Raw genomic sequence first — 57,171 nt, 5'->3', positions numbered from 1 at the left:
CAATCGATGGAAAACACGCTGGAGGCCAGCCGCCAGTTCAGCCAGGCACCGGACCCGAAGACGGCCATCGATGCCCTGCAGGCGCGCGTGCAGCCGGGCGTGACGGAAGCGACGGCCTATGGCGAACAGCTCAAGCAGATCATCGGCGATATCAAGAGCGAATTCGAGCAGGCCGCCGACACCCACCTGGCCGAAGCGAAGAACACGCTGTCCGCGCTGATCTACGACGTCACGCAAAACGTCAAGCCGGGCCAGGAAAACGCGGTGGAAATCATCAAGGCCGCGATCGAGAATGCGTTCAAGGGCTACGAGCAGGTGACGCAGTCGACACGCGATGCCATGCGCCGCGTCGAGGAGGAGGTCGCGCGCGCGACCGAGCGGTTGAAAGCCGCCCAGTCGCAAGCGCCCACGTCGCACTGAATCAGGACGGCCGCGGCCCGACGCCCAGCATCTCTTCGATCTGGGCGAACGCCGCGTCGTCCTTCACCACCGACCGCAGCCACACGTGCAGCGGTTGCTCGCCCCAGTGCGCGGCCTTGTCGGCCAGGTAGGCGACGGGGCTGTGCGGCTCCGTGCGGCGGAAATAATCCGCCACGGCGCGCAGCTGGGCCAGCGCCTGGGCGCGCGATTGCAGCGGCCCGGCCGCCATCGGCGCCGGCGGCGCGACGACGACATCGGCCGCGCCGGGGACCGGCACCGCCTCCTTCAATGCGGGCTTGATGAACAGGACGAGACCTTCCAGTCCCGCGCGCGCGGCGCTGAAACTCGGACCGTCCGCACCGACGACCGCGTCGACACTCTTTTCCAGCCGGTCGAGCGCGCCCGCGCAATGCTCGCATTCGCGCATCAGGTTCGCGTAGAACGTCTGCGACGTGCGCTGGCGCGCGCCTTCCAGCTTCGCCAGCGAATCCCCGCCCTGCATGCGCGCGGCGTCGAAGTCGCGCTGGGCGTGGCCGTCCGCGCCGTCGGTGAGCGGCACGGCGCGCAGCCACGGCGCGATGCGCGCCGCCAGCCAGGACAGGTTGCCGATGCGGCGCTCGACCCCGTCCTCGTCCGGCAGCGGATGCAGGCCGTCCCAGTAACGCTCGCACAGCATGGCGATCAACAGCAGGCTGTCGGCCAGCGCGCGCACGCCGGCCGCCTGCACGCTGGCCTCGGCCAGCCACACGGCCAGCTGCAAATCCTTGCTGCGCTGTTCGATCAGCCGGACGCACTCCCGGCCCACGAACTTCCAGTCCGCCTCCTTCAGCTCCGTGACCCAGGCGCCCTGCTCCAGCGACGGATCGTCGGCCTGGCGCGCACGCACGATGGCGTCGATCTCGCTGGAAAATGCGAGGTCGTCGCCGCAGGGCTTGTCCGCGCTGACGGGCGCGAGCAACCGTTCCAGGTTCAGCATGGTGCCCTCCTCACGCCGGTTCGACGGCATACTTGATCTTGCCGGCCTTCGTGGCGCCGACCTTCACCTTGCCGATCGCGCCGCCTTCGGCCATGCGCGCCAGCACGGCATCCGCGATCTCGGGCAGCAATGTGCCGTTCAGGATCGTGTCGACGTTGCGCGCACCCGAATCGACCTCCGTGCAGCGCGCCAGCACGGCCGCCACGAGCGCATCGTCGTATTCGAAGCGGGCGTTGTGGTTGACGGCCACGCGCTGCTTGATGCGATCCAGCTTCAATCGGATGATGCTGGCGAGGACGGCGTCGTCGATCGGATAGAACGGCACCACCGTCAGGCGGCCCAGGAACGCGGGCTTGAAATGCTTCATGAGGGCGGGCCGGATCAGTTCCGCCAGCTGGTCCGGCGTGGGCCGCTCGTTCGGTGCCTTGTTCAGGCAGGCCTGCATGATCTGGCTCGACGCCGCGTTCGACGTCAGGATGATGATCGTGTTGCGGAAGTCGATCTGGCGGCCCTCCGCGTCGTCCAGCACGCCCTTGTCGAAGACCTGGAAGAACAGTTCCAGCACATCGGCATGCGCTTTTTCGACTTCATCGAGCAGCACGACGCTGTACGGATTGCGCCGCACGGCTTCCGTCAGCACGCCGCCCTCACCATAACCGACATAACCCGGCGGCGAGCCTTTCAGGCCGGAGACGCTGTGCGCTTCCTGGTATTCGCTCATGTTGATGGTGACGAGTTTCCGTTCGCCGCCATACAGCAGGTCCGCGAGCGCGAGCGCCGTCTCCGTCTTGCCCACGCCGGACGTGCCGACGAACAGGAACACGCCCTTCGGCTTGTTCGGGTCCTCCAGGCGCGCGCGCGCCGTGCGCACGCGCTGGGCGACGATCCCGCTCGCGTGGTCCTGGCCGAGTATCCGTTCGTCCAACAAGCCCTGCAGATTCATCACGGTGCGGATCTCGTCCTTCACCATGCGCCCGAGCGGGATCCCGGTCCACGCGGCGACGATGGCGGCCACCGTCTGGCCGTCGACCTGCACGGGTACGAGCGGCGTCTCGCCCTGCAGCGCATGCAGCGCCGCGACCTTCGCGCGCAGCCCGGGGCTGTCGCCCTGCCCCGCTTCCAGCCGCGCGCGCATCGCGTGGATCTCGGCGCACAACGCCTGCTCGGCATCCCAGCGCGCGCGCAGGCGGTCCTGTTCGTCCAGCGCCTGCGCACGCTCCGCGTGCAGCGCGGCCAGCGCGGCGCCGTGGTCCGCGCCCGCGCTCTCCTCGCGCACGAGCGCCTGGATGCGCGCGTCCAGGCGCTCCACCCTGCGCGCGCAATCCTCCAGCACGGCGGGTGTCGCCTTCTGGCCCAGCGCGACCTTGGCGCAGGCCGTATCGAGCACGCTGACGGCCTTGTCCGGCAGCTGGCGCCCGCTGATGTAGCGGTGCGACAGCCGGACGGCTTCCACGATCGCCTCGTCGTAGATGCGCACGCCGAAGTGCGCCTCCATCAGCGGCGCCATCGCGCGCAGCATCGCGCTCGCCGTCTCCTCGTTCGGCTCCTCGACCTTCACGACCTGGAACCGGCGCGCCAGCGCGGCATCCTTCTCGAAGTATTTCTTATACTCGCTCCACGTCGTGGCGGCCACGGTACGCAGCTCGCCCCGCGCCAGCGCGGGCTTCAACAGGTTGGCCGCGTCGTTCTGGCCGGCCGTGCCGCCCGCGCCGATCATCGTGTGCGCCTCGTCGATGAACAGAATGATCGGATGCAGGCTTTTCTTCACCTCGTCGATCACGTTCTTCAGGCGGTTCTCGAACTCGCCCTTGACGCTCGCGCCGGCCTGCAGCAGGCCCAGGTCCAGCGTGTGGATCTCGACGCCGCGCAGGACATCGGGCACGTCGCCCTGCGCGATGCGCAGCGCGAGGCCTTCGACGACGGCCGTCTTGCCCACGCCCGCCTCGCCGGTCAGGATCGGGTTGTTCTGGCGGCGGCGCATCAGGATGTCGATTACTTGCCGGATCTCGGCATCGCGCCCGATCACGGGATCGAGCTTGCCCTCGCGCGCGCGCGCCGTGAGGCAGGCCGTGTATTGGTCGAGCGCGGGCGTCTTGCCGGGCGCGCTCCCCTGCAGTTCGGTGACCGGGTCCGCGGACGGCGCCGGGGCGGCGGCCAGCACGGCCGGCGCTTCGTCGGAGCCGTGCGTCAGCTTGTCGAAATCGTGTTTCAGGCGGTCGAGCGGGAAGCCGGCGAAGTGGCGCGACGCGCGCTGGGCCAGTTGCGCGAGGCCCGGCTCCGTCAGCAGCGCGAGCAGCAGATGACCGCTGCGAATGTGCTGCGGATGACCCGATGCGCCGAGCGATGCGATCAGCCACGCGTGCTCGAACAGCACGGGCAGGTGACGCGAGAACACGGGCGTGCGCGCGCTGCCCGACGACAGGCGCTCCACTTCCTTGCGCAAATCGGATTCGAGGCCGGTCAGGCTGACGTCGGCCGCGCGCGCCACCACCACGAGGTCGCTCCCGGGCTGCTCCAGCAGCGCGAGGAACAGGTGCTCGATGTCGACTTCGTACTGGCCGAGCCCCACGCAGATACCGGCAGCGCGCGTGGCGGCCGAGCGCGTGACGTCGTTCAGCTTGGCGATCAGGGTCTTCAGGTTGATATCCATGTCGAGGTCCTTTGTGGAGTTGACGCGGCAGCCCTGCAGATCGCGTAGTTCAGCGAGGATGGCTGCAGCACGGCGTTGAAGTTGACGGGAACGACAGCCGCGCCGGGACCGGCGTGCAGGGTCGCATTGATCACGAACCTGAGGCGGTCGACGCCGCCCTGCTCCGAAGCCAGGGTCGCGCTGACGTTTTTCAGGCGCGGTTCGTGGCGCTCGATGGCGTCCTTCAGGCAGGCGCAGATCGCAGCCCGGTCCTCGCTGCTCGACAGGCAGAACGCGGCGAAGTCGGTCAGGCCATAGTTCAGGACCGAAGCGCGCGCCAGCGGCCAGGCGTCGAATGCTCCGGGCGGCAGGCCGGCGCGGGCATTCAGCAGCGCTTCCAGGTCGCGCGCGATGCTGTCCTTGAGCTGCTCGCCCGCTGGTCGGCCGGGGTGGGCCCGCTCGCCCATCAGGCGGTCGAGCAGGCCGGGAACATAGGCGGTCATCGCGGCTCCCGTACAAAGACGCAGTAAAAAAACCGCGGCCCGGGGGCCGCGGAAGACGCGGGGTAAGTCAGGAATGCGTATTCAGACGACCCGGTTGGTGGCGAGATCCCAGCCGCCCGACGTGTTGCCGCCGGCGCCGCCGCCGATCTTCTGCTGGGTGTACTTCCATTTGATCTTCGAGAATTTCAGGCCGACCTTCTCGTGCAGGAAATCGCCTTCCGCGACCGTCGGCTTGACGGAGCCGATCAACACGTTCTCGATCTCGATCTCGAAGTACTTGACGCGTTCGCCCTGCCCGTCGGCGCGCATGAATTCGAATTTCGCCTTCGGGATCGTCTTGCCCGACGAGCAGGTCTGCAGCAGCAGCGGCGAGGACAGGTCGGCCAGCTTGGCGATCTCGATCTCCTCGTGCTCGCAGCGCTCGGCCGTATGGCCACCACCTGTCGACGCCGTCGCCGACTTCGGCTGGGTCACGCCCCAGTTGACCGATTTGCACTCGATCCAATCCTTGTGCTTGTCGTCGGCCGATTCGCCCTTGATGCCGTCGATTTGCAGGTACACGTCAATTGCCATGTTCTACTCCAGTTCAAGTTGGTGAAAGAATCAGTTCTTGGTCGATTGCGGCAACTCCGCGACCAATCGGAGCGAAACAGACAATTCGTCGAGCTGGAAATGGGGGCGCAGGAACGACACGGCCCGGTACACGCCCGGCCGCCCGGGCACCTCGGCCACCTGCACGCTCGCCTCGCGCAGCGGGAATTGCGCCTTCTGTTCCTGGCTCGCGTTGTCGTCCAGGAGGACGTATTGCGTCAGCCAGCGGTTCAGGTAATCCTCGACGTTCGATGCGGCGGCGAAGCTGCCGATCTTGTCGCGCATCATCGCCTTCATGTAGTGGGCGATGCGCGACACGGCGAAGATGTATTGCAGCTGCGACGACAGCAGCGCGTTCGCGTTGGCCGCCTCGTTCGCGTACTTGCGCGCCTTCTGCGCCGACTGCGCGCCGAAGAACGCCGCGTACGACGTGTTCTTGCAGTGCACGAGCGAGATGAAGCCCAGGTCCGACAATTCCTTCTCGCGCCGGTCCGTGATCGCCAGCTCGGTCGGGCATTTCAGCGCGATCTCGCCCTCGTCCGTCTTGAACGTGTGGGTGGGGAGGTTTTCCACGAGGCCGCCGCCCTCGACGCCGCGGATCGCGGCGCACCAGCCATAGTCCTCGAACGCCTTGGTCAGCTTGGTCGCGAAGGCGTAGGCCGCGTTGCACCACAAGTATTTCTGGTGGTCGGTGCCGTCCACGTCCTCGACGAAATTGAAGCCTTCCGTGGCGGTGCCGTCGGCCGGGTTGTACGGCAAGCGGCCCAGGAAGCGCGGCAAGGTGAGGCCGACGTAGCGCGCGTCTTCCGATTCGCGGAACGCCTTCCATTTCGCGTATTCGACGGTGTCGAACACCTTGGCCAGGTCGCGCGGCTTGCCCAGGTCGCCGAAGCTCTCGATGCCGAACAGTTCCGGCCCGGCGGACGTGATGAACGGCGCATGGCTGGCCGCGGCCACGTGCGACATCTGCTCGAGAAAATAGATGTCCTCGGGCTGGCGCGTGATCTCGAAATCGCCGATCAGGGTGCCGTACGGCGCGCCGCCGAAGCTGCCGAATTCTTCTTCGTAGACTTTCTTGAACAGCGTGCTCTGGTCGAATTCCAGCGCCGACTGGAAGTCCTTCACCAGCTCGCGCTTGCTCGCATTGAGCATGCGCACCTGCAGCCCGTTGCTCGTCGCCGTGTTCTTGACGAGGTAGTGCAGGCCGGTCCAGCTGCGTTCCAGCTTCTGGAATTCAGGCGCGTGCATGATCGCGGACAACTGGGCCGAGATCATCCGGTCCAGCTCCGCCAGGCGCGCATCGATCGTGGCCGACAGATTCGTCGACACGACCATCGTGCCCTCCATCACCTGGCTCACGAGCTCGGAAATGATGTCGCGCGCCCGTTCATGTTCGCTGCTCGATTTCGCCACCCGGCTCTGTTCGACGATCTGGTCGAGCAGGGACATGTCCAGTTCAGGAGCCGCTGCCTGCGCCGCGTTCGCCGTATCGAGGATCGCGCTCATGCTTCCTCCTTGCCGCCTTTGCCGCCTTTGCGGAGACTGCCCAGTTTTTCCGTATTCGACAGCACGTCGCTGAGCAGGTCTTCCAGCTTGTCGTTGCCGGCCAGCTTGTTGCGCAGGTCGGCCAGCTTGCCGCGCGCTTCCAGCAGGCCCTTCAACGGCGCCACCTGCTGCACGACGGCTTCCGGACGGAAGTCGTCCATCTGCTTGAACTGCAGCTGCACGGCGAATTCGCCGCCTTCCGGCGACAGATGGTTCTCCACGCGGAAGCTCGTCGCGGGGGCCACGCCGCCCAGCACTTCGTCGAAATTGTCGGCGTCCACGTTGACGAAATTGCGGTCCTTCAGGCGCTTCTTGGCCGCATCGGGGTCCGAGCCGAAGTCGCCCAGCACGCCGACCACGAACGGCAATTCCTTGTTTTCGATCGAATCGCCGATCTCGACGTCGTACGTCATCTGCACGCGCGGCGCGCGCACCTTCTGCAGGCGTTTCTGCACGCTTTCATTCTTTGCCATGTCGACTCCAGTGGGCTGTGGACGGATTATTTGAGCGCGCCGAACGGATCGCTCGATGCGGTGGTACGGGCAGTGGACGCGGCGCCGACGGCCTTCCTGATCGTCTCCTTCACGCGCGGCGCGGCGGGACGGTTGTTCGGCACCAGCACGTCTTCGTTGAGGCTCGTGCGCAGCAGCTTGGCCAGGTCCTGCGCCTCCGTGCGGACGTTGCCGGTGAGGTTGTTTTTCTGGCTCAGGTCGAACAGCGCCTTGCTCGTCACGCGCAGGCCGCTGACGGCGACGATGCTGTTGGCCAGCGTATCGTCCGGGTCGCGCTCGAGCGCTTCCAGCGCGTCGACGATCGCCTCGCCGTAATTGGTGCTGTCGAAGTGCATCTGGGCCATGCGCACCCATGGCGTCTTGTCGGTCGGGAAGGCGGTGCCGGCATTCTTCAGGATCGCGTAGGCCTTGTCGTTCTGGCCCGCGAGCACGGCGGCATCCACTTCGGCCATCGCGCTCGCCATCGTCGGCGCCGCCTTGGCCGCATGGCTTGCCGCCGGCGCGGTACTGGCGCAGGCCGACAACAACATGACACATGTGATGGGGACCGCCGCAAGCGGCATCAGGCGTTCGAAGGTCATCTGGCTCTCCCGGGTTGAAATCAGACGCCATTATTGGTGAACGGTTTCTGGGGAGAATTGCGTGCCATCAACGCAGGTTTGCCCCCTCATTGCGCCGCGTCGAAGAGGCTGTTGAGCGGGTATTGCGCCTGCTCAGGGTGCATGGCGGGCGATCCCGTTAAATCGTCGTGTTCTCTTTATCAGATGCAAGGAGCAACGATGAAACGAACGTGGATCGTGTTGTGCGCCGCCGGTCTGCTCGGCGGTTGTGCCGGCGGCACGCTCGGGCTGCGCAAGCCGGCGCCCGTACCGGAATCCCAGCAGCCGCCGCGCAACGTCGTCATGCACCTGCATGCGGCGCCGCGCCTGAACGTCGACGCGCGCGGCCAGTCGCTGGCGCTGCTCGTCAAGATCTACAAGCTGCGCCAGCGCGGCGCGTTCGACCAGGCACCCTACGCCGCGTTCCTGTCGTCGCAAGCGGAGCGCGAGGCCCTCGGCGCCGACCTCGTCGAGGCCAGGGAAGTCACGCTGGTGCCGGGCCAGCGCCTCGACATCAACGACAGGCTCGCGCGCGACACGCCCTGGCTCGGCGTCGTCGCCCTGTTCCACGCGCCGTCAGGCAATGCCTGGCGCGCCGTCATCCCGGCCGCGGATGCCGAAGGCGCCGGCGCGACCATCGGCCTGCACGCCTGTGCCCTGTCGGCCGGCAATGCCGCCAAGGCTTTGTCTCTTGTCCACTGTCAATAAGCGCCGCAACGTTTCCAGCAAGCTAGAGATTTGCGAAGGGAGGCTCATGAACATTCCGGCGAAAGTTTTATGGGGCGAAGGGCTGTTCCTGCGTCCCCAGCACTTCCAGCAACAGGACCGCTACCACGAAGCGCGCCTGAACGAGACGGCCAGCGCCCTGCATCCCTATTGCTGGGGCGTGCGCCGGCTGGCCATCGATGCCGACGCCCTCAAGGCGGACACGCTGCGCGTGACCGAGCTGGCGCTGATCTTCCCTGATGGCGACCTCGTGCGCGCTCCGGACCAGGATCCGTTGCCGCCCCAGGTTCGCCTCGACGAGCTGCCGCCCGACGTCCAGACAATCACCTTCCACGCCGCTCTGCCCGTGCTGAAAACGCATGGCGACAATTGTGCCGAGCGGGGCGCGGCGCGGCCGGATGCGCGCTTCGGCCAGCGCGAGCACGACACCCAGGACCTGTTCAGCCAGGCCGCGCCGGCCCCCGTGGCCTACCTGACCCGCACGGTGCGGCTCGTGTCCGAACTCGATGCGCTCGACGCCTACGACAGCTTTCCGCTCGTGCGCCTGCAGCGCGTGGCGACAGGCGGCTTCGAGATCGACCAGGCGTTCACGCCGCCCAGCCTGTCGATCGCGGGCGCGCAAGGCCTGCACGCGCGTCTCGTGCGCCTGATGGAAAAACTGCTGGCCAAGGTGAATGCGCTGTACGGCCATTACCGCGAACCGGGCCGCCACGTCGTCGAACTGCGCGGCGGCGACGTCGCGTCGTTCTGGCTGCTGCACACGGTCAGCACCGGCTACGCGGCGCTGACGCATTACCTCGCCCACCGGGAACTGCATCCGGAGCGCCTGTTCCAGGAGCTCCTGTCGCTGGCCGGCGGGCTGATGACGTTTTCGCGCACGGCCCGGCTGGAAGACCTGCCGGCCTATGCCCACCAGGATCCCGGACCGGCCTTCGCCCGCCTCGACGGTATCCTGCGCGAACTGCTCGACACCGTGATCTCGTCGCGCTACTTCGCGATCGCGCTGTCGAACGACCGCCCCTCGTATCACCTGGGCGCGCTCGACTCCGGCAAGATCAATGTCCAGACGACCTTGTACCTGGGCGTGGCCGCCGACCTGCCGGCGCTGCAGCTCGTCGACATCGTCCCGCTGCGCTTCAAGATCGGCGCCCCCGAAGACGTCGACAAACTGGTGCTGACCGCCATGCCCGGCGTGAAGCTGGCGCATGCGGCCCAGGTGCCCAGCGCGCTCCCCGTACGCCCGGACATGGTGTATTTCGTGCTCGACAACCGCGGCGTGCTGTACGACAGCATGCTCAAGGCGCAGGCCATCTCGATCTATGTCCCGAACGGTATCCGTGACCTTAAACTCGAACTGATTGCGATCGCAGCATGAGCCATCCCGTCGAACGGCGCGCCGCGCCCTCCCCGCGCGGCGCCGTCGGCACCGCCCCCGCCTCCCTCGTCGACCTGATGTACGAGGGTTTCTACGCCCTATTCCTTTTGAAAAACGGTTGCGGCCCGCAGGAGCAGGCCGCGTTCGCCGACCGCATGACGGGCTTCCTCGGCGAAGTCGACCGCAGCGCCAGGTCGCTCGGCATCCCGGCCGACGACGTGACGGCAGCCAAATATGCGTTTTGCGCGGCCGTCGACGAGATCATCCTCGGTTCCGAGTACGCCATCCGCGAAGCGTGGGAAACCCGTCCGCTGCAGCTACGCCTGTTCGGCGACCAGCTCGCCGGTGAACATTTCTTCCAGCGCCTGGAAGACTTGCGCGCCAAGGGCAGCGCGCACCTGCAGGCACTCGAGGTTTATCACCTGTGCCTGCTGCTCGGCTTCCAGGGCCGCTTCGCGCTGGACGGCCGCGACAAGCTGAACTACCTGACGGCGCGCCTGGGCGACGAGATCGCCCGTATGCGCAACAAGAGCCGCACGTTCGCCCCGCATGCGGAACGGCCGGACCAGATCGCCCACAGGATCGGCAGCGACACGTCGCTGTGGGTCCTGTGCGGCGTGTTCGCGCTGGCCGGCCTGGGCGCCTACCTGGGCTATCGCAGTGCGCTGGGGCGCGAGACGGATCGGGCGCTCGTCAGCTACAACGACCTCGTCAAGCTGCCGCCGCGGTCGGCCAATGTGACGATCACGCTACCGTGACGTCCGGGTGCCCGAACGTCTGCAACGAGTGCATGAAGTAATGGCCTATCAGCACGTCGGACTCGGCGCACAGCCGGCGCGCGGCGTCGAACATGGCGTCTTCGACCGGGTCCAGGCACGGCCGCAGGATAGTCGCCATCTGCATCGGGGAATGCAAAGCGGAGCTTGCGGATCTCGTAAGCCGTCCCGCCGACCGTCTGCTGCTGTTCCGGCGCGAGCACGGGCGACGCGACGACGCTGATCTTCGCGCCGCTCGCCGACACCATGCCTTCATGGGCACCACTGTCGACGCAGGTGATCACGAGGTGGACGTCGTTGCCCACCGCCTGCAGGCCCTCCGCTAGCGCCAGGAAAGGCCGGATGTCGCCACGGCCGCCCCACGTTTGCATGGCGATGTTCATACGCGCCATTGCAAGAATATTAACCCTGCAAATATATAACGAAAACGCGTGCGGGGCTTATTGGACGACCTTGAATTCAATCCGGCGGTTGCGCGCCCTGCCCTCGGGCGTGCGGTTGTCGGCCACGGGGCGATCCGGGCCTTCGCCGGACACGGCGACCATGTCGGGCTTGACGCCGCGTCCGACGACGTACGCCTTCACGGCCTCCGCGCGCGCCTGGCTGAGCGATAAATTGCCCGCGCGCGAGCCGGCATTATCCGTATGACCGATGACTTCGACCCGCTTGTCCTTCAGGCGCAGCAGCGCCACGCTCATCTGGTCGAGGATGGCCTTGCCGGAATCCGTCAGCGTGGCCTGGCCCGATTCGAATTCGATGATGCGGTTGGCGAGCGCCGCATCCAGCATGCCCTGCTCCGAGGCCGCCACCCGCAGGCCGTTGTTGACCGTGTAGCCCGGATCGAGGGCGAGCGCGATGTCGCTCGCGATCTGCGTGCGCTGGGCTTCGCTCGCGACGTCGCCGCGCAGGCTCACGCTCGTGCCGTCGACCTGCAGCTGGCCGCGGCTGATCAGCTTCAGGTTCGGGCCGATCAGCTTGCCGACACGGTCGTTCCAGTTCGCCGGCATCGAAACGCGGCCGACCGCGAGCTGGTCCACGATCCGGTCCGCGCCGTACACAGCGCGCAGGCGAGCCAGCAGCGCGGTCTTGCTGGCGTCGTCGGCGACCGTGCCGGACACGACGATGGGTGCGGTGGCCTGGGCCTGGGCCTGGGCCTGGATCTGGATCTGGGCCTGGGCCTGGGCTTGGGTCTGCGCGCTGGCGGGCACGCTCGTGACGGCCACAATGGCCGCGTAAAGGATCAATGTCTTCGGCATCACGGCGCGGCTCCGATAAAGGTTTTCAGGAACAGTTCGTGCGCGAGCCGCAGGGGCAACGCCGGCTGCTCGAGGTAGCTGGCCAGCGCACGCACGTCCACGTCCAGGCCGAGCTGCTCGTCGATCCAGGCATTGTCCGCGAGATGCACCTGCTGGTCGGCGGCGACGATCGGATCGATCAGGGCGTGCAGCGTACCGGCCGCCGCCCCGCCGAAGCCGACGACGAGCGCGGGATGCTCACGCACGCGGGTGACGAACAGCACGAGGTCGAAGCCGCTGCGCCGGATGAACGGCAGCACCAGTCCCAGCCAGAAGGCGGCGGCCGCATGGCGTTGGAGACCTTCACCCGGCAGCGGCAGCACGAGGCTCTTGTGCAGGCTGGCGGGACGGCTGTGCATCACGGGCTGCAGTAGCAGGCCGAGCCCGAGGATCATCCGGTTGACCTCCAGTTCCAGCTGCGTCGTCAGTTCGCCGACGGTGGACAGGGCCAGGTAGCTGTCCAGCGCGGCGTCGTGTTCGCCCAACGCCACGGGCGCGTCCGCGATCGCCTGCAGGTAGGCGCTCGGGTCGGTGCTGCCCAGTATTTGCGGCGCCATGCCCTCGAGGTAATTCCACAACGGCGCGAACGCGAGTGGGCAGCGCGCGACGAAGCGGGCGGGGTCGGGCAGGTCGACGGTCCGCATCATCAGGAACGGGAAGCGCCGCCCCGACCGGTCGTGGCTGGCGACGAGGTGGCCGGCGACGGCATGACGCCGGTCCGGCCCCACGAAGGCGAAGCTGGCCGGGGCCATCGCATCGTAATTCAGCTTCCAGCGCGCATCGGACGGCAGCCGCGTCATGACCTGCGCGATCCAGTCGTCCAGCATGCCGATCACGGGCTGGTCGTCGGCCAGCTTGACGAAGTCGCTGTGCGCCGGGATCTTGCCGAAATAGCCGATGCGGCTCACGGCGGGCGCGCGCTGGGCAGTTCGGTTCGGGGCGCGGTTCACTGCGCCGCTCCTGCAAGCGCCGGGCCGGTGCCGCTGGCGCCGATCGCACCTGCGCGGCCGACGATGGCGTCCGGCAGGCGCAGGCCGCGGAAGCCCTGGCTGGCCTGGGCGTTCCCGCCGGACGTGTCCGTGCTGCTGACGCGCTTGAGGTTGACGGCCACCGAGACGTTGCCTGCGTTCCAGCGCAGTTCGTGCGTACCCGCATCGAGGCGCTTCTTGGCCGCCGCCTCGATCATCTTCTGCAGCCCGAACTCGCCCGCCTCGTTGAACAGTTCGACCGTGCGGCCGTCGAACGTCACGGCGCTGATCTTCGCACCGCTGCTGCCCTGCGGACCGGGATGCACCATGTTGACCCAGGCTGCCGGCGTGTTCCGGTAGCGCAGTTGCTGGCCGTCGATCTCGATCGTGTATTCGGTGACGCCGGGTGCGGTCAGCGGCAGCAGTTGGAACACGGTCTGCGGGCCGCCGCCGGCCGCCACGCCATTGGCCGACAACGGCGCCACCCAGCCGGGGAAGCCACTGACCGCCTGCGGCGCCAGCGTGATGCCGATGTCGGCCCAGGTGCGGCTGCTGAGCACGTCGCCACGGCGCACGACCAGCGGCCCCATCGTCGTACCCACGAATTTGGCGACGACGCCGTCCGGGCCGAACACCTGGCCGATCTCGGCCGGCGTGGCCTGGATCTGGGCCGACGGCGCGAACGGATACTTGGCCGCCAGCATCTTCTGGAAGGGCTCGACGACCTGGGCCTGCCACGTCTTGTTGATCTCCGATTCCGAGGGCAGCACGATCATCGCGAACGTCTGCACGAGCGGCCGCACGAGCAGCGGGCGCAGCATCTGCTTCTGCGTGTCCGTCATCCCCGTCAGCATCTGCTCGTCGACGTACTTCAGCGCTTCGGCCAGTTCGGAACCATTGCCCTCCAGCGTCTGCTGCATCAGCTGCTTGGCGCCGGGGCCGGGATCGCCCTGGTTCTTCAGCTGGTTCAGGCGGCTGCGCAGCTTCGACAACGCATCGAGGTAGCCGGTCATCAGCGACGCATCTTTTTCCTTGACGCCGACCAGGCGCGCGACGCCGGCGAATTCGCGGCCGACCGGGCCGGCCGCCTGCACGCCCCCCACCGGCAGCGGGCCCATCGCATCGGCCACCTGGCGCGCCTCGCTCGGCGCCTGCCGCAGCACCACTTCGCGGAACCACCCTGCAAGCCCCCGCTTGAGCTTGACGGTGTCGACCCGGGCCTGCGTGGGATCATCCCAGGATGTCTGTTCGTGGACAGTCTTGAGCACTTTCGCCAGCGGCGACGTCAGCGGATCGCCGAGGCGGTTCATCGCCTGCACGCTGGCGTCGAAACCATTGAGGTCGGCGATCGTCACGCCCTGCACGAACTTGCTCCATTCGCGCGCATAGTCGCTCTTGTACATCTCGACGAGGGCTTTCTGGATCTGCTCCGGGCTGCCCTCCAGCGTGAGATCGTCCTTGGCGACGCTTTTCAATACCCAGTCGCTGCTCTGCAGTTCGCGGGTCGACGCCTCGCGGATCGCCCCCTGCACGAATTTCTCCCAGGCATCGCGGGTGTACGCGCCGCCGACGGCGTAACTGCCGACGACCAGCGCCTGGTCCTGTTCACCGACGATCCGCGCTACGGTCACGCCCGGGAACCGCGTCGACGCGCGGGTGCGGATGTCGGCATACACGCGCTCGCGCGCGGGCGTGCCGCGCACGACGCGGCGCAGGTTCTCGCGAGCGGTGTCCAGCAGGCTGAGCTTGGGCGTGATCTGGGGCCACGCCTGGTCGTCGATATGGGCCAGCACGAAGGTCAGCTGGCGCTCGGCGCTGCGGATCATCTGCTCGCGCGGCATCGCGCCCCGGTTCGCTTCGAGCCAGCTGCGCCAGAAGCGCGTCAGCTGGTCGTTCAGGTGGCCGGGTTCGGCATGGCTCTTGTCCGCCAGCATCAAGTAAGTCTTGAGCGCGTTATAGGCGTCGCCGACGTTCGTGGCCGAGACATCCTGGTAGGGCTGGCCGGGTTTGGCGGCTGGCGTCGCCCGCACGTTCGGGTCGAGCTGCGACGCGTTCGCGTTCATCTCCGTCAGCAGGTTCTCCAGCGCCCCCGCCACCGGCTGTACCATGACTTCGCGCACGCCGGCGAAATACTCGTCGCGCAGCTTGCGCTCCAGCGCCTCACCCTGGTACAGGCCGAACGCCAGCGCCCACGGACGGTCCTGGCGATACTTGTCGAGCTGCTCGATGCGGTCCTGCAGGATGTCGAGCCCTTCCAGCCGCGACTGCAGATCGGTCCTGCCGGCCTGCAGCTTCATGACCTTGTCCAGGTCGGCCCTGACGTTCGCGACCAGTTGCCGGTTCCCCATGTAAGACCAGCTCCAGCCGCCGAGCGCACAGCCGAGCAGCAGGGTGGCGGCGAAGAACGCGCCGATCTTCATGCGTGTGGCGGCTGGACTCGTATAGCGCTTGACCAGGTCGCGGTCGGCGAAGATCACCTTGCGGAACAGCTGCAGCAGGAAAAAGCCGGACTGGTCGGAGCCGGGCGCGGCCTCGTCGCCGGCTTTCTCGCCCAGCGGGCGCAGCTGCAGGTCGAACCGTCCCGCGACGCGCCGTGCCGACTGGTTCTCCAAGCTGCCCTCCTGCAACGCGCTCGTGAAATAAAAGCCGCGGAACACGGGTTTGAACTGCCACGTGTTTTCCTCGAACAGGGTGGCGAGGAAGGCCCGCAGCTGGGGCTTGAGCGCGGCAAATTCGAGCGGGAACGTGAACACGCCAGGGCGCAGCGCGGTGCTGCGGTTGCCCGCCATGCTGGCCACGCTCATCTCCTTGAGGCCGTCGTGCAATTCATCGAAATGCTGGTCGAAGAATGCCAGCACGTCCTGCGGCGTGCTGCGCCGGTTGTAGCGCAGGGTCGCGCCCCAGACGCGCTCGCGCTCGGTCAGTTCGCTGCCGTGGAAAAAGTCGGCAAAGCCGGCAATCAGGTCGGCCTTCGTGAAGATCACGTACACGGGCGCGTGGACGCCCAGCCTTTCGGTCAGTTCCTGCACGCGCGTGCGCAGGCTCTTCGCCAGTTCGATCGACGTCTCGGGACTCCCGCCGGCCAGCTCGGCAACGCTGACGGCGATCAGGATGCCGTTGATCGGCGCGCGGGACCGGTACTTGCGCAGCAGGTCAAGGAAGCTGAACCACTCGGCGCGGTCCGCGTCGAATACGGAATAGCGCCCGGCCGTGTCGAGCAGGATGCCATCCGTCGTGAAGAACCAGTCGCAGTTGCGCGTGCCCCCGACGCCCTGCACCGCCTTGCTGCCGGGGATCGGAAACGTCAGACCGGAATGCTTGATCGCGCTGCTCTTGCCGGCCGCCGGGTTCCCGATGATCATGTACCACGGCAGCTCGTACAGCGCCGCGGCGCCGCGCGTCAGGCCCAGCTTGGACGTCTTGATCGTGTTGATGGCTTCCAGCATGCCCTTGCGCAGCACGGCCGCGTCGTTGCGCGCCGCCTGGGCCTTGCCGTCGGTCTCCGCGCCGGTCAGGATCGCTTCGCCCAGCCGGCTGGCCGCGCGCTTGCGCAGCCAGGCCCGGATGAGCCAGGCGATCCCTCCCGCACACAGGAGGAGCAGGCCCAGCAGTGCGGCCCAGATGAGGGCCGTGTCGAGGGAATCCGTGCCCAGCAGCACGAGTGCTGCAAGCACGCCGATGCCGATCACGGCCAAAACACGTCTGTCGGTGAGGAACTGCCAGAGTCGGGCCATCATGTTTGTTCGGAAGGTTGGTGAATACCATCGGCAATACTGGCACTATTTCCTTGTCGAAAATTTGAGGTGAGACAACGCTCCGGGAACCGTCCGCCATCAGTGCCGCATCACCCCGCGCATCCGCAACTCCGCATGACCGAAGTCCATCATCGTCCAGCGCCCACCCCAGGTCAGGCCCAGCGATTCGGCGACCTCGCCGTAGAGCTGGTAACCACGCATGGCCCAGGGGTCTTTTTCCGAGATCACGAGTTTGCCGTCCCGCCAGAACGCACAGTCGGCCGCCAGCCCGTACTGGTGCCAGCTCTGGAATGCACGTGCGTTCGTCACCTGCGAACCCATGCCGGCCAGCATGTCCTGACGGGCCGGGCTGCGGTACCCCTCCAGCAGTGCCATCTCGTAACCGTATTTCTCCTTCATGATCTTGAACACCAACAGCAGGCGCTGGCTGAACTCCGGCCGCAGCAGCCCCCAGTTGCGGCTGGCGTCCACGAGCATCGGACGCACCAGTTCCACTTCGCGCGTGCCGAACGCAAGCGGGGGCAACGCGGCCGGCGGCACCAGCTGCTCGCCCTTGAGCAGCGCGGCCACCTGGGCATCGACGACGGTGTCGGCGGGCTCGTAGTCGGGCAGCATGTCCGGCCGGCGCATCAGCAACGCGAGCAGCGTCGGGATCAGCACGAGCGGCACGCCGACGGCGAACCACGCCCAGTGCCGCCGCAGCATCCTGCGGCCGTCGAACCACGCGCCGCGCGCGCCCGACCAGGACGCCCGCAGCGTGGCATTACCGCTGCGCTGCCAGCCCCCGACGCGCCAGTGGAGGCGGCGTTGCAGCATGCCGAGCACCTGCAGCACCGACGCCCGTCCGCCCGGGAACAGGGCGAGCCAAATGACGCTGCAGGCCAGGAAAAAGTACAAGAATGCGAGGAAGATCAGCATCGGATTCTCCGGTTTGTTTCTAATTGGAACTAGTTTTCCAATCTTAGGAGTAACGCGGTGCGCCCTACAGATGAAAATCAACCTGGCTCCAGACGTCCCAACCTGATGTCGTCGTCGCGCCGGGCAACCAGCGAAATCAATATCCTGGCCATGCTCGACGGCCAGGCACCCGGGCGCCGGCTCCGCGCCCTGCCGGTCGTCGTCTGGTACGGCGCCGCCGGCGTGCTGGCGTGCTCCCTGCTCGTCGTCATCGCGTGGCTCGTCCGCGGCGCGACGCCGGCGCGCGACAGCACGCCCGTCGACGTGCCAGGCACGCGCGCCACGCTGACCGCGGAAAGTCCGCTGTCCATGCCGGCGCCCAATACGTACGCGACACCTGCGGCAGCCGTCCCAGCGCGCGGCGCCGTCATCATCGATCTGCCCCAGCCTGCCGCCATTGCAGCGTCCGACGTGGCCAGGCGCGCCCCGGCCGGTACGACGGCGCACCCTCCGTCTGCCCCATCGCGCCATCCGGTCACGCGTCCCGCCACGCCGGCCGTTCCTTATGCACGGCCACAACCGGAGTCCCGGACGACCGCACCCCGGGCGCTGGCCCATGCGGACCCGGCACCGCCGCGCCAGAAGCGGACCGCCGGCGCCTCTAGGACGACGCCGTCAACGACCGGGGTCGATACGGACGTCGCCCTGATCTCGGCCATCCTCCAGCACACCGGCACCCGTAACGAGGCGGACGATGGCGCGGGAACGGCGGCGTGCACCGACAAGCCGTGTGGCCCGCGCATGCCACCCCGACAATAGGGCAGCCTGCCCGGAAAACCACGCCGCGGGCTGTAACGACAGCAAAACTGCTGGGCCATCGTCGCCGGCACCGTTATACTGTACAAAAGTACAGTTGGCGCGGTATGACGATGATCAGAGTCCTGGAAAACGAGTTTTATTATCTGGATAACTTCCAGCGCGTGCTGGACTGGATCGCCGAGCGCTACGCCGACCTGCTCATCGACGAGGAACACGCGTTCATCGCCGCCTTCCCGCAATTGCCGCAACCGGCCCGCGCCCTGTTCGTGAGAATGGCGATGCGCAAGGGCACCCTGTTCCGGGCCAGCAAGCTCAACTACGCGGAGATCGGCTGCCCGCGCGCCGCGGCAGAGGCCCTGCTGCCCAGCGGCTGGATCGAGTCGGACCCCGTCCTGACGCTCGACGAGCTGTTCGACCTGCTCTCCAAGCCGGAACTGGCCGGGGCGTTCGGCCTGACCGGCGCGCAGAAGAGCGCGCGCAAGGCCGACCAGCTCGAAGCGCTGCGCGGCGATCCCGCGCACGAGGCGGACCGCCCGTTCTCGCATTGGCACCGGCATTGTGACGACCTCGCATTGCGCCTGCTCGTGCAACCGCTGTGCGACCGCCTGCGCCTCATCTTCTTCGGCAACCTCTCGCAGGACTGGACGGAGTTCGTGCTGTCCGACCTCGGCCTGTTCCGCTACGAGCGCGTCGAATTCTCGCCGGCGTCGCGCGGCTTCCGGGCCCGTCACGACATCGACCACTACCTGCAGCTGCACGCGTGCAAGGAACGTTATTACGCGGGCGAGGCGGCGCTGGACGTACTGGCCGACCTGCCCCGCCATGCGTTCGGCAACGACTGGCTCGACAGCCGGCGCGAACGTCTGCTGTTCCAGCTCGGCCAGCTGCTCGAAAAAGAGCGGGACTGGGACAATGCGTATGCCGTGTACGCGGATTGCCGCTATCCGGGTGCGCGCGGCCGTGCGATCCGCGTGCTGGAAAAGCACGAGAAATTCGACGAAGCCCATGCGTTGTTCGAGACGGCGCAACAGGCCCCGGAAAGCGAGGCGGAGCGCCAACACCTGCTGCGCCTGGGCCCGCGCCTGGCGCGCAAGCTGGGCCATCCGAAAGGCCCGCCGCGCCGCGCGACGCCGGCCGCCCGGCTCGACCTGAGCCTGCCCCTGCCGGGCGGCGAATGGCGCGTCGAAGGCGTCGTGCTGGAGCATCTGGCGCGCGCCGACGCGCCCGTCTTCTACGTCGAGAACACGCTCGCCAACACGCTGTTCGGCCTGTTGTGCTGGCGCGCGATCTTCGCGGCCGTCCCGGGCGCGTTCTTCCACCCGTTCCACCGCGGCCCGGCCGACCTGTTCGCGGCCGACTTCTACCAGCGCCGCAAGGACGCCTTCGAGGCCTGCCTCGCACTGCTGGACGACGGCCGCCACCGCGCCGCCATCCTCGCGACGTACGACGAGAAGGCAGGCCTGCAATCGCCGTTCGTCGCGTGGGACTGGCTCGATCGCGGCATCATCGAACTGGCGCTGGACTGCATCCCGGCGGCGCACCTGACACTTTGGTTCCGCCGCATCCTGCAGGACGTGAAGGAAAACCGCACGGGCTTCCCCGACCTGATCCAGTTCTGGCCGGGCGAACAGCGCTACAACATGATCGAGGTGAAGGGCCCGGGCGACCGCCTGCAGGACAACCAGCTGCGCTGGATCGATTACTGCGCCGAGCACGGCATGCCGATCACGGTGTGCTACCTGCAATGGGAGCAGGCCGCCGCATGAACGACGCACGCTACGTCGTGTCCGTGCGTGCCCTGTGCGAATTCACGGCCAAGCAGGGCGACCTCGACCTGCGCTTCACGCCGTCGCCCACGGCGCAGGAAGGCATCGCGGGCCATGCCGTCGTGGCATCCCGCCGCGACGACAACTACCGCAGCGAAGTGTCGCTGGCGGGCGACTCGGGCCCGCTGCACGTGCGCGGGCGGGCCGACGGCTACGACCCCGACCGCAACCTGATCGAAGAGGTCAAGACGTACCGCGGCCAGTTCGCGCGCATCCCCGACAATCACCTGCGCCTGGCCTGGGCCCAGTTGCGCGTCTACGGGCACCTGATGTGCGAGGAGCTCGGAATGGACGACGTCAACCTGGCGCTCGTCTACTTCGACATCGGCACCCAGCAGGAAACCGTGCTGCGCGAGACCCGCACCCGCGCCGACCTCGCCGCGCTGTTCGAAGACCAGTGCCGCCGCTTCGTCGCCTGGGCCGAGCGGGAACTCGCGCACCGCGGCGCGCGCGACGCCGCGTTGACGGCGCTGCGTTTTCCGCACGCTGACTTCCGTCCCGGCCAGCGCCAGCTCGCGGAAGCCATCTTCCGCGCCAATGCCGGCAAGCGCAGCCTGCTCGCGCAGGCCCCGACCGGTATCGGCAAGACCGTCGGCACGCTGTTCCCGGTGCTGAAGGCGGCACCCGGCCAAGCGCTCGACAAAGTGTTCTTCCTGGCCGCGAAGACGCCGGGACGCCAGCTCGCGCTGGACGCCGCTGCCACGTTGAAGTCCGGGGGCACGCTGCCGTTGCGCGTGCTCGAACTGAGCGCGCGCGACAAGGCCTGCGAGCATCCGGACAAAGCCTGCCATGGCGATTCGTGCCCGCTGGCCCAGGGCTTCTACGACCGCCTGCCGGCCGCGCGCGACGCGGCGGCGCACGCGGACATGCTCGACCGCGCCGCGCTGCGCGAGATCGGTCTCGCGCACGACGTCTGCCCGTACTACCTGGGCAGCGAGATGGTCCGCTGGAGCGACGTCGTCGTGGGCGACTACAACTACTGGTTCGACGGCGGCGCGATGCTGTACGCGCTGGCGCTGGAACGCGGCTGGAAGGTCAGCGTGCTCGCGGACGAGGCGCACAACCTGGTATCCCGGGCACGTTCGATGTACACGACGACGCTGCAACGCGCGGGCCTGCGCGCGGCGCGGGCCATCGCACCGCCGGCGCTGCACAAGCCGCTCGACAAGGTCAAGCGCGCGTGGACGGACGTGAGCAAGTCCGCGCCCCTGCCCTACCAGGTGCTGGACGGCCTGCCGGACAAATTCCTGAACGCGCTGCAGGGCGCGGCCAGCGCCATCACGGAGCACATGGCGGCCTTCCCCGTACCGCTCGACCCGGAACTGCAGGATTTTTATTTCGGCGCGCTGCAGTTCGGCCGGCTCGCGGAATCGTTCGGCGAGCACTCTCTGTTCGACGTCACGCGCGAGGACGAGCGCAACACGACCCTATGCATCCGCAACGTCGTCCCCGCCCCCTTCCTCGGTCCGCGCTTCGCGTACGCCCATTCGACGACGCTGTTCTCCGCGACCCTGAGCCCCTGGCATTATTTCGCCGACCTGCTCGGCATGCCGGCAGACACCGCGTGGATCGACGTCGACTCCCCGTTCACCGCGAGCCAGCTGGACGTGCACGTCGCGCACGGCATCTCGACGCGCTACCAGGCCCGGGCCGGTTCGCTCGCGCCGATCGCGACCCTGATGGCGGACCAGTACCACGAAAAGCCCGGCAACTATCTCGCGTTCTTTTCCAGTTTCGACTATCTGCAGCAGGTGGCGGACCGCTTCGAGCGCGACCATCCGGACATCCCCGTATGGCGACAGGCGCGCCGCATGAGCGAGCCGGAACGTGCGGACTTCCTCGCGCGCTTCGTCGCGGGCGGTCGCGGCATCGGCTTCGCGGTACTGGGCGGCTCGTTCGGCGAAGGCGTCGACCTGCCCGGCGAGCGCCTCATCGGCGCCTTCGTCGCGACCCTGGGCCTGCCGCAGGTGAACCCCGTCAACGAGCAGCTGCGCCAGCGCATGCAAGCGATGTTCGGCGCGGGCTACGACTATACCTATCTCTATCCCGGCATGCAGAAGGTCGTGCAGGCGGCGGGCCGCGTGATCCGCACGGAGCAGGACCGCGGCGTCGTGTGGCTGATCGACGACCGCTTCGCGCGGCCGGAAGTGCAGGCGCTGCTGCCTGCCTGGTGGCACGTCGACAAGGCCGCCTTCTAGCGGCTCATTCAGGGTGGACAGGGCCAGGCGCGGCGACGAAGACAGTGCGGTTGCACGGCGAGGAGCTGCAACGACGCCATGGCCGCCCTGAATCAGCCGCTAGCGCATCAGGTCGCGGACCTTTTGATAACCGCTGCGGCTGATCGGAACGCGCGCCCCCGACTTCAGTACCGCGCAGTGACCATCCTTCCCGGTCGGCTCGATGCGCGCGATGGTGCCCAGGTTGACGATGTACGACCGGTGCACGCGCAGGAAGGCATGCGGATCGAGCTGGCTTTCCAGTTCGGCCATGCGCTGGTTCTTCAGCCACTGGCGGCCCTCCGAGCAGATGGCCACGTAATCGTCCTGGGCCTCGATGTAGTCGATGCGCGCGACGGGGATGACCTGCACGCGCGCGCCGTCGCGGATCAGCACGCGCTCGATCGGCTGGTGGCGCGCCCGCGCATCGGTCACGAGCGCGCGCATCGCCGCCTCCCCCTCGGTCGCGGGCGCGGCGACGCGTTCGCGCGCATGCGCCAGCGCCTGCGCGAGGCGTTCGCGCGTGAACGGTTTCAGCAGGTAGTCGAGCGCGTGGACGTCGAAGGCCCGCAACGCGAACTGGTCGTACGCGGTGACGAACACGTAGTGCGTCTTCGCGCCGGCTAGCTCGACGACTTCGAAGCCGTCCAGCTTGGGCATCTGGATGTCGAGGAACACGAGATCGGGCGCCAGCTCCGCGATGGCCTTCACGGCCTCGAAGCCGTTGGCGCATTCGCCGACGATCTCCACGTCGGGGTGGAGGCCGAGATGCTCGCGCAGCACGGCGCGCGCCAGGGGTTCGTCGTCCACGATGATCACGCGCATGCGTCAGATCCTTTCGGGTTCGGGTTGGGGTTCGTCGGCCGTTACCGCCGGCAGTGCGAGCTCCACGATGAAGCGGCCGTCGCGCCGCATCCAGTGCGCGCTCGCCTCATGTCCGTGGTCCGCCGCGAGGCGCTGGCGCACGTTGACGAGGCCCAGGCCCGTGCCGCGTGCCGAGGCTGTCCCGTCGACGCTGTCGGGATCGACATCGTTCTCCACGCGGATGCGCAGGATCGAGCCGGCGCGCGTCGCCTCGATGCGCACGAGGCCTGTCTCGATCATCTGGCCGATGCCGTGCTTGATCGCGTTCTCCACGAGCGGTTGCAGCAGCATCGGCGCCAGCAGGCACTCACCGGCGGCGGGATCGATGGCGGCATCGAAGCGCAGCCGGTCGCCGTAGCGCACCTGCTCGATGGCGACGAAATGCCGCACGAGCTGGAGTTCCTGGCCGAGCGTCACCTTGCGGTCGGCGCGCAGGCCCAGCGTGTGCCGGAAGAACTCGGCCAGTTGCACGGTCATGGCACGTGCGGCCGCCGGGTCGAGCGACGTCAGCGCGCTGATCGAATTCAGGCTGTTGAACAGGAAGTGCGGATCGACCTGGGCGCGCAGCATGCGCAGCTCCGCATCCTGGGCCATCAGCTTCATCTCCAGGCGCTGCGTCTCGAGGTGGCGCACGCGTTCGGTCTCGATCAGCAGGTAATTCACGGCGGCCGCCAGGCCGTACAGGATCAGGCCGAGGCCGAACATCGACGCCAGCACGGGGCCACTCGCGACGGGCACGTAAGCGTCCGGCGCCAGCGCGGCCAGCAGGCTGTTCCAGACCGCGCCCATGCCGCACCACAGCGCGGACACGCAGGCCGCCGTCATGCCCACGCCGGCGGCGATGGCGAGCGGACGGCGCCGTCCCAGCGGGTACGCGCGGCACACGTAGTAGGCGGAAAAGCCCGCCGCGTACGCGAACCAGAGCGCCAGCGGCACGGCGAACAGCACGCTCGCCCCCCAGCCCGCCCCACTGACGGCCAGCATGACCGCCAGCAGCAGGCCCAGCATCAGCCAGGCCAGCAGGTAGAGCGCCGTCGCGCGCCAGCTCGCAAAAATACCTTGCACTGGCCGCGCCTTTAGTTGCGCACTTCCACGCCGCCCATGATGGCGTAGCCGGTGATGACGAGGCGCTTGCTGGCGTCGGGCGGCCGGGCCGTCTTTTCCGCGAAGCCGCCCATCACGGGCGTGCCGTTCAGGACGACGGTCCAGTCGGGCGGAACCTTGATGTTGATGCCGCCCCAGACCGTGAAGATGTTGATCACGGCTTCCTTGACGATGGACGCGTCGCGCAGGTCGAGCGCGCAGCCGCCCATCACGGCCGTGATCTCGCCGCCGCGGAAGTCCTGCGTGCTGACGCGCCGCTCGAAACCGCCCAGCACGGCGACGATGTCGACGACGTTGTCCGGACTCGCGCCTGCGGCAACGCCATCGCGCGCCACCCGCCCCGGGCCCAGCGAGCGGTACAGCACGAGACCGCCGAGCGCGATCATCACGAGCGGCCACAGCGTGCCCCAGCTGATGTAGAAGTAGCCCATGCGGCTGACGATCATCAAAAGGCCGACCGCGATCAGCACGCCGCCCATGTAATTGCCGCTGCGGCCGCTGCGCGTCCCGCTGCCGAACAGCGCGACGCAGCCGGCCACGATGAAGGCGAGCGGCCAGAACCCGATCGCATGGCGGAAATTCAGGATGTCGAGGTTATCGAGCAGGAACAGGACGCCCATGCCCACGACGAGCAGGCCCAGCACGACCTGGCTCGACGCGCGGTTCGTGTTATTTTCCATGGCCGTCCCCTCCCTTCTGGCCGAAGCGGCGCTCGGCGATCGGCCGGATCGCCATCGTGATGCCGCTGATGATGATGAACAGGGGCCAGCTGTTGCCGAACGTGAGGCCCCACAGGCCCTCGAGCACGGCGAACAGCCACAGGCCGATGAAGACGGTCCACAGGCCGTTGGAGAATTCGCGGGCGCTCGGGTAGCCGATGGTCTGGTTGATGCCCACGACGACCAGCAGCAGCGGCGCATAATGCCACAGCGAGCGGACGTCGAACACATCCATCTGGTCCAGCAGGAAGGCCACGCCCAGCCCCACCAGGACCAGGCCCCACAACACCTGGCGCCGCAGGTGGTAGGAAGCTTCGCTATTCATGTTTCCTCCGTTGTGATCGAATGTCGACACGATAACGGAGGTCGGCGCGCGGGTGGAAGTGCTTTTCGGCCAATGGCGGCGCCGTCCCGGTGAATGGCGACGGGGCCGGCGAATGGCAAAGGGCCCGCCATGTCGCCATGGCGGGCCCTTCGGAAAGCGGACGAATCAGGCCGCGGCTTGCGGACGCTGCCCCTTCTGCTGGTTGCGGTACTTGGCGCGCGCAGCGGCCAATTTGAGGGCTTCGCGCGCGACGTTCATCTTGTGGATCTCCTCGCGCTCTTTCTTGCCGCGGTGCTGGGCCACGTGTTTGCTGCCGATCTTGGCGGTCATGATGCTTCTCCTGTTCGGTGACGGTGAAACTGGTTCAGGAGCGGGAGGTGCCGATCCGGTCGTCCGACGGCATCAGCATGCCCCACCCCAGCTGGCGCCGGATTTCTTCCGGCGTCGGCGGCGGTTTCGGATCTTTCGAACGCCGCTCGAGGTACTCGCGCACGAGATGCTTGGGGGGATGGTTCGTCGTCGTCGTGGTCATGGCAACCTCCGCTTCCGTTGAAGCCGGCGCGTTCATCGCCGGCTTCGAAATTGGTGCCGGTCCTCGAGGCGACCGGCTGACCTGTCGAGGTGGTTGGCCACCTGCGGAAGATCGCTTGGTGCCTCACTCGACGCCTCCATCGTAGCGAATCCAACGGGGTCGCAACCGTTAGATGCCGCACACTGTGCGTCCCCATGAGTTCCAGTCCTACAGGCCATCTTCAACGAGACCTACGCGGCAACAAGAAATGCAATAAAAACGGGGCCGCAGCCCCCTTGCGCCTGTCGGCGACAACGTCAGAAACGATATTTCAGGTTCACATAGAACTGGCGGCCGCTGACGTCCAGCTTCTGCTGCTCCTCCTCGCTGTAACGATAGTAGGCGCGCTTCGCATTGGTCAGGTTCGTCGCATCGAACGTGAGCAGCAACTGCGGCGTGAGGTTGACGCTGGCGTTGAAGGCCAGCGTCGTCACCGGCGCGGCCATCGTCGGCGCCGTCGGCATCAATACGCCGTTGACGCTGTACAGGCCCTGGCTGTTGGCCGTCGGCGCGGGCGCCGTGGAGCTGTTCACGTATTCGCTGCGGTAGTTCGCGACGAGGCGCAGCGACACCTTGTCGTTCTCGAAATAGCCGCCCAGGTTCGCGGCCCATTCGGACGCGCCGACCATCGGCCGGCCGTCGTCGACCTTCGTGTGCGCGCGGCTGATGTTGCTGGTGAAGCCGAAGCCCGTCGTGCCGAACGGTTGTTCGTACGACAGTTCGAGGCCGGCGATGTGCGCCCCCTGCTGCTCCGACGTCTGGACCGTGTACGTCTTCATCGCCTGCGCCGCCGAATCCCACAGGTCGATCGTGGCGCCGCCCGTGGTGCCGGTCTTCGCATAACCCTGGATGCGCGAGTAGAACAGGTCCACGCCCACCATCGAGCGGCGCGAGAAATACCACGCCCACGACGCGTCGAGGTTGTCCGACGTGAGCGGCTTGATGTCCGGGTTCGGGCCCGTCACGCGGCACCCCTGTGCATCGCACGTCGGGGAGCCGAAGCCGGCGCCGAGCAGGTTGTAGTTCTGGCGGCCCACCGTGCGGCTCGCGCCGAAGCGCAGGATCTGGTCCTTCGTCAGCTCGTAGCGCACGTTCATGCTGGGCAGCCAGTTGTTGAAGCGGCGGTCCGTCTTGATGAAGTAGTAGGTGTTGCCCGTGTTGTTCTTGAAGGGCTCGTTGTCGTAGACCGGCTGCACCTCTCCCGACGTCGTGATCGCATCCGGATAGGCCGCGCATGGAATCGCCGGCTGGCCGGGTGCGGCACGCAGGCAGACGCCGGCCGGAATCGGCGTCGGGATGTCGGCGTTGATACGCGTCTGCACGAAGCGCAGGCCCACGTTGCCGGACCAGCGCTCGCCCTCCAGGTTGGCCATCACATAGGCCGCACCCTGTCGTTCGCGCATGTGCAGTTCGGACGCGATGCGGCGCTCGTACTGGTCGCTCGTCGCCTTCGTCGCGCCCTGGAAGTATGCCATCAGCACGGCGGGGTCGAACGTATAGCCCGTGTTGTCCCAGCCGGCCGGGCCGTCGAGACCGGCGCCGAAGTCGGACGGCCACGGAATCGTGCCGGTCGGCGCGCCGATCGTGATGTCGCGGTTGTGATAGGCCGGGTAGCGGCGCGCGCTGTCGCGGTGGTGGTCGGCGTAGCGCACGCCGCCTTCGACCGACTGGACCCAGCCCTTGTCGACGCGCCATTCGCCGTCGACCTGGCCGCTCGTCTCGCGGTCCGTCGTCTTCAGGCCGGAGATCGTCCGCACCACCAGCTGGTCGGGCCTGGCGCCGGTGCCGTAGTACTTCACGTACGGCGCGTTGTCGACGCCGGCCAGCGCGTACGACACGCCCGTGCCGAAGCTCGCATAGGTCAGGCCCTGGTCGTAGTCCGTCTTGCCGACGCCGCGCGTCGTCGACAGCAGCGTCTTCAGCGTGAGGTCCTGGTTCACGCGCCACTTGCCGTCCAGGTCGAGAAAGGAACTGGTGGCACGCGCGCCTTGGCGGTAAAAGCCTTCCGAATTGCCGATGTATTGGGGCGGCGTCCCGTCGGGGAACATGATGTCGGCGCTTTTCAGCACGCGCAGCTGGTCGCCGTACATCGTCGTCTCGGTGACGATGACGGGGTTGCGGATCGACGCGAACACCTGCTGGCCCTGGGCGCCCACGGTGTTCGGCGCCGTCGCGCCGGTGGCGCCGTCGGCCAGCGACGCTTTACCGAGCAGCATGCTGTACATGGCGCCGGCCTTCAGGCGACCGTAGTTCGGCGCCTTCAGCGTCGACGTGAAGCCCGTCACCGTGACGTCGACGTCCTGGTTCGGCTTGAACTCGAGCGAGAACATGCCGCCCTTGCGGTCGCGCACGCCCTCGACGAATTCCGTGCTCATCGAACCGGGCAGGCGCACCCCGTTCAGGTCGGCGGCCTTGTAGCCGCTGCCGGTCAGCGACGCGTCCGTGATGCCCTTCATGGTGGTCGTGTTGATGACGTCCCAGCCGCTGCTCGTGCCGTACGCGAGGCGCGACGCGGAGTCGCGGCGGATGTAGCGCTTTTCCGCGAAGCCCTGCAGGATGAAGCCGAACGTGCCCGCCTCGTTCTTCCAGTTCACGGACGCGTTCAGGTCGGGCGCCGTCTTGCCGGGCAGGGTCGCGTAGCTGGCGCCGACGCTGGCCACGCCCGACAGGCGCTCCTTCTGCGCCAGGGGTTTGCGCGTCGTGACGTTGATGGTGCCCGCGAGGCCGCCGTCGACGATGTTCGCCTGCGACGTCTTGTACACGATGGCCTGGTTCAGCACCGACGACGGCATCAGGGACAGGCTCGTGGAACGGCTGCTCGATGCCTGGTCGGCGATGTACCAGTCGCCGCTGCTCACCGCGTGGCCGTTGAACACGATCAGCGACATGTCCGGATTGGTGCCGCGCATCGCCACCTTTTCCGCTTCGTCGTAGTCGGTGCGCACCGCCACGCCGGGCAGGCGCTGCAGCGAATCGGCCAGGTTCTTGTCCGGCATCTTGCCCACGTCCTCGGCGGTGATCACTTCGACGTTGGCGGTGGCATCGCGCTTGACGGCCAGCGACTTCGCCATCGACGCACGGATGCCCGTCACTTCGACCGTTTGCATCTGCGTGCTGCCGGCGTCGTTCTGGGCCAGCGCGGGCGTACCCGCCACGCCCAGCCATGCCAATGCGACAGCGGCCGCGAGCGGCTTCTGCTTCAACATTTCTCTCTCCTCTGTAGTCATCGTCGGGGCCGGTGTTTCCCGGTCTCGCGCTCAGTATTGACGATGACAAAGTCGTTGGATAATGATTACTGTTGAAGAATCTATAACTAAAAGGAATGCTCGGACTGCAATTTGTTTTTGACGGCTCCGGCCGGCCGGGTTAGCGTAGCGTTTTATCCATCGAGACCCGCCATGCGTCCTGTCCGCGCGCTGCCCGCGCTCCTGCTTTCCATACTCGTTGCCGGCTGCGCGACGCCGCCCGCCGTGCCGCCCGCCGCCGATGCGGTCGCGGTTGCGCAAACGGCGGCCACCGAACCGCTCGACGCGATCCTGGCCAAGCCCCTGTACCGCATGCACCCCGTCGAAGCGGGCCGTTACATCGCCTGGGTGCACGAGGCCGAGCCCGACCTGCGCAAGCGCATCGCCGCCATCGGCCGCAAGAACCTCGGCCAGCCGTATCGCCTGAACCTGCTGGGCGAGTTCCCCTACCAGGTTCATGACGACCTGCCGATGTTCAGCCTGGATCACAGCGACTGCGTCGTGTTCGCGGAACACACCTACGCGATGGCCCTGTCGCAGTCGTGGGAAGAATTCTTCTGGATGCTGCAGCGCATCCGCTACCGCGACGGCGTCATCGGCGTGGCCACGCGCAACCACTACACGGAGATGGACTGGAACGTGGCGAACCGCTGGCTCGTGACGGACATCAGCGCCGACCTGGCCGGCCCGGATGGCCCGGCGTACACGATGACGATCGACCGCGCCCGCTTCCTCAAGACGCGGCACCACACGGACGCCAGCATCCCCGTCGAGACAAGCCGCCAGGCCTACGTGGCGAAGGACCGCGTGGCGGCCATCGCGGGCCAGCTGCGCGAAGGCGATCTCGTCAACGTGATCTCGACGCGCGACGGCCAGTACTGGGCTTCGCACGTAGGGCTCGTCGTGCTCGGTCCGGACGGCGAGCGCCACTTCCTCCATTCCTCCGAGCCGCAGGTGCGCGAGGAAACCTTCGAGTCCTACATCGCCCGCGCCGCCGCGCGCGAGGAACGCAACCGCCAGGCGGGCAAGAACGGCCAGGTGCTCGCCGGCTTCAAGTTCCTCCGCCTGAACGACGACATGGTAGTGCCGCCGATGGCACCGCAGCCGCGCCCGGGCCGTCCGGCCGGCGCCTGAATCCCGCCTCCACCGCGTCCATCACCCGTGATGGACGCCCTCTTTCACTCCCCCTTCATTGCCGCCTTCCGCCTGGCAGTCCCCCGCATTACGTTTTGAATCGGCGCGAATTCCAATTAGAAAATAATGGGAAATATTCTTTGAATTAATTTCCCAATGTTATCGCTTATGGATTCCGAAAAGAATTCCCTATTCCCGGTTGAGCATGGTCAAATCTTTATCGATGTGTATCGAGATAATAAATAGACCTGCTCATCAGAATAACAAACGACAATTTATCCGCGAATAAATATAAGTCTGACTTCGCCTTTCCGGGATACCAGTGCTTGTTTCAAACTTTGGAAGTTTGCATTCATTAACTCACGCAATGCTTCAGAATCATGGCCAAGCTCAACCAAGTATTCGTTCGTCGAATCTGCTCCCGGATGGTGTCCCTGCATCGCACGTCGAAAATCGCGCTGATGATCACGGCCGACCTGATCGCGCTGCCGTTTTGTTTCCTGGGCGCGATGCTCCTGCGCGGCGGCGATTTGAGACTCGCCTCCCATTTCGGGCCGGGTTCTTATGTTCTCGTAGCAATCGTCACGATAGCGGCGTTCTCCATTTCGGATCTTTATCGCGCCGTGATTCGTTTCATCGACCAGCGTTTATTGAGCGCGACAGGCCTGGCATTGGCGATTGCCGTTCTCTGCGCATACACCATCACGTTTTCTGTGAACGAAGCAAATTTTCCACGCAGTGCCTTGGCCATTTATTGGTTTATCGCTTTTTCGTATGTCGTTGCATCGCGCATCGGTGTGCGCAATCTGCTGCGTAACCTGAACGGGAACCAGCGCGGCACGTCGGAAGTGGTGGCAATCTACGGCGCCGGGGAATCCGGGGCGCAGCTGGCGCAGACGATGCGCAACAGCGACGAATATCGCCCTGTCTGCTTTTTCGATGACAAACGCGCCCTCAGTGAACGCACCATCGGCGGCCTCCGCGTTTTTCCCACCGATCGTCTGGTGGAAACGGTCAATGCAATGGGTATCCGCTCGATCGTGATCGCCATCCCGGCCGTGGCGCCCGGCCGCCTGCGCGACATCATGCAGCGGCTGGCCCAGGCCGGTATCACGACCAAGATCCTGAGCCGTCTCGTCGACCTGGCCGACGACAAGGTCACGCCGCGCGAGAGCATCCGCGACCTGAAGTTCGAAGACCTTCTCGGCCGCGCGCCCGTGCCGCCGCGCCTCGACCTGTTTGCGCTCTGCGTACGCGCAAAAAACGTCATGGTCACGGGCGCAGGCGGCTCCATTGGCAGCGAACTCTGCCGCCAGATCGCCACCTTGAGGCCAAGCCGGCTGCATCTGCTCGACCACTCCGAATTTGCCTTGTACACAGTCCGCCAGGAGATGGCCAATCGCTTCCCCGACGTCCCCGTGGACGCCCATCTCGGCTCGGTCTGTAATGCGGACCTGATCGAACGCATCCTGCGCGACAACCGCGTCGACACCATCTACCACGCCGCCGCGTACAAGCACGTTCCTCTTGTGGAAACGAATATCGTCGAAGGCCTGCGCAACAACGTGATGGGCGCCCAGGTGATCGCCACACAGGCCGCAAGACACGGTGTCGAAACCTGCGTGCTGATTTCGAGCGACAAGGCGGTGCGTCCGACCAACATCATGGGCGCCAGCAAGCGCATCGCCGAACTCATCTTTCAGGCAGCGGCCGCGCGGCCCGGCACGGACACGACGTTCTGCATGGTTCGCTTCGGGAATGTGCTGGGGTCGTCGGGTTCGGTGATTCCGCTGTTCCAGCGCCAGATCGCACGGGGCGGCCCGGTCACCATCACGCACCCCGACGTATCGCGCTACTTCATGCTGATTCCTGAGGCGGCCCAACTGGTGATCCAGGCAGGGGCGATGGCAAAGGGCGGCGACGTGTTCGTGCTCGACATGGGCGAGCCCGTACGTATCCTGGACCTCGCACGGACGCTGATCGCCTTGTCCGGCCTGACCGAGAAGACGCCGCAGAATTCGGGCGGGGATGTCGAGATCAACTATGTCGGCCTCTTCCCCGGCGAGAAACTGCAAGAGGAATTGCTGACCGACGGCGTTGTCTTCCCAAGCGAACATCCGCGCATCATGCGCATGAAAGAGAACGCCTTGCGGCCGAGCGTGCTGGACACCTTCATCAACTGTCTCATGATGGCCTGCGACACGCATGAACGCGGCCTGATCGAAGGCATGGTCAAGGCCATCGTGACCGAGTACAACCCCGGCCGGCATGCCGAAGGGGCCGCACCGGCCCCCGCCCCGGCACCGGCCGTGGCCGCGCCGACACCCATCGCTGCGCCGCAGGAACGGCTGGCCCTGATCAAGAAATTCGTGCCGTTCCGGATCTAGGCGCGGCAACCGGAACGCCCCTTTTACCCAACCAGTTCGGCGAGGACCCACATGCGTGACGAAAGCAAACCGGCTTATCTCGAACAACTCACTGCCCGTCTGAGTGAGCGCACTGCCCTCATTGGCATTATCGGCCTGGGCTACGTGGGCCTGCCACTGACGCTACGCTATGCCGAAGCCGGCTTCCGCGTACTCGGGATCGACATCGATGGGAGCAAGGTCGAACGCCTCAACCGGGGCGAAAGCTACATCAATCACGTCCCCGCTGCCGACATCGCACGTGCGCGCAGCCAGGGCTTCGAAGCGACCACCGATTTCACCCGCGCGGGAGAACCGGATGCCTTGATCATCTGCGTGCCGACGCCGCTCAACCCGTATCGCGAACCCGACCTGTCTTTCGTACTGGAGACGACCGAAGCCCTGCTGCCGTTCATGCGGCCAGGTCAGGTACTGTCGCTGGAAAGCACCACGTACCCGGGTACCACCGAAGAGGAACTCAAGCCGCGCCTCGAATCGCGCAGCTTCGTCATCGGACGCGACATCTTTCTCGTCTTTTCTCCCGAACGCGAAGACCCGGGCAATCCCGACTTCCACACCCGTACGATACCCAAGGTCTGCGGCGGCGTGACGCCGGCCTGCCTCGAAGCGGGAATCGCCCTGTACGGCGCGGCCATCGACCGTGTCGTCCCGGTCAGTTCGACCCGCGCGGCGGAACTGACCAAGCTGCTCGAGAACATCCACCGGGCCGTCAACATCGGTCTCGTCAACGAGATGAAGATCATCGCCGACCGCATGAAGATCGACATCCACGAGGTCATCCGCGCAGCCGCAACGAAACCGTTCGGCTTCACCCCCTATTACCCTGGTCCCGGTCTCGGTGGGCACTGTATCCCGATCGACCCGTTTTACTTGACGTGGAAAGCGCGCGAATACGGCCTGCACACCCGCTTCATCGAGCTCGCCGGGGAAATCAACAGCGACATGCCCCACTGGGTCGTCAGCAAGCTCACGGATGCGCTCAACCAGCGCGGAAAAGCCGTGATGGGAAGCCGCGTGCTGGTGCTGGGCATCGCCTACAAAAAAGACGTCGAGGACATGCGTGAATCGCCTTCGGTCGAACTGATGGAAATCCTGCGCGACAAAGGGGCCGTCGTCGACTATGCCGATCCACACGTGCCCGTCTTTCCACGCATGCGCGAACACCACTTCGACCTGAAGAGCGTCGAACTCACCGCGCAGCGCATCGCGTCCTATGACGTCGTACTGCTGGCCACGGCACACTCCGCCTTCGACTATGACCTCGTACGGCAATACGCCAGCCTCATCGTCGACACGCGCGGCGTCTACCTCGCCGCGCTACCCAACGTCGTGAAAGCCTGAGGACCGCCATGATGCGCCACTATCCTGCTCCCATCCAGGACCGCAAGATCCGCTTCGCGCTGGTCGGTTGCGGCCGCATCGCCAACAATCACTTCGAGGCCCTGCGCAAACACCAGGACCGCGCCGAGCTGGTCGGCATATGCGACGTCGACCCGCGTGCGCTCGACCGCGCGGTCGGACTGACCGGCGCCGAAGGCTACGCCAGCCTCCAGGAGATGCTGCGCCGCGCCGACGCCGACATCGTCGTCGTCACCACGCCCTCGGGCCTGCACCCCGAGCAGTCGATCCAGATCGCCAACGGCGGCCGCCACGTGATGACGGAAAAGCCGATGGCGACCCGCTGGGAGGACGGCAAGCGCATGGTGGCCGCGGCCGACGCCGCCGGTGTACGCCTGTTCGTGGTCAAGCAGAATCGCCGCAACGCCACCCTGCAGCTTCTCAAGCAGGCCGTCGACAAGAAGCGCTTCGGCCGCATCTACATGGTCAACCTGAACGTGTTCTGGACCCGCCCGCCCGAGTACTACCACAGCGCCAAATGGCGCGGCACCTGGGAATTCGACGGCGGCGCCTTCATGAACCAGGCCAGCCACTATGTCGACCTGATCGACTGGATCGTCGGCCCGGTCGAGAGCCTGCAAGCCTATACCGCCACCCTGGCGCGCGACATCGAGGTCGAGGACACCGGGGTGCTCAGCCTGCGCTGGCGCAACGGCGCCCTGGGTTCGATGAACGTCACCATGCTGACCTATCCGCGTAATCTCGAAGGGTCGATCACGATCCTGGGCGAGCACGGCACGGTGCGCGTCGGCGGGGTGGCCGTGAACGAGATTCAGCAGTGGGAATTCGCCACGCCCGATCCCGACGACGACAGGGTACGCGACGCCAGCTATGAAACCACCTCGGTCTACGGTTTTGGCCACCCGCTGTATTACGACAACGTGATCAAGGTGCTGCGCGGCGAAGCGGAGCCCGAGACCGACGGACGCGAAGGCCTGAAGTCGCTCGAAGTACTGATCGCCGCCTATAAATCGGCGCGCGACGGCAAGCGCGTGGCCCTGCCGCTGGAGTACTGATCATGAACGCTCCCATCGACAGCAAGGACATCCACCCGAGCGCGATCGTCGACGATGGCGCCGTGCTCGGACCCGGCACCCGGGTCTGGCACTTCTCGCATGTCTGCGGCGGCGCCCGCATCGGCGCCGGCTGCTCGCTCGGCCAGAACGTCTTCGTGGGCAATGACGTCGTCATCGGCGACCGCGTCAAGATCCAGAACAACGTCTCCGTCTACGACGCCGTGACGCTCGAGGACGAGGTGTTCTGCGGCCCCAGCATGGTGTTCACGAACGTCTACAACCCGCGTTCCGGCATCGTCCGCAAGGATCATTACCGGCGCACGCTGGTCAGGCGCGGCGCCAGCATCGGCGCCAACGCCACCATCGTCTGCGGCGCGACGATCGGCGCCTACGCCTTCATCGGCGCCGGCGCCGTGGTCAAGCACGACGTGCCCGACTTCGCCTTGATGGCCGGGGTGCCGGCGCGCCAGGTCGGCTGGATCAGCCGTTTCGGCGAACGCCTGCCGCTGCCGACGGCCGGCAACGGCGAGGCGGTCTGCCCGCACACCGGCGAATCGTACGTCCTCGTCGACGGCGTCTGCAGCCTCGTTTCCGCCCTCTCCCGACTCTGAACCGCCCCGACTCGCGAACGGACCGACTACCATGAAATTCATCGACCTCAAGTCCCAATACCAGGCATCGCGCGCCCTGATCAACGGCCGCATCCAGGCCGTCCTCGACCATGGTCAGTACATCATGGGCCCCGAAGTGGGCGAACTCGAGGCTCGCCTGGCCCAGTTTGCGGGCGCCCGCCACTGCATCACCGTGGCCTCGGGTACCGAAGCGCTGCTGATTGCGCTGATGGCGCTCGGCGTGGGCCGCGGCGACGAAGTGATCACGACCCCGTTCACGTTCATTGCCACCGCCGAGGCCATCGTGCTGCTCGGCGCGACCCCGGTGTTCGTGGACATCGATCCGGTCACCTGCAATCTCGCCCCCGCGCTGATCGAAGAGAAGATCACGGCGCGCACCCGGGCAATCATCCCCGTGTCGCTGTACGGGCAGCCGGCCGACATGGACGAGATCAACGGGATTGCCGTGCGCCACGGCCTTGCCGTCATCGAGGATGCCGCCCAGAGCTTCGGCGCCACCTACCGCGGCAGGCAGAGTTGCAACCTTTCCGGCGTCGGCTGCACCAGCTTCTTTCCCAGCAAGCCGCTCGGCTGCTATGGCGACGGGGGCGCCCTGTTCACCAGTGACGACGAGCTGGCCAAGGCCATGCGTGAGATCCGCGTGCACGGCCAGTCGAAGCGCTATGTGCACACCCGCATCGGCGTCGGCGGCCGCATGGATACCCTGCAGTGCGCGATCGTGCTGGCCAAGCTGGAGCTGTTCGATTGGGAACTGCAGCAGCGCCAGCGCGCCGCCTCCGCCTACGATGCGCTGTTGCTCGGCAAGGACATGGGGGTTCGTCCGGTCGGCCGGCGGGACGACCGGACCAGCGTCTACGCCCAGTACACGGTGGTCGTGGAACAGCGCGATGCGCTGCAGGCGGCGCTGCACCGGGCCGGAATTCCGACCGCCATCCATTATCCCGTCCCCATCCACCGCCAGCCTGCCTATGCATCGCCGGGTGGGGCGGATGCCTGCCCCGTTGCCGTCGAGATGGCCGGAAAAGTGATGAGCCTGCCGATGGGCCCATACCTGTCGACGGCGAGTGCGCAACACGTTGCAACGGTATTGCTGGACGCGGCTGGCATCAGCCGGCGCAGCAGCGTGGAACCCGTGGCATTGCCGGAGTAAGGCTGTTCAGCAAAGGATGCCTCACAATGTGCAAGGTCGTTCATCTCACGTCGGCCCATCCTCGCAACGACACGCGTATCTTCATCAAGCAGTGTCGGACGCTGGTCGCACACGGGTATGACGTGACGCTGGTCGTTGCCGACGGCCTGGGCGACGACCAGCGGGATGGGGTAGCGATCGCCGACGTCGGCCTCCCGGGTGGCCGCGTCAAGCGCATCCTGCGGACCACCCGCCGCGTCGGCGACAAGGCAATTGCGCTCGATGCCGATATCTATCAATTGCACGATCCCGAGCTGTTCCTCGTGGGATTGCGGCTCAAGCGGCGCGGCAAGAAAGTGATCTTCGATTCGCATGAAGATGTTGCGCGCCAACTGCTGGGCAAGCCCTACCTGGGACCGCTGTCGCGCAGGCTGCTGTCCTCTACCTATCTGGCCGTGGAGCGTCACGCCTGCTCGCGCTTCGACGGGATCATCACGGCAACTCCTTTTATTAGAGAAAATTTTCTCAAGATTCATCCTCTTACTGTCGACGTGAACAATTTCCCCATGGAGGGGGAACTCGACAGTGACGGCCCCTGGGAAAACAAGGAGGCCGAGGTCTGCTATGTCGGCGGTATCGGCAGTATTCGCGGCATCCGCGAGCTGGTCCAGGCGGGCGAATTGCTGGCCTCGGCGGCGCGGGTGAACCTGGTGGGGACATTTTCCGAACCCTCCGTCGAGGCGGAAGTGAAGGCGAACCCTGGATGGCGCCGCGTGAATGCCCATGGGTACCTCGACCGCCAGGGCGTGCGCGAGGTGTTGAAACGTTCGATCGCAGGCATCGTGACGTTCCATCCGCTGCCGAACCACCTGGATTCCCACCCGACCAAGATGTTCGAGTACATGTCGTCCGGTATTCCGGTGATCGCCTCGAATTTCCCGCTCTGGCGCGACATCATCGAAGGCAATCGATGCGGGATCTGCGTCGACCCACTCGATCCCGAAGCGATCGCAGCCGCGATAGATTACGTCGTGACCCATCCGCAGGCCGCGAGGGCGATGGGCGAAAACGGCCGCCGGGCTGTGCTGGAAAAGTACAACTGGACTGTCGAGGCAAACAGGCTGACCGACTTCTACGGAGCGATATCCCATGACAAGCAAGCTGTCGCAGCTGTTTAACCTGGCCCTCGACATCAGCAAGCTTCCGGTCGCACGCCTCGAATTCCGCCTGGATCTGAATCCGGACAGCGTACGGCGCATGCACGCCCATTTCACCAAGCCTCACCCGAGGTACAAGATCTTCCAGAATAAATCGTTAGGTGCGGCACTCGTCGACCTGAAGCGCTTCGCGGACCCCGACGAGTATATGGCGAATATGAAAGGGCGTAACTCGGCGGGATCCTACGCCAGGAAAGCCAGGTCACGTGGTTACTCGGTCGTCGAGATCGACAGGAACGTGTTCGTCGAGGACATCCATGAAATCAACACCTCGCTCGATCAGCGCCAGGGCCGGCCGATGGCCGACGCATACCGGCAAAAACAGACGCACTTCAGCCCAGAGAAGAACTACAAATATTTCGGTGTGTTGAACTCCGCCGGGAAATTGACGGCCTACAGTGACATTGGTTTTTTCGGCAATTTTGTCGCCTTCGACCGCCTGCTCGGCCTGCGCAACAATGACGGCGCCATGCACCTGATGGTAACGGAAATTATCTGCCGGATGATCGAAAGCCACGCCTACGGCTACCTCATGTATGACACGTTCTTCGGTGCCAGTCCCGGGCTCAGGACCTTCAAGACGATGCTCGGTTTCGAACCCTATCGCGCAAAATATTCACTCCAATGACTCCATTACTAAGGCGTATCTATAGCGATTACGGGATGCCGTCGCGCCTGCGTACGCACGAAAAGCTGATTTGTGCCGCCAGGGATGCCGGCTACCTCCAGACCTCGATCCGCGATTTCCTCGACCGTACGCGGGCCGGCGCTTCAGCGGCCTCGACATTCATCGTGCATCGGCATGACATCGATACGGACCTGCGCACGACCAGGAAACTATTCGAGATGGAAAAGAAATATGGCGTCAAGGCGAGCTATTACTTCAGACTGTCCACGCTTGACTTTGGCCTGATGCGTGAAATCGAAGATTACGGCAGCGAGGCCAGCTACCACTACGAAGAAGTGGCCTCTTTCGCCAAGAAGAACAAGATCAAGGATCCTGCCCTCGTGCGGGATCGACTCCCGGAAATCAGAAATGTCTTCCGCAAGAACTTCCAGTGGTTCGAACAGCAGCTTGGAAAAAAACTCCGCACCGTTGCCGGCCATGGTGACTTCGCGAACCGCCGCCTGAAGGTGAACAATACGGAAATCCTCGCGGACCAGCAACTGCGCGAAGAATGTGGCATCGAGTGCGAGGCCTACGACCGCAGCCTGCTCGACCATATCGACATGTATATCGTGGACCGTCCGCCTCCACAATATTACTGGCCGACCTCGCCCCTGAACGTCGTCTCCGCACACCGCAGCCTCTGCCTCGTGACCCACCCACGGCAATTCGAAACGAACTGGAAGGAAAACACCAAGGACAATCTTTTCCGCTTTTATGAAGCTGTGACGTGGTAAGCGGCACCCCGCATTCAACCGGTAAGCAAAGAAAGCTCATGAATACAAAGAAAATCGTCACAGTGATCGGCGCTCGCCCCCAATTCATCAAGGCGAGTGCGGTCTCGGCCGTCCTTGCCGAATCCGGCCAGCTTTGCGAGACCGTCGTGCACACCGGCCAGCACTTCGACGCCAACATGTCGGATGTATTTTTCGCCGAGCTGGGCATGAAGCCGCCCGCTTATCAGTGCGGGATCCACGGCGGTACCCATGGCGACATGACTGGACGCATGTTGATCGACATTGAGACTATATTGTTGCTAGAGAAGCCTGATGCCGTCCTGGTATATGGCGATACCAATTCCACACTTGCAGCATCATTGGCGGCGGTCAAGCTACATATCCCGGTCGCGCATGTCGAAGCAGGTTTGCGTTCATTCAACATGAGATCTCCGGAGGAGGTCAACCGCATGCTTACGGACCGGGTCTCGCGCTGGCTGTTCACGCCAAACCATGAGGCGGGCGTGCATTTACTGAGCGAAGGCGCCAGTGCCGATCGTATTCATCAAGTCGGCGACGTCATGCTCGATGTCGCGCTTCGGCATGGCGCACGGGTCACGCCCGACGGGGGTGTACTGGGGCGGCTGCGGGACGAGCACGGTGTCCGGGCAGGCGAGTATTGCCTGGCCACCATACACCGGGCAGAGAACACCGACGATCCCGCCAGGCTGACAACGATAGTCGAAGCCCTTTCGCGTTTCGCCAGCGATATCGACGTCGTACTACCCCTGCACCCCCGTACGCGCAGCACTCTCGCGAAACAGGGCAAATTGAAGGCCTTGCAAAACGCAGTGGTCGTGCTGGATCCACTGGGCTATCTGCCGATGGTGCAGCTGGAGAAATACGCTGCGATCATTGCTACCGATTCCGGTGGCGTCCAAAAGGAAGCCTTCTTCTATGGTGTTCCCTGCGTGACCTTACGGGATGAGACCGAGTGGACGGAGTTGGTGGATGCCGGATGGAACCGGCTGACGCCACCAGTCGATGCCGCTTCCGTGCTGCATTCCCTGCAAGCGAGCCTTGGACTTACCGGCAAAGACATTGCTCCTTATGGCGTGGGGGACGCGGCGACCCGGATCGTGAAACGTCTATCGGACGAGCTTGCCTGAACCACCGACGCTGTGCCAGCGCGCCGTCGGCGGACACCACGGAGGTACGCATGAGAAAGTCCACACCCTACGAAAAGCCAAGCCATGTGCCGAACCGTCACGGAGCCCGGGCCGGCGGCGACCTGCAGCGTCAAGTGGCTGCGCGCATGGTTTCACTCATCAGCTTCGCTGCCCTGCTCGCCTCCTGTGCCGACACCAGACAGCTGTACGTGGCCCCCCATGGCGCCGACTCGAACCCTGGAACGAAAGACGCGCCCTTCCTGACGATCGGACGTGCCGATGCCGCCGCTGCTCCGGGCTACACGATCCATGTGGCGCCCGGCGAGTACAGGGTCTCCGCGCCACGCGCGGACAGCGCTGGCATCAGCACGCTGCGCAGCGGCACCTCCTCCGCTCGGCTCAAATTCATATCAGACGTCAAATGGGGTGCAAAAATCATCGCGTCGGGAACCGGCATCGCCTGGCATTCAAAAGGAAGCCATGTCGATATCGAAGGTTTCGACATCAGCGGCACCGGGCGGCACGGCATTCTGGCAGACGGCACGAATCTCACGATCGCGAATAACTTCATTCACGAGCTGACGGTCAGCGGCGGGTGCACCGGTAATGGCGGCGCCGCGATCGATACCAACGGTGGTGATGGCAACGTACTGATCAAAGGGAACGTGGTCAGGAATATCGGCCATTCGATGATTGGCAAGTGCAACACGGTGCAGGGAATCTACATCGCCAACCCGAAGAATACGGTCGTCGACAACATCGTGTCCGGCGTTGCGCTGGCAGGTATTCAACAGTGGCATGGCGCCACGGATTCAACCATTGTGCACAACACGGTCTTCGGCTGCAAAATCGGCATACTCATCGGCGGTGGCGACGCCGGCACCTTGCCGAACGGTTCAGAAAACAATTACGTCGCAAACAACATCATCTACGACAACATCACCTACGGCATTATCGAAGTCGGCAAGGTCGGCGCCAACAACCGCTACATCGATAACCTGGTGTACTTGAGCGGAACCAGTGTGCGCGCGGCCGGCCACATCAGCGGCACCATCTCAGCTGATCCCGAATTCGTGAATTATCAGGCTGACGGCACCGGTGATTATCGTTTGCGGAAAAGCTCGCCGGCCATCCGCAAATACGCCACCGCTTCTTCCCACGAAACGCGAGCAGAGCTCGGGGCGTACAGCATTGGGGCTGCCGGACATTAACCGGGACTGTGCAAGCCCACTTTCGACGCACCTTGCTGTGCTCGCGGCTGCCGAGCGGCACACGCGTCTACACCGCTGGTCCATCGATATGGCTGGTCACGCCCGGAGAAATAGAGCGCGACGTCGACCAGCCGGTGGTTGATCGTGGACGGCTTTACACTGCAGATAAAAAAGAAAGTAAGCAAACTCATCGCCACGGTCTGGCGATTTGCACCGGGCGCCGGCAGTGTCGCCGACAGACGTACAAACACACGGCCGGCAGCGACGCCGAGCACCAGGCTCGCCAGAACCTCCGAAGCCGTATGGAACCTGAACAGGATGAGCAGTGCGCCGAGACCAATGCTGAGCGCCACACCGGCCGCGAATCCGCGTTCGCGCCAGCGGCCAGGGGCGCTCTGCAAAAGCACGAACAACAGAACGGGCAGTACTGCCGCTGTCCGCCACGCGTGACCGCTGAGCGCCTTGAAACCAAGCGAAGGCACATACAGCCCCCACCCGAGGAAGGCAAGCTTGGACAGGGCAACCAGCCCCAGGCCGGCGGCAAAGATCAGGCACCAGCATGACGCCAGCTTCCACGCCCGGCCGCAGATGAGCCAGACAGCGATCGCACCCGCCGTTGGCACCATCACCGCCGTATGGCCGATATCGATGACATACATCCACGCCATCATGGACTCGCTGGCAATGCCGCGCCTTCCGCCATGGTGATGACTTCCCGGATGACCCGACAGGTCTTCTGCATATCCTGCTCGCTCAGCGATGGGTGTACGACGAACATCAGGCTTGTCTCGCCCAACGCCTTCGCGACCGGCAACCGGTTCGTCGGGCGGTAGCCTGTGTTATCGAAAGCCTTCTCCAGATAGAGTTCGGAACACGTGCCTTGCACGCACGGGACACCTCTTGCAGAGATTTCCTCGATGATCCGGTCACGCGTCCAGCCGCCTGCCAATTTCTCGGGCTCCACAAACACGTAAAACTTGTAGAAGGCGTGCTGCACGTCAGCCGGCACGACGGGCACCCGCAATGCCGCGAATTCCCGGCATGTCGCAGCGATCCTCGATGCATTCGCCTGCCGTCGGGACGTCCACATGGGCATGTGCTGGAGCTGGATACGCCCGATAACGGCCTGGATTTCCAACATCCGCCAATTGGTACCAAAGGACTCGTGTACCCAACGGTAGCCAGGGGGATGCTGACGTTCGTACATGGCCTCCCACGACTTGCCATGATCCTTGTACGACCACATGGTAGTCCACCATTGGCGGGAATTGGTGGTCACCATGCCGCCCTCCCCGCCCGTGGTCATGATCTTGTCCTGGCAGAACGACCAGGCGCCGATGTGTCCGATGCCCCCCACCATCCGCCCCTTGTAGCGCGCGCCGTGGGCCTGGGCACAATCCTCGATCACGAAGATGCCGCGTTCCTGGGCAAGCTCCATGATAGGGTCCATGTCACATGGCCAGCCCGCCAGGTGTACGCAGATGATGGCCCTGGTACGTGGTGTCAGCACGGCCCGGATGGTCTCGGCCGTAATATTCTGGCTGTCCCGGTCGACATCAGCGAACACGGGAATCGCGCCCGCATTGACGATGCAACTCGCGGAAGCCAGGAAGGTTCTTGGCGTCACGATCACTTCGTCGCCCGGCGATATGCGGAGTGCCTTGAGAGCCACGTCCAGCGCGAGCGTACCGTTCGACAGCGCGACGGCGTACCGGGTCCCGACCCATGCCGCAAATTCCTTTTCGAACTCCCGGCATTCCGTGCCCGTCCAATAATTGACCTTATTCGACAGGATGACATTCCTGACAGCGGTTGCTTCCTCGAGTGAGAAGCTTGGCCAGGTAGCGCATGAAGTACTCATGACCTTATCCGAAAATGGTGTGAAAAATATAGCGAAGATCGCGCAGCAGGGAATAATTATTGAAATACTCCCGGTTTATTCTTACCTTGTCTGGCCAGATGATCCGGTCGTTATACGTCTCTGGATCATCGACCGCCGCCAATATGACCTCCTCATCCTTGTATTTGATGGATGCCGGGCCGGTAATTCCTGGCCGCAATGAGAGAATGATGCGGTCCTCACCCTGCAGACGGTCTGCATACCCAGGCACATCCGGCCTGGGGCCGACAAGGCTCATGCTTCCAGCCAGAACATTAAACAGCTGAGGCAACTCATCGAGTTTGTATTTCCTGAGAAACCGGCCGGATTGCGAAATCGAAGCGAGATTTCTGGATGCGATGGGACTGCGCTGGGTGTCGCTCGGATACATCGTCTTGATTTTACAAACACGGATGACGCGACCATGGCGTCCAATACGCTTTTGTATAAAAAAGCCATTACTCCGAGTATCAATTGTCGCCGCAAGCCAACATAAGACGATGACTGGCGCGAGCAACAGCACCCCCGCAAGCGATGCAACGATATCAAATGCTCTTTTAAATAAAATGTCGGCTTTTGACATTTCGCGCCTCATCGATCGGCAATACGCACGGCCTGCCTTTCAGGCACTGCAGGCAGCCAGAAAACGTTCGCTCAGGATTGGATAAATATGGTTCTCCATGACAAAACGCTTGCCGCATAGCCCCATGGCTTGACGCTCGCCGGGACTCAAAGCCAGCAGATCCCGGATGCCTTGCGCGACGACTGCCGGATTTTCCGGTACGACCGTCAAACCGCATCCCGCGTCGCCGACCGGATCGTTACCCGCCTCGACGGCGTGCAATACCGGGCGGGCAGCCATCATGTAATCCATCAGTTTGTTTGGCGCGATACCGAAGCGGTAGAGAGATTGGCGTTGCCAGCCGATATACGCAATGTCGAAACGTCGAAGCAGTGCCGGAATCTGCTCCTTGGCGATCGGATCGATGAAACGAACGTTTTGCAACTGCTCTACCTGCGCCCGGCGCTGCAAGTCCGCTTTTTCCGGACCGCCTCCGACCAGCACAAAAACCACTTTGTCGTCGCGCATAAGTGCTGCGGCATCAAGCAACGTGTGCAGCGAGTTCGATACGCCATGAGTGCCTGCGTAGCCAACCACGAAGTTTCCTGCATCCCTGATAGCGGAAAGTGCCGCCTCGACGCTTGCCTGGAGTGCGGCGCCCCCTGTCGTCCACTCCCGCGGATCGACGCCATTCGGGACGATGTGCAATCTGTCACGCGGTACCCCGCGGGATTCCACGTAGTCATGCACTTTCGGAAGCATGGACACGACCGTATCCGCATGACGATAGGCATAGTCCTCTGCGGCTTGCACCAGCATGATGAAGGGATGCCATTTCGACATCCGCCCCAGTTCCATTGGCGTCAGCGGCCATAAGTCATGTATTTCGAAGATGAGTTTCGCACCGGCCAATTTTGCTATCCGGCGCGCGGGCCAAATGTCCATTGGATAGGTGCTCGACGCAATGACCACATCCGGTTTGAACGATGCGGCAATTCGCTTGCTCTCGAAATATAAACGGCTGACAAAGGAAGCCATATTGCGCACCCGTCCAATGCCGTTACCGCAATACGCCGGCGTCTCAAGCCATGTGTATTGAATACCGTCGATGGTCTCGGGCAGGCCGTCCTGGCCTGCCAGTCGAGGCTGCCGGCTTCGGATGTGAGATTGGGAAGCTGCAATAATCTGCACATCGTGCCCCGTGCGCACCCATTCTCGTGCCAGGTAATACGGCCGGTATTCCATGCCATAGTGCGGCGAACCCGCATAATGATTGACGTAAAGAATGCGCATCGTTTCGACACCTGGTAATCCAGCACGACGATCGAACAACAGGTGCGATTATCATATTTTTAAGACCGCACAAACTGATTAGCATCAATCGTAACCAATCCGACTATTTACCGAATTTTTCTTCTATTCCATTGAGCGAACTTAAAAAGTCGAGGCCGGAGTATTTTCTCGTGTTTTAATGTGATTTAGCTTTATGCAGCATCAATAACGCTAATTGCCGGCATCGATATCGTCCGATAGAGAACCAGTCGCATAGCTCCCAAAAGGAAATGAATCATGGCAATCAATAAAATGCCGAGAATCACATTCCAGGCACACAGTCAGGCCGGCGATGACTGCTGGCATTCGGTCGTGATTTCGCTGTTGCGCGGGCTGGCTGCGATCGAGGTTGCCGCCGCGCACCTGCGCGCGGACGTATACCCGGGCATGCGTACGGTTGTGGATCCATCGATCTGGTTCAAAGGATTCACGTTCGCTACCGGCTTTGCGCACCACGCGGTACTGGTGTTTTTCGTCATCAGTGGCTGGCTGGTGGGGGGCAGCCTGCTCGACAAGATCCGGCAGCCCAACGCGATAGCCAGCTATGCGATCGACCGTGTAACGCGTCTGTGGACGGTGCTGATGCCGACCTTCGTGCTGACACTGCTGTTCGGTTTCGCCACCGGGATCGTGGATGCGCAAGACGTCGATTTTCATCTTGCCAACGATTACTCCGCCGTGGTGTTCGGCGCCAACCTGGTCGGCTTGCAGACCATCGCCGTGCCTGCGTTCGGCGGCAACTTCCCACTCTGGAGCCTCGCCAACGAGACCTGGTATTACATCCTGTTTCCGCTCCTGGTCGTGCTGTTGCGCGCGCCCGGCCGCGTCCTGCGCGTCGCGTGCGGTGCGACGCTTCTCGTGCTGGCAGCCCTATTGCCTGCCGCGATCGTCGGCTACTTCGTGATCTGGTTGCTGGGCGTGGCGTTCTCGCGGATCAGGATCGAGTGCAGCACCGGGCAGCGTACGGGCTGGCTGATACTGGTCGCCGCGCTGTGGGCGTATTATCGGCTGACCGGCGACATGAACGCGTTCACCCTTGCCAACCTGCTGCCGGACCTCGGGTGCAGCCTGGTGTTCCTGGTGCTTTTGTCGAGCCTGCAATTCAAGGCCGCCGCAACGTCCAGGCTGCGGCCCCGCCTCACCAGGATCGGCAGCTTTTTCGCGGAATTCTCCTTCAGTCTCTATGTCCTGCACGTGCCGCTGATCGGCCTGCTGCAGCATTGGACATTGAAGCGCTGGGGGCTGCGCGAGCTGTCGCCGCACGAGCCGCTGCACTTCGCGCTCTATCTGGCCATGCTGGCCACATTGCTTGTGGGTGCCTATTTGTCATACCGGCTGTTCGAATCGCACACTTACCAGATTCGGCGGCTGCTCAAGCGCATGCTGCTGCAGCGCCCCGCCCGCACGCCCGTCGCCCCGACCTTTCGCGCCGATTGAAGCCCGCGGACGGCTCGGCGCGCGCATTCACGGACGGGATGCGATGTCGACCAGGGATTGGCCGAACTGCGGGTAATTGTGGGCGGCGCTATATTTTTCCTGCCAATCGGCGCGCGCACGCGTCCGGTATGCCAAAGCCGACGCCCTGTCGCGGAAGCGCGCAAGCGCACCGGCGATGGTCGCGACGTCCGGATCGGCCGGGATCAGGATGCCATTGCTTTCATTGACGATTTCGCTGTTGCCGCCGACGTCGGTTGCCACCATCGGAATGCCGACCGAACTCGCCTCCATGAGACTGACAGGGATCCCTTCGCTCGAACTGACGTTGACGAACACATCAAAGGTTTGCTCCCGGTACAGCTTCATCACGTCTTCCTGCGCAAGGTAGCCCGTAAACACGACCTCGGCGCGCCTTCCTCCCAGCTTCGACTGGGCGTATGCCTGTAACGCCTCGAACAGCCCGCCGTCCCCGATATGGGTCCACCGGACACTGAGCGATGGTGCTGCCTCCAGCAGGTGCGCAAGCGCATCGACGATGAGGTGCAGGCGCTTCTCCTCGACGACGAAGGAACACGAGACGACAGAGAGCGCTTCCTCATGCGGCTGCGCGTTCCTGAACCCGGGGTCATCCACGCCGAGGCGCGCGGTGAAGCACTTGCGAGCCGCCGCCGGATGCTCGCGCGCCACGTAGGCCCGGCCATGCTCGGAGATGCTGAAGACAGCGTCGATCCCGGCCAGTACCCCCTGCCGCAAGCCTGCATAGCCACCGCTGCGCTTGTCCTCGTACAAGTCGCCGCGATGGGCTCGCGACACCACCTTGAGCGAGGGCTGGTACACATTCCGGAAACGGATCGCTCCTGCGATTTCCGGGAACATCCAATAAAAATAAACGATGTCGATTTTCTTGTTCGCGTACCGAACCTGCTCGACCAGAAAGCGCTCGAACAGGCGGGCGCGGTACAGGGCGCGCGCCAATTCCTTCACGTTCTCCCAGCGGTGCGCGCCGCGCATGACACGCCGCGCATCGTCGAGCCACGCGTAGCGCCACAGCCCTCCCAGGAATGAACCGACCACGTTGAAGCGTCGCTGCACGCCCCAGCGCGCATTCGCGTAATCGTGGTTGACCGGTAGCGAGGTCGGGCGCGGCGTGGCGTCCCGCGGGTAGAAACCCGGCACGAGTTCGACATGCGCGAAACACTGGGCAAGATATTCCAGTTCGGCCTTGATGAAGGCTTCGTTCCGGCCGTAAGGGTAAGAGGTGGTCACCACCAGTATGCGTTCCTGTTTCATTCACTCGTCTCCCTCGACAAAGGTCTCGACATCGGTGCGCGCGCCACTCGCCTCTGCCCGCTTCGCGGCCATGATTTTCCTGTACATGACCACGGTATACAGGGCAGTGATCGAAAACGCGACCGTCGACGCGAGTGCCGCACCGCTCGTTCCCATGACTGGAATGGCGAGGACGCCGCAGATGGCATTGATCACCAGGCACAAGATAGCGCCTTGGATATTCACTCTTTGAAATCCCATCCCGGCAAGGGCATTCGATACGATGCTCATATAGCTCCAGGTGACGATCCCCGGCAGCAGAATGATGAACGGTGCGACACTGCCCCGGAAATCCTTGCCGAACGCGAGCGGGATTGCGAACGACGAGATGGCGGCAGCGGCCAGCGCGCCGGCCAACGTCACCTGCACCACCAGTTTCGCCACTTTCGCCACCATGGCTTCCAGCGCCTCCGGCGACCTGCTGTTGGCGGCCGATTCCGGGTACACGATCGACGACGCGGCGCCCGAGAAAAGCCACAGCATCTCCGCCAGCTGTACCGCCAGTGCGTAGAATCCAGTCGCGGTGGCGCCCAACATGAAGCTGACGAGATACAACGCGAGCCTGTAGTTAAGAAAGGTGATGACATTGCTGACGTGAGCGCGCAGCCCGAACGCAACCGCATCGCGCAATCGGTACTGGCCGGTGGCGCCAGGCGCGATTTTCCCGAGCCGCGATTCGCTCATCAGCCAGAGCGACAGTTGGCCGATGAGGTGGCACGTCACCACGGCCGCCACGCTGACGCTGCCGGTCAGACCCAATAAGGCAACCATGGCGAAAAAAATGAACGGGTGGATCAACAGTGTTCTGTTGTAGGTGCGATAGTCACGCTGGCCCCGGATCATCGACGATGACCATCCTGCCAGCAGCAGCAGCGGGAACAGGAGACTGGCATACAAGGCCAGGCCTTTGTGTATGCCTGGAAGGAAACGGGCGATGCGTTGCTCGCTGCCGGCCGCCAATACCAGCGCGACGACCACCCATAGCAGGGCTGCAAGAATCCAGTTCGCGGCGCGCATCTGCCGTGGATTGCCGGAACCGGAGCTCAGGTGGTACACGTGGCTCGCGCCCATGCCGAGGTTGAGAAATGCGTACAGCGCCTGGGGCAGCAACATTGCCGTGGCCAGCACCCCGTTACCCGCCGGCCCGAGCAGCCGCGCGGTGATGCACATCCCGGCAAAGTACAAGGAACCTGACAGGATCTGGCGGGCGACGGTCGCGCCAATGGTGGCAGACAGGTTCAAGTGCGAACCCGGGGATCGCCCCAATGAGAACGCTGCAAACAGGCTTCGCATCATTGTCTTCATCGTTGGCCTGGCGGGTTGGGTTCTGGTCCTGCCAGCTGAAGGTTCGCGCCGCGAAGCGCTAGGCCGAGTAGCCCAGCTGCGCCGCATCGTCGATGTATCGCGTACGACCGGAGCCAATTCGCAAGGCCATGTCGTTGAACAGCACCCCGCGCGGCGAAAGGCCTGCATGGTTCAGACGCTTGATCGATTCCGTGATCTCGGCGTCGGTCGTGACGCGCGCGCGCGTGAGGAGGAATATGGCACCGGCGTGATTGCCGATGATGAGGGCGTCGGAGGCCAGCAGGACCGGCGGCGTGTCGATCAGCACCAGGTCGTAGTTGGCGCCGGCGGCTTCGAGTAACGTGCTGAAATTCACGTGCAGCAAAAAGTCCGAGCGGTTCGGCGGCAACGGGCCCGTCGGGATGAAGTCGAGATTCTCGAAGACCTCGTGGTGCACGACGTCTTCGATCCGCATCGATCCATTGATGGCCTTGGACAATCCCTGGTCGCGACTGACGCCGAAGTAGCGGTGCAGGTGGCCGCTGCGGAAGTCCGCATCGATCAGCAACACCCGCTTGCCGCTGGCCGCCATCACGGCTGCGAAGTTCGTCAGCACGAAGGACCTGCCGAGGCCGTGGGTCGGCCCGGCGAACATGACGATGTTGTTCCTGAAGTGGGGCATCGCGAACTGCAGGGCAGCCCGGAAGCTGCGCAGGCTTTCCACGGCGGCGTCCCCGGGAATGACACGGGCCAGCAGAGGCAAGGGCTCCATGCCGCCCCGCGCCTTGTGCATCAGCTTGTCCTGGTTGCTGCTGTGCGGGATCGTGGCATAGACCACACGGGCATGCAGCAAGCGCTCGATCTTCTGCGGATCGTCGATGCCGCCCTTCATCGCATTGCGTGCAAACGCGATCATGGTGCCGAGCAAGAGCCCCGTGACCACCGCGAGCGCGACGATCAAGGGACGGTTCGGCTTGAGCGGCTTTTCGGGCGGCACCGGCTCATCGACCATGCGCACGTTGCTCACCCGGCCCACCGAAATCAGTCGCAACTGCTGGGCCGTGTTCGACAGTGCCGTGTACAGGTCCGTGCTGACCTTGATGTCCCGGGTCAGTCGCGCTTCTTCCTGCTCCAGTGCCGGCAAGGCCTTGATGCGCGCGTTGACGTCATCGATTTCCGCCTGGGCTTCCTTGCGCTGGCGATTGATGGTCGCGATGATCGGATGGTCTTCCGTGAAGCGTCCCAGCAATTCTGTTTTTTTCTGGATCAGGTCGAGGCTGCGGGTGCGCGTCGCTGCCGCCTGCGCGAGCATTTCCTTGGCCTCTTCCTGCAGGTCCACGGTGCCGTGGGTGTTGCGGAACTGGTTGTAGCGGTCTTCGGCCTGCTCGAGCTGGCGCTTGAGGATCGGCAGTTGCTGGTTCAGGAAGGCCAGCGACTTTTCCGCTTCCTCGGTCTTGCGCGCCAGATTCTGGCGCATGTACTCGCGCCCGATCTCGCGCAGGACCGCGTAGGTGCGCTGGGCATTCTCGCCCTGCAGCTTGACCTCGATCACGCCGGACTGCTTGCCCTGTTCCGAGATCACGAGGGCGCTCTGGATCGCCTGGATCATGGCCACCCTCGAGATGCGGCGCAGGCGGAAACGCGCGCCGGCCTTCGCCTGGATCCGATCGACCTTCAGCTCGATGGTCCCCTCCGGCGTCGGCACGCGGTAGCGCTGGCCGACGATGCCGTCGAAAACGGTGCGCTGCCCGCCGCCGGAAAAACGGAAGCGCCCGCTCCCCAATGACGTCAGTGCGAACTCGCGGCCCAGCCAGGCCTCGGGTACCTCGAAAAGCGAAACTTCGGCCCTTTCCCCACCCCAGACATAGCCGCCGTAGCCGAACAGTCCCGGTTCAGACAGCGCGCCGCTGTTCTGGTTGGCGAACCAGAATCCGGCGACAGGGAAATACTTCGGCTGCGTGTCGATGTACAGCTGCAGGTTGTCGATCGCGCGCGATACGACCATCCGCGAGCGCAGCAACTCCATCTCGGCGATGGCTGCCTTCTTGGTCTCGAACAGCGACGACGCTTCGCTGAGGATGTTCTTCGTGGCGTTCGGGCTTTCCTCCTCGACGTGGATCAGCAGGTCCGCTTCGAACACCGGCATCGCAAGCAGCGCGTACAGTACGGCTGCCAGCGTGATGAGGGCCGTGATTCCGCCGATCAGCCAGCGGCTGTCATAGAGTGTGTGCAGGTGGCTCTTGAGGTCGAAAGGCGGGTCGTCTGCCCCACCCGCTGTCGCGCGCGGATCGAAAGGGACGCTGACGATAGGCGGCGTATGGACCACAGGTGTCAGGGAATGCGACTCGCCGAGGGTGCTCATGGTCATGCTCCTGCAGGGTTCCGTGTGCGTGATCAAGCGTGCGTTCGTGTGCGCGGGTTTCAGGGCCGCGTGGTGGCGCTGACGGCCGACGTCAGTGCGCCCGGAAACAGGAGGCTCAGGTTCCGGTTCCAGTTAGCCAGGGGCGTCGCTGCCACGTAGACGATGTCCTTGGGCTGCAATTCGAAGCCTTCGGCCAGCGCCAGCGAACTGGCCTCGCGGGCGTCGAGCCGGAACACGCGGGTCCGGCCGGACGTCTTGCGCACCACGTAGACCTGCCGCGCGTCGCCGCTCAGCGGACTGATGCCGCCGCTCTCGCCGAGCGCCTCGTTCAGGGTGAGGCGCCCATCGTGCATCGTCAGCGCCTTGGGCGTGATGACCTCGCCGGAAACGAAGACCTTGCTTTCGTCTCGCGATTGCACGCGGACCACGTCGCCCGGCTTGAGCATGACCAGTCCGGGATTGATGCCCTTCTGCACGAGGTCGCGCAGGTTGACGCGGTAGCGCTGCTGGCTGCGCTCGAGGACGATCCTGCTCTGGTCGGCGGTGGGCAGCAGGCCGCCGGCACGGTTGAGCGCCTCGACGAGGGTCATCGGGATGTCGTTGATGGCTTGCAGGCCGGGGGCCTTGACCTCGCCGTCGATGTACACGCGCTTGCTGCGGTAGGACTGGACCCGCAACGTGACGTTCGGGCCCGCAAGATACCTGGAAAGTTTCTTCGTCAGGACCGCGCGGGCCTCCTCCTCGGTCAGGCCCTCGACGGGCACGAGGCCGATGAGCGGAAACTGGATGCGCCCGAGATGGTCGACCACGAAACCCGGCGGCGCCGCGTTCGCTCCGCTGGGATCGGGTGCGCCAGGGGACGCGTTTACGGCAGTCCCGGCCAGTTCAGGGTGGTCCCAGACCACGATGGACAGCACGTCGCCGCTGCCGATCGCGTAGGGCGCCGGATTCTGCACGAGCAGCTCGTCCAGGCCCTGGTTGGCCACGTCCTGATGCTGCTGCCGTTCCACGGTGATCAGTTGTTCCGTGATCATTTCTGTCGGCGGCGCGGGTTCGTCGGTCCCCGCTTTGTCCTGCGAGCGGAACTGGATAACGGGGGCGCATCCGCCTAAGGCGAGCGCCAGCAAGGCGGCCGCCATACATTGCGTAGAGGAAGCTCTCATGATTTGCCTGTCGGAATGTGCTGCCAACCCCTGGCGATCCGAGTCAGGGTAAGCCCGCTACCCGGAATGGCTTTGGCGCACGTCAAACGGCAGGCTCAGGTCAGCATTAACGCCAGCGGCAACAGTTTGCCCGCGAGTGTGCGTATATGCGGCGCGGAAATAAAAATACCCGCATCGAACTTCGATGCGGGTATCGTTCTCGCTAGTGCGAGATGATCAGATCAGCGTGAGCCGGTGCGATCAGTACTCGTAAGCGCCGACATCGACTGCCGCGCCACGCGGACGGGCCACGCCTGCGAAATCGATCGTCGGTGCCTTGGCCGACGTGCCGCGGTCGATTGCGGGCGAGCTGCTGTACACGCGGTAGTCGCCGGTGCCGTTCGCCAGGTAATTCCTGAACAGCGGATCCGACGAAATCGAACCGGTCACATACCCCTTCACTTTCCAGCTGGTGCCGCTGCGTGCGACCAGGTTGTTGGCATAACGGTTGTTACCGCCCATCTTGCCCATTTCGATCACGCCGTAAGCACGGTTGTCGTAGACGATATTGTTGGCGACGTAGTTGTTGGCCGAGCCGGTCGTGGTGCCGGCGTCGCCCTGGCCCAGCAGGATACCGATCTTGTTGTGGAACGACGTGTTGTTGACGATCGTCGACGCGGTGGCGCCGTGCCATTGCTGGATACCGGCCATTGCAACGCCCGAGACAATATTGTTCGTGACGACGTTGTTGGCATTGGCGATATAGATGCCCTGGATCGTGTTGCATGCGCCGATATAGCGATAACCGATGTTACGAACCACGTTGCGGTCGATGAGGACGTTACCGACCGGACCATACGTGTCGATCGCTGCGCCGCCGCTGCCATTGCAGCCGCCGCTGACTGTCAGATCGTGGATATAGTTGTTCTTGAACGTCAGGTACGCCCCCGAAGCCAGGAGACCATGACGGCCCGAGCCGGTGATCTGGAAGCCGTCGATATCGACATAGTTGCCGCGCGAGTCCCAGGTGATACCGGTGCCCGACACGACGATCTTGGCGCCCCACTTCACGTCCGACACGAAACGGATACGCGCGCTCGAGGTGCCGCTCTTCCGGGTCACGATGCCGGCACTGCTCAAGGAAGGTGCCGACACATAATATGTTCCAGCGGCGACGTGGACCGTCGATCCAGCGCTTGCCAGCGCGTCTGCACGCGTGATCGTCTTCACTGGCGCTGCTTGCGTGCCCGGGTTGGAATCGGAGCCCGTGGGCGACACGTAGATGTTAGTGGCGGCAAGTGCGCTCCCACCGACTGCCAGCAACGCGACAGCACCAAAGCACGACAACAGGTTGATACGAACGTTCGGAACAAGCTTGACTGCGTTTTGCATTTAACTGCCTCAACAAGTGAAAGGAGTAGCTTTGAGGCGTGGAAACTTCCTAAGTTCAATGAATTTGCGGAAAAATTTTTTAGGAGTAACAAACAATACAAACAAATTTCCTCTACGAAAAATTTCTTAGGAGGATAATTACTTGTTGTTTGTTATGCCGTGACGCAGGGGGAAGGTCGCTCAAGGGCCGGACGGTGGGATTGCCGGACGCGCCACATGAACGCTGAAACATGTCGCATGCTTCAGCGTTCGAATGAGGGCAAGATTTGATCGTGGCCGCATGGCCGCGCCGACCGCGGGGGTCAGCGCATCTCTTCCATCAACCGCAGGGCGCCTGCGAAACGCCACACGCGCCGCAGTTCGATGACGTCGTAGTTCGCCGCGACGTTCGGCGGAAACGCCGAATAACGCGCGTTCAGGCGCACGATGCGGCGCACGAAGTCGTCGATGTCGGCACGGCCGCTGGAGCGCAGGACGGTCACGTCCTCGACACTGCCGTCGCTCCGGATCGCCACGCTGACGATGGGATCGGTGCGCACCACGTCGGCCGACAGTTGGGCGTCGCTCAGAACGGCGTTACGCTCGATTTTCTGGCGCACGCTGTCCATGTACATGCGCAGCGGAATGTCGTGGCGCGCCGCCTCGGCCAGGGCGCGCCGGACGGCACGTGCCGCGTCCTCGGCGGGCTGCATGGCCCGCGGCACGGGTTTCAGGATGTCGATGCCGCGCATCATCTCGCGCGCACGCGAAGCCAGGTCGCTGCCCAGCGCGCCGCGCGGGAGCGTGCCGTTGCCACGTCCGGCGCCATCGCCGCTGCCGCCGTCCGCGCCTGCGCGCGCGGGCCCCGGTGCTGCGGCGTCGGAAACGGCACGCTCGCGTGCCTGGCGGGCCCGTTCCTGGGCCAACCGGGCGTTCTCTTCCGCCTGACGGCGTGCCGCCTGTTCGGCCTGGGCTCGTTCCTGGCGCGACCTTTCTTCAGCGAGCCGGCGGGCCCGTTCCTGATCCGCCAGCTGTTGCCGGACGGCCTCCTCCGCGCGGCGTTGCTCGGCCAACTGCTGCGCGCGTGCGTGCTCGGCCTGCTCGATACGCTGCTGTTCGGCCAGCTGCTGCGCCCGCTCCTGCTCGGCTTGCTGGATACGCTGCTGTTTGGCCAGCTGTTGTGCCCGCTCCTCCTCGGCTTGCTGGATACGCTGCTGTTCGGCCAGCTGCTGCGCCCGCTCCTGCTCGGCTTGCTGGATACGCTGCTGTTCGGCCAGCTGCTGCGCCCGTTCCTGCTCGGCTTGCTGGATACGCTGCTGTTCGGCCAGCTGCTGCGCCCGCTCCTGCTCGGCCTGCTGAAGGCGTCGCTGCTCCGCCAGGCGCCGCTCTTCCTCTTCCTGGCGTGCCCTCGCCTGCGCTTCCTCGGCCGCGCGCTGCCCGGCCAGCGCCGTCTCGTATTGCGCGGATTGCTCGGCGAGACGCTGGCGCTGCTGCTCGGCCTCGGCCCGCAGCCTGTCCTCGGCGTCGGCGCGCAGGCGGGCTTCGTCCGCTTCGCGCCGCAGCGCCCGCTCCTGCTCGCGTTCCTCAGCCAGGCGAGCGCGCTCGGCCCGTGCGGTTTCTTGCGCCATCGCATCGTCCTCGGCGGGTGTATCGGCCTCGGCCGGCGGCTCGGCGCGGGCCATCGGGTCCGGCGCGGGATCGGGCTCGACAGCCGGCAGCGGCACGTCGAACGTGTTGTCCTGATGGGTTTCCTGAGCGATCACCCGCGTGTGCAAGCCATCGGCCAGGCGCGTGGCAGGCGGTTTGCGGCGGCGTTTGACGACGCGCCGCGGCGGCGGCGCGGGCGTGGGTGCCGGTGCCCTGGGCACCGGTACCGGCACGACGGGATCGACGACCGTGAAACCGTGGCGCGGTATGGCCGACTGCTTCGGCGGCAAAGGCAGCGGCGCCACTGCCGCGGGCGCAAGTGCGACTGGGGCGGGCGGTAACGCAGGTACCGGCGGCGGTGGCACAGGCGCCGAGTCCGGCACAGGTACGGCAGGCGCCGTCAGCCGGATCGACATCGGTCCGCCGGGTCCCGGCCGTAATCCGGGAATGCCGAACTGCAGGGACAGTACGAGGGCATGCAGCAGCAGGGAAACCAGCACGCCCATTGCCAGCCGGCGCTCGGACGCATCGTTGGCTATGACAGGTCGTGCCGAGGTGGCATTGGGCATGCTGGTCGTGTCGCGTCGGGCGTGAAGAAATGAAATGTTGCTGGATTGATAGCACAGCTTACACGCGACAGTAAAGGGGGCGCGCACAAATGGGGGCGCGCACGGTTCGGAACGCTGTTTGCAATCCCGGCTACAATGAATTGGACCGATCAGCAGCCAGGGGTTCGAATGTCGCCAGGATTTATTTTCGCAACGGGTATCGAAAACAGCATTCCGACGATCGACAACGGTCGCGTGCGCATGGACGAGATGGAAAAGTGCGGCCACTACAAATACTGGCGCACGG

At 64.8% G+C, this 57,171-nt stretch carries 49 protein-coding genes (2 of these 49 only partly in view); 20 read left to right on the top strand and 29 right to left on the bottom strand.

The window, feature by feature from the left end; translation table 11 throughout:
* Positions 1–420, top strand: the 3' portion of a protein-coding gene (gene phaP, locus ASD28_RS13185) for a TIGR01841 family phasin (protein WP_056128124.1). 138 nt of this gene lie to the left of the window's left edge; the window shows 420 of its 558 coding nt (coding positions 139–558); its start codon lies off the left edge, out of view; its stop codon occupies positions 418–420.
* A 1-nt stretch (position 421) separates the two neighbouring features.
* On the opposite strand, the gene tssA is transcribed toward phaP, so the two are convergent.
* From tssA to ASD28_RS13150, 7 genes are all read right to left on the bottom strand, one after another.
* Positions 422–1,396, bottom strand: a complete 975-nt coding sequence (tssA, locus tag ASD28_RS13180) for a type VI secretion system protein TssA (RefSeq protein ID WP_056128491.1) — start codon at positions 1,394–1,396, stop codon at positions 422–424.
* Positions 1,397–1,406: 10 nt separating this feature from the next.
* Positions 1,407–4,046, bottom strand: a complete 2,640-nt coding sequence (gene tssH / locus ASD28_RS13175) for a type VI secretion system ATPase TssH (protein ID WP_056128122.1) — start codon at positions 4,044–4,046, stop codon at positions 1,407–1,409.
* Positions 4,031–4,528, bottom strand: a complete 498-nt coding sequence (gene tssE, locus ASD28_RS13170) for a type VI secretion system baseplate subunit TssE (RefSeq protein WP_056128120.1) — start codon at positions 4,526–4,528, stop codon at positions 4,031–4,033. Before tssE ends, tssH begins: the two co-directional genes overlap by 16 nt.
* An 81-nt stretch (positions 4,529–4,609) precedes the next feature.
* Positions 4,610–5,101 carry a type VI secretion system tube protein Hcp gene (locus tag ASD28_RS13165; protein WP_056128117.1) on the bottom strand — a complete coding sequence of 164 codons (492 nt, stop codon included), beginning with the start codon at positions 5,099–5,101 and terminating at the stop codon, positions 4,610–4,612.
* A gap of 30 nt (positions 5,102–5,131) precedes the next feature.
* Entirely contained in the window at positions 5,132–6,625 is a 1,494-nt protein-coding gene (gene tssC, locus ASD28_RS13160) for a type VI secretion system contractile sheath large subunit (protein ID WP_056128114.1), read from the bottom strand.
* A complete protein-coding gene (gene tssB / locus ASD28_RS13155) occupies positions 6,622–7,137 on the bottom strand; it encodes a type VI secretion system contractile sheath small subunit (RefSeq protein WP_056128108.1) in 516 nt (171 codons plus the stop codon). The genes tssC and tssB overlap by 4 nt, the downstream gene beginning before the upstream one ends.
* A gap of 26 nt (positions 7,138–7,163) precedes the next feature.
* Entirely contained in the window at positions 7,164–7,757 is a 594-nt protein-coding gene (locus tag ASD28_RS13150; RefSeq protein ID WP_056128106.1) for a M48 family metallopeptidase, read from the bottom strand.
* Between the two features lie 198 nt (positions 7,758–7,955).
* Here ASD28_RS13150 and tssJ point away from each other — a divergent pair, with 198 nt between their 5' ends.
* The 3 genes from tssJ to icmH are packed head-to-tail and all read left to right on the top strand — an operon-like array spanning position 7,956 to position 10,634.
* Positions 7,956–8,483: a type VI secretion system lipoprotein TssJ gene (gene tssJ, locus ASD28_RS13145; RefSeq protein ID WP_056128101.1), complete on the top strand. Its 528-nt coding sequence runs from the start codon at positions 7,956–7,958 to the stop codon at positions 8,481–8,483.
* Positions 8,484–8,529: 46 nt separating this feature from the next.
* Positions 8,530–9,876 carry a type VI secretion system baseplate subunit TssK gene (gene tssK / locus ASD28_RS13140; protein ID WP_056128097.1) on the top strand — a complete coding sequence of 449 codons (1,347 nt, stop codon included), beginning with the start codon at positions 8,530–8,532 and terminating at the stop codon, positions 9,874–9,876.
* Entirely contained in the window at positions 9,873–10,634 is a 762-nt protein-coding gene (gene icmH / locus ASD28_RS13135) for a type IVB secretion system protein IcmH/DotU (RefSeq protein WP_056128087.1), read from the top strand. The genes tssK and icmH overlap by 4 nt, the downstream gene beginning before the upstream one ends.
* On the opposite strand, the gene ASD28_RS31800 is transcribed toward icmH, so the two are convergent.
* The 5 genes from ASD28_RS31800 to ASD28_RS13115 form a co-directional block, all read right to left on the bottom strand.
* Complete coding sequence (locus tag ASD28_RS31800; protein ID WP_162254581.1) at positions 10,621–10,779, bottom strand: hypothetical protein; 159 nt, start codon at positions 10,777–10,779, stop codon at positions 10,621–10,623. The two genes, icmH and ASD28_RS31800, sit on opposite strands and share 14 nt — an antisense overlap.
* A 313-nt stretch (positions 10,780–11,092) precedes the next feature.
* Positions 11,093–11,908, bottom strand: coding sequence for an OmpA family protein (locus ASD28_RS13130; RefSeq protein WP_082579134.1), 816 nt, complete (start codon positions 11,906–11,908; stop codon positions 11,093–11,095).
* Positions 11,908–12,897 (bottom strand): type VI secretion system-associated protein TagF, encoded by a 990-nt coding sequence (tagF, locus tag ASD28_RS13125; RefSeq protein WP_229412353.1) that lies wholly within the window; start codon positions 12,895–12,897, stop codon positions 11,908–11,910. Before tagF ends, ASD28_RS13130 begins: the two co-directional genes overlap by 1 nt.
* Positions 12,894–16,649, bottom strand: coding sequence for a type VI secretion system membrane subunit TssM (tssM, locus tag ASD28_RS13120; protein ID WP_056128479.1), 3,756 nt, complete (start codon positions 16,647–16,649; stop codon positions 12,894–12,896). The genes tagF and tssM overlap by 4 nt, the downstream gene beginning before the upstream one ends.
* Before the next feature lie 99 nt (positions 16,650–16,748).
* Positions 16,749–17,588: a M15 family metallopeptidase gene (locus tag ASD28_RS13115; RefSeq protein WP_056128084.1), complete on the bottom strand. Its 840-nt coding sequence runs from the start codon at positions 17,586–17,588 to the stop codon at positions 16,749–16,751.
* Positions 17,589–17,645: 57 nt separating this feature from the next.
* Between ASD28_RS13115 and ASD28_RS13110 the strand changes: the two genes are divergently transcribed.
* The 3 genes from ASD28_RS13110 to ASD28_RS13100 all read left to right on the top strand — a co-directional run bounded on the left by ASD28_RS13110 (position 17,646) and on the right by ASD28_RS13100 (position 22,410).
* Positions 17,646–18,386 (top strand): hypothetical protein, encoded by a 741-nt coding sequence (locus ASD28_RS13110; protein ID WP_156404041.1) that lies wholly within the window; start codon positions 17,646–17,648, stop codon positions 18,384–18,386.
* Between the two features lie 110 nt (positions 18,387–18,496).
* Positions 18,497–20,152 carry a VRR-NUC domain-containing protein gene (locus tag ASD28_RS13105; protein WP_056128477.1) on the top strand — a complete coding sequence of 552 codons (1,656 nt, stop codon included), beginning with the start codon at positions 18,497–18,499 and terminating at the stop codon, positions 20,150–20,152.
* Entirely contained in the window at positions 20,149–22,410 is a 2,262-nt protein-coding gene (locus ASD28_RS13100; RefSeq protein ID WP_229412352.1) for an ATP-dependent DNA helicase, read from the top strand. The genes ASD28_RS13105 and ASD28_RS13100 overlap by 4 nt, the downstream gene beginning before the upstream one ends.
* Before the next feature lie 99 nt (positions 22,411–22,509).
* On the opposite strand, the gene ASD28_RS13095 is transcribed toward ASD28_RS13100, so the two are convergent.
* From ASD28_RS13095 to ASD28_RS13075, 7 genes are all read right to left on the bottom strand, one after another.
* Positions 22,510–23,253: a LytTR family DNA-binding domain-containing protein gene (locus ASD28_RS13095; RefSeq protein ID WP_056128079.1), complete on the bottom strand. Its 744-nt coding sequence runs from the start codon at positions 23,251–23,253 to the stop codon at positions 22,510–22,512.
* Between the two features lie 3 nt (positions 23,254–23,256).
* A complete protein-coding gene (locus tag ASD28_RS13090; RefSeq protein WP_056128077.1) occupies positions 23,257–24,357 on the bottom strand; it encodes a sensor histidine kinase in 1,101 nt (366 codons plus the stop codon).
* Between the two features lie 11 nt (positions 24,358–24,368).
* Positions 24,369–25,076: a LiaI-LiaF-like domain-containing protein gene (locus tag ASD28_RS13085; RefSeq protein ID WP_056128074.1), complete on the bottom strand. Its 708-nt coding sequence runs from the start codon at positions 25,074–25,076 to the stop codon at positions 24,369–24,371.
* Entirely contained in the window at positions 25,066–25,440 is a 375-nt protein-coding gene (locus ASD28_RS13080; RefSeq protein WP_056128071.1) for a LiaI-LiaF-like domain-containing protein, read from the bottom strand. The genes ASD28_RS13085 and ASD28_RS13080 overlap by 11 nt, the downstream gene beginning before the upstream one ends.
* Positions 25,441–25,605: 165 nt before the next feature.
* Positions 25,606–25,770 (bottom strand): hypothetical protein, encoded by a 165-nt coding sequence (locus tag ASD28_RS32450; protein WP_200949101.1) that lies wholly within the window; start codon positions 25,768–25,770, stop codon positions 25,606–25,608.
* A 34-nt stretch (positions 25,771–25,804) separates the two neighbouring features.
* Positions 25,805–25,972: a hypothetical protein gene (locus tag ASD28_RS32445; RefSeq protein WP_200949099.1), complete on the bottom strand. Its 168-nt coding sequence runs from the start codon at positions 25,970–25,972 to the stop codon at positions 25,805–25,807.
* 296 nt (positions 25,973–26,268) lie between these two features.
* Positions 26,269–29,217 carry a TonB-dependent receptor gene (locus tag ASD28_RS13075; protein ID WP_056128069.1) on the bottom strand — a complete coding sequence of 983 codons (2,949 nt, stop codon included), beginning with the start codon at positions 29,215–29,217 and terminating at the stop codon, positions 26,269–26,271.
* Positions 29,218–29,409: 192 nt separating this feature from the next.
* On the opposite strand from ASD28_RS13075, the gene ASD28_RS13070 reads away from it, so the two are divergent.
* The 11 genes from ASD28_RS13070 (at position 29,410) to ASD28_RS13020 (ending at position 41,971) form a co-directional block, all read left to right on the top strand.
* Positions 29,410–30,390, top strand: a complete 981-nt coding sequence (locus ASD28_RS13070; RefSeq protein ID WP_056128066.1) for an N-acetylmuramoyl-L-alanine amidase-like domain-containing protein — start codon at positions 29,410–29,412, stop codon at positions 30,388–30,390.
* Positions 30,391–30,770: 380 nt separating this feature from the next.
* Positions 30,771–32,777, top strand: a complete 2,007-nt coding sequence (locus ASD28_RS13065; protein ID WP_229412351.1) for a nucleoside-diphosphate sugar epimerase/dehydratase — start codon at positions 30,771–30,773, stop codon at positions 32,775–32,777.
* Positions 32,778–32,828: 51 nt separating this feature from the next.
* Positions 32,829–34,157 (top strand): nucleotide sugar dehydrogenase, encoded by a 1,329-nt coding sequence (locus ASD28_RS13060; RefSeq protein ID WP_056128061.1) that lies wholly within the window; start codon positions 32,829–32,831, stop codon positions 34,155–34,157.
* A gap of 11 nt (positions 34,158–34,168) precedes the next feature.
* Complete coding sequence (locus ASD28_RS13055; RefSeq protein WP_056128473.1) at positions 34,169–35,230, top strand: Gfo/Idh/MocA family protein; 1,062 nt, start codon at positions 34,169–34,171, stop codon at positions 35,228–35,230.
* Positions 35,231–35,232: 2 nt separating this feature from the next.
* Positions 35,233–35,841: an acyltransferase gene (locus ASD28_RS13050; RefSeq protein ID WP_056128057.1), complete on the top strand. Its 609-nt coding sequence runs from the start codon at positions 35,233–35,235 to the stop codon at positions 35,839–35,841.
* A 31-nt stretch (positions 35,842–35,872) separates the two neighbouring features.
* Complete coding sequence (locus ASD28_RS13045; protein ID WP_056128055.1) at positions 35,873–37,012, top strand: DegT/DnrJ/EryC1/StrS aminotransferase family protein; 1,140 nt, start codon at positions 35,873–35,875, stop codon at positions 37,010–37,012.
* A gap of 26 nt (positions 37,013–37,038) precedes the next feature.
* Complete coding sequence (locus ASD28_RS13040; protein ID WP_056128051.1) at positions 37,039–38,169, top strand: glycosyltransferase family 4 protein; 1,131 nt, start codon at positions 37,039–37,041, stop codon at positions 38,167–38,169.
* Positions 38,141–38,836: a hypothetical protein gene (locus ASD28_RS13035; protein ID WP_056128048.1), complete on the top strand. Its 696-nt coding sequence runs from the start codon at positions 38,141–38,143 to the stop codon at positions 38,834–38,836. The genes ASD28_RS13040 and ASD28_RS13035 overlap by 29 nt, the downstream gene beginning before the upstream one ends.
* A gap of 35 nt (positions 38,837–38,871) precedes the next feature.
* On the top strand, positions 38,872–39,612 hold the full coding sequence (locus ASD28_RS13030) for a hypothetical protein (protein WP_229412350.1): 741 nt from the start codon (positions 38,872–38,874) through the stop codon (positions 39,610–39,612).
* 38 nt (positions 39,613–39,650) lie between these two features.
* A complete protein-coding gene (gene wecB, locus ASD28_RS13025; RefSeq protein ID WP_056128042.1) occupies positions 39,651–40,760 on the top strand; it encodes a non-hydrolyzing UDP-N-acetylglucosamine 2-epimerase in 1,110 nt (369 codons plus the stop codon).
* 50 nt (positions 40,761–40,810) lie between these two features.
* Positions 40,811–41,971, top strand: coding sequence for a DUF1565 domain-containing protein (locus tag ASD28_RS13020; protein WP_082577735.1), 1,161 nt, complete (start codon positions 40,811–40,813; stop codon positions 41,969–41,971).
* Here ASD28_RS13020 and ASD28_RS13015 read toward each other — a convergent pair.
* From ASD28_RS13015 to ASD28_RS13000, 4 genes are read right to left on the bottom strand one after another with little or no spacing between them, the layout of a single operon-like run.
* Positions 41,968–42,630: a membrane-associated phospholipid phosphatase gene (locus ASD28_RS13015; RefSeq protein WP_156404040.1), complete on the bottom strand. Its 663-nt coding sequence runs from the start codon at positions 42,628–42,630 to the stop codon at positions 41,968–41,970. The two genes, ASD28_RS13020 and ASD28_RS13015, sit on opposite strands and share 4 nt — an antisense overlap.
* 8 nt (positions 42,631–42,638) lie before the next feature.
* A complete protein-coding gene (locus ASD28_RS13010) occupies positions 42,639–43,832 on the bottom strand; it encodes a DegT/DnrJ/EryC1/StrS aminotransferase family protein (protein WP_056128030.1) in 1,194 nt (397 codons plus the stop codon).
* A gap of 4 nt (positions 43,833–43,836) precedes the next feature.
* The gene (locus ASD28_RS13005) at positions 43,837–44,433 is read right to left on the bottom strand and encodes a sugar transferase (RefSeq protein ID WP_056128027.1); all 597 of its coding nucleotides are present in this window, start codon (positions 44,431–44,433) and stop codon (positions 43,837–43,839) included.
* 39 nt (positions 44,434–44,472) lie between these two features.
* The gene (locus ASD28_RS13000; protein WP_056128023.1) at positions 44,473–45,705 is read right to left on the bottom strand and encodes a glycosyltransferase family 4 protein; all 1,233 of its coding nucleotides are present in this window, start codon (positions 45,703–45,705) and stop codon (positions 44,473–44,475) included.
* A gap of 276 nt (positions 45,706–45,981) precedes the next feature.
* Here ASD28_RS13000 and ASD28_RS12995 point away from each other — a divergent pair, with 276 nt between their 5' ends.
* Positions 45,982–47,181 (top strand): acyltransferase, encoded by a 1,200-nt coding sequence (locus tag ASD28_RS12995; RefSeq protein WP_056128021.1) that lies wholly within the window; start codon positions 45,982–45,984, stop codon positions 47,179–47,181.
* Positions 47,182–47,208: 27 nt separating this feature from the next.
* Here ASD28_RS12995 and ASD28_RS12990 read toward each other — a convergent pair whose 3' ends face one another.
* The 6 genes from ASD28_RS12990 to ASD28_RS31025 form a co-directional block, all read right to left on the bottom strand.
* A complete protein-coding gene (locus ASD28_RS12990) occupies positions 47,209–48,471 on the bottom strand; it encodes a glycosyltransferase (protein ID WP_056128018.1) in 1,263 nt (420 codons plus the stop codon).
* Positions 48,472–49,752, bottom strand: a complete 1,281-nt coding sequence (locus ASD28_RS12985) for a lipopolysaccharide biosynthesis protein (RefSeq protein ID WP_160408644.1) — start codon at positions 49,750–49,752, stop codon at positions 48,472–48,474.
* Positions 49,753–49,873: 121 nt separating this feature from the next.
* Positions 49,874–52,156, bottom strand: coding sequence for a polysaccharide biosynthesis tyrosine autokinase (locus tag ASD28_RS12980; protein ID WP_056128013.1), 2,283 nt, complete (start codon positions 52,154–52,156; stop codon positions 49,874–49,876).
* Between the two features lie 59 nt (positions 52,157–52,215).
* Complete coding sequence (locus tag ASD28_RS12975; protein ID WP_229412349.1) at positions 52,216–53,190, bottom strand: polysaccharide biosynthesis/export family protein; 975 nt, start codon at positions 53,188–53,190, stop codon at positions 52,216–52,218.
* Between the two features lie 369 nt (positions 53,191–53,559).
* The gene (locus ASD28_RS12970) at positions 53,560–54,690 is read right to left on the bottom strand and encodes a choice-of-anchor Q domain-containing protein (RefSeq protein ID WP_082577732.1); all 1,131 of its coding nucleotides are present in this window, start codon (positions 54,688–54,690) and stop codon (positions 53,560–53,562) included.
* Between the two features lie 302 nt (positions 54,691–54,992).
* Positions 54,993–56,885, bottom strand: coding sequence for a TonB C-terminal domain-containing protein (locus ASD28_RS31025; RefSeq protein ID WP_082579133.1), 1,893 nt, complete (start codon positions 56,883–56,885; stop codon positions 54,993–54,995).
* Between the two features lie 168 nt (positions 56,886–57,053).
* Here ASD28_RS31025 and ASD28_RS12955 point away from each other — a divergent pair, with 168 nt between their 5' ends.
* A protein-coding gene (locus ASD28_RS12955) for a family 1 glycosylhydrolase (protein WP_082577730.1) crosses the window boundary here: on the top strand, positions 57,054–57,171 show its 5' end (the start). Its footprint extends 1,184 nt past the window's final position; only the first 118 of its 1,302 coding nucleotides appear in the window; its start codon is at positions 57,054–57,056; the stop codon falls past the right edge of the window.

Source organism: Massilia sp. Root133, from assembly GCF_001426525.1.
Classification (GTDB): Bacteria; Pseudomonadota; Gammaproteobacteria; order Burkholderiales; family Burkholderiaceae_D; genus Telluria; species Telluria orientalis.
This window is presented reverse-complemented; position numbering and strand designations above follow the sequence as displayed.

Coding starts and splice junctions, on each gene's coding strand:
- tssB (WP_056128108.1), bottom strand. CDS start 7,137: ATGGCAAAGAATGAAAGCGTGCAGAAACGCCTGCAGAAGGTGCGCGCG.
- ASD28_RS12990 (WP_056128018.1), bottom strand. CDS start 48,471: ATGAAACAGGAACGCATACTGGTGGTGACCACCTCTTACCCTTACGGC.
- ASD28_RS31025 (WP_082579133.1), bottom strand. CDS start 56,885: ATGCCCAATGCCACCTCGGCACGACCTGTCATAGCCAACGATGCGTCC.
- icmH (WP_056128087.1), top strand. CDS start 9,873: ATGAGCCATCCCGTCGAACGGCGCGCCGCGCCCTCCCCGCGCGGCGCC.
- ASD28_RS12980 (WP_056128013.1), bottom strand. CDS start 52,156: ATGAGCACCCTCGGCGAGTCGCATTCCCTGACACCTGTGGTCCATACG.
- ASD28_RS13075 (WP_056128069.1), bottom strand. CDS start 29,217: ATGTTGAAGCAGAAGCCGCTCGCGGCCGCTGTCGCATTGGCATGGCTG.
- tssK (WP_056128097.1), top strand. CDS start 8,530: ATGAACATTCCGGCGAAAGTTTTATGGGGCGAAGGGCTGTTCCTGCGT.
- ASD28_RS13000 (WP_056128023.1), bottom strand. CDS start 45,705: ATGCGCATTCTTTACGTCAATCATTATGCGGGTTCGCCGCACTATGGC.
- ASD28_RS13035 (WP_056128048.1), top strand. CDS start 38,141: ATGACAAGCAAGCTGTCGCAGCTGTTTAACCTGGCCCTCGACATCAGC.
- ASD28_RS13060 (WP_056128061.1), top strand. CDS start 32,829: ATGCGTGACGAAAGCAAACCGGCTTATCTCGAACAACTCACTGCCCGT.
- ASD28_RS13050 (WP_056128057.1), top strand. CDS start 35,233: ATGAACGCTCCCATCGACAGCAAGGACATCCACCCGAGCGCGATCGTC.
- ASD28_RS12975 (WP_229412349.1), bottom strand. CDS start 53,190: ATGATCACGGAACAACTGATCACCGTGGAACGGCAGCAGCATCAGGAC.
- ASD28_RS13070 (WP_056128066.1), top strand. CDS start 29,410: ATGCGTCCTGTCCGCGCGCTGCCCGCGCTCCTGCTTTCCATACTCGTT.
- ASD28_RS13105 (WP_056128477.1), top strand. CDS start 18,497: ATGATCAGAGTCCTGGAAAACGAGTTTTATTATCTGGATAACTTCCAG.
- ASD28_RS13150 (WP_056128106.1), bottom strand. CDS start 7,757: ATGACCTTCGAACGCCTGATGCCGCTTGCGGCGGTCCCCATCACATGT.
- ASD28_RS13030 (WP_229412350.1), top strand. CDS start 38,872: ATGCCGTCGCGCCTGCGTACGCACGAAAAGCTGATTTGTGCCGCCAGG.
- ASD28_RS13045 (WP_056128055.1), top strand. CDS start 35,873: ATGAAATTCATCGACCTCAAGTCCCAATACCAGGCATCGCGCGCCCTG.
- ASD28_RS13085 (WP_056128074.1), bottom strand. CDS start 25,076: ATGGAAAATAACACGAACCGCGCGTCGAGCCAGGTCGTGCTGGGCCTG.
- tssM (WP_056128479.1), bottom strand. CDS start 16,649: ATGGCCCGACTCTGGCAGTTCCTCACCGACAGACGTGTTTTGGCCGTG.
- ASD28_RS13130 (WP_082579134.1), bottom strand. CDS start 11,908: ATGCCGAAGACATTGATCCTTTACGCGGCCATTGTGGCCGTCACGAGC.
- ASD28_RS13010 (WP_056128030.1), bottom strand. CDS start 43,832: ATGAGTACTTCATGCGCTACCTGGCCAAGCTTCTCACTCGAGGAAGCA.
- ASD28_RS31800 (WP_162254581.1), bottom strand. CDS start 10,779: ATGCAGATGGCGACTATCCTGCGGCCGTGCCTGGACCCGGTCGAAGAC.
- ASD28_RS32445 (WP_200949099.1), bottom strand. CDS start 25,972: ATGACCACGACGACGACGAACCATCCCCCCAAGCATCTCGTGCGCGAG.
- ASD28_RS13015 (WP_156404040.1), bottom strand. CDS start 42,630: ATGTATGTCATCGATATCGGCCATACGGCGGTGATGGTGCCAACGGCG.
- ASD28_RS13065 (WP_229412351.1), top strand. CDS start 30,771: ATGGCCAAGCTCAACCAAGTATTCGTTCGTCGAATCTGCTCCCGGATG.
- tssE (WP_056128120.1), bottom strand. CDS start 4,528: ATGACCGCCTATGTTCCCGGCCTGCTCGACCGCCTGATGGGCGAGCGG.
- tssA (WP_056128491.1), bottom strand. CDS start 1,396: ATGCTGAACCTGGAACGGTTGCTCGCGCCCGTCAGCGCGGACAAGCCC.
- ASD28_RS13165 (WP_056128117.1), bottom strand. CDS start 5,101: ATGGCAATTGACGTGTACCTGCAAATCGACGGCATCAAGGGCGAATCG.
- ASD28_RS32450 (WP_200949101.1), bottom strand. CDS start 25,770: ATGACCGCCAAGATCGGCAGCAAACACGTGGCCCAGCACCGCGGCAAG.
- tssH (WP_056128122.1), bottom strand. CDS start 4,046: ATGGATATCAACCTGAAGACCCTGATCGCCAAGCTGAACGACGTCACG.
- tssJ (WP_056128101.1), top strand. CDS start 7,956: ATGAAACGAACGTGGATCGTGTTGTGCGCCGCCGGTCTGCTCGGCGGT.
- ASD28_RS13100 (WP_229412352.1), top strand. CDS start 20,149: ATGAACGACGCACGCTACGTCGTGTCCGTGCGTGCCCTGTGCGAATTC.
- ASD28_RS13055 (WP_056128473.1), top strand. CDS start 34,169: ATGCGCCACTATCCTGCTCCCATCCAGGACCGCAAGATCCGCTTCGCG.
- ASD28_RS12995 (WP_056128021.1), top strand. CDS start 45,982: ATGGCAATCAATAAAATGCCGAGAATCACATTCCAGGCACACAGTCAG.
- ASD28_RS13040 (WP_056128051.1), top strand. CDS start 37,039: ATGTGCAAGGTCGTTCATCTCACGTCGGCCCATCCTCGCAACGACACG.
- ASD28_RS13080 (WP_056128071.1), bottom strand. CDS start 25,440: ATGAATAGCGAAGCTTCCTACCACCTGCGGCGCCAGGTGTTGTGGGGC.
- ASD28_RS13020 (WP_082577735.1), top strand. CDS start 40,811: ATGAGAAAGTCCACACCCTACGAAAAGCCAAGCCATGTGCCGAACCGT.
- ASD28_RS13115 (WP_056128084.1), bottom strand. CDS start 17,588: ATGCTGATCTTCCTCGCATTCTTGTACTTTTTCCTGGCCTGCAGCGTC.
- ASD28_RS13095 (WP_056128079.1), bottom strand. CDS start 23,253: ATGCGCGTGATCATCGTGGACGACGAACCCCTGGCGCGCGCCGTGCTG.
- tssC (WP_056128114.1), bottom strand. CDS start 6,625: ATGAGCGCGATCCTCGATACGGCGAACGCGGCGCAGGCAGCGGCTCCT.
- ASD28_RS13005 (WP_056128027.1), bottom strand. CDS start 44,433: ATGTCAAAAGCCGACATTTTATTTAAAAGAGCATTTGATATCGTTGCA.
- wecB (WP_056128042.1), top strand. CDS start 39,651: ATGAATACAAAGAAAATCGTCACAGTGATCGGCGCTCGCCCCCAATTC.
- ASD28_RS12970 (WP_082577732.1), bottom strand. CDS start 54,690: ATGCAAAACGCAGTCAAGCTTGTTCCGAACGTTCGTATCAACCTGTTG.